Below are 55984 nucleotides of genomic sequence, written 5' to 3'. Positions count from 1 at the left end.
GTGGGCGCCGCCGTCGGTACGGCGGTCGGCGCGCCGGTCGGCGGGGCCGCACCGTCCTCGGTGGTGACCAGGGTCAGGTTGTTGACCTGCAGGATCTCGGCCAGCGGCTGGAAGAAGGTGACGCCGCCGGTGCGGCAGTTGCCGGAGCCGCCCGAGGTGACGCCCTGCGCCTGGTCGCCGGAGAGCCAGGCACCGCCGGAGTCGCCGGGTTCGGCGCAGACGTCGGTACGGGTCAGCCCGCTGACCGCGCCCTCCGGGTAGTTGACCGTGACGTCCTTGGCCCGGATCACGCCGCACCGGGTTCCGGTGGTCGATCCGGAGCGGCAGATGCTGGCACCGACCGGCGCTTCCACGCTGCCGGCGACCGGCAGGTTGTTGCCGTTGAAGTCGTTGACCACCGGCTGCGGCGTCCAGTCGTCGTCGACCGCGACGAACGCCCAGTCGTCGCCGGGGAACGACGACGCCCGGAACACGCCCTGCGCCTGCTGATTGAACCCGGTGGTGGTGTCGCCGGGTCGGCCGCAGTGCCCGGCGGTGACGAAGCCGCCGACCACGGAGAAGCCGACCGAGCACCGGCCGCCGGCACCGATGAAGTAGGGGTCGCCGCCGCGTACGTCGAACAGCGGTACCGGTGCCTCGTCGGAGGCGTCCACCCGGACCGCGTCGGCCGGCACCCCGGCGGCGGCGGCGAAGTCGCGGGCGGCGGGCTGGGCGCCGGGCCGGGCGAGCAGCACCACGGTGTTGTCGGCCAGGTCGACGTACCAGCCGGCCAGGTCGGGGCTGGCGGCGTCGCCCACCCGGTCCAGGCGCTCCTTGACGCCGGTCAGCTGCTGCTGGTTGCGGGCCACCAGGCGGGCCTCGGCACCGGCGGCGCGGACCCGGTCCAGCTGGGCGGGGTCGGTCACCGCGACGACGAGGTCGGCGCCGTCGCGGCTGATCCACGCGCCCGCGTACGCCGCGTCGAGGTCGGCCCGCAGAACGTCGACGGTACGGGTGGCCCAGCGTTCGGTGGCCAGCCGGGTCCGGGCGTCCGCCGCGCTGACGCCGAGGTCGCGACGCAGCGCGGCGACGAGGTCGTCGTGCGCGGCGGACGGCTGGCCGTCGGTGCCGGCCGGCTGGCCGGTGGCGGTGCCGGGGTCGCCGTCGGTCGGGTCGTCGCCGGCCACGGCCGGCAGGGTCACCGCGGCGAGCAGCCCGACCGCGGCCACGGTGATCCCGGCGGTGACGATCCGTCGGCGTCGCATCCCGTACCTCCTCTGCGGCTGGCGTCGGGTAGACGCCGGCAGGTGGTACGGAGGACACCGGTCGATGGATCGACCCGTACGGATGCCGAATGTCACAGCCGGGTTGGTGAACCGCCCGGGGCCGCGCCGCGTACCAACTCTCGGCCGAGTCGGTGGGAGGCGGCCTCCACCCGCCTCCTACCGGCCGGCGAAGTCGCCTCGGTTGACCCCGCGCAGGAACCGCCGCCACTGCTGCGGGTCGACGTCCAGCCAGGGCCCGTCCGGCTCGGCCGAGTCGCGCAGCGCCACATCGCCGGAGGCGGTCACGGTGGCTTCCAGGCACGCGTTGGTGTCGCACCGGCTGCTCCGCCACCAGCCGCGACATGTCCGCATCATAGCTTTCCCCCGCTTCAGCCCTTATACCGATTATTCGGCATTTGCCGTGTTCAACGCGGCACCTGGCCCGGCCGATACGCGACCGGCACTCATCCGCCGACGGACGGGGCCTGCGCGGCCGGCAGATCGGCGGTCAACGCCGCAGCCCGCTCAGTGATCAACCGGGCCGAGGTCGCCTCGTCGTGCGCCGAGTCCCAGATGTGCGCGAAGTAGCCACGGTGCCGGCCGATCCGCTGCGCCGCGTGGACGATCTCGTCCAGCAGGATGCCCTCGCGGTAGAGCAGCGCGTTCTCCTCGTCGCCGAAGTCGAGCAGCGTGAACGGCGCCAGCATCGCCATGATCGCCGCGTCGGCGAACGGCACGATCCGCACCCGCACGTTCGGTCGCCGCGCCACCCGCAGCAGGGCGACGAACTGCCCGGCCATCACCCGCGGCCCGCCGATCGTGCGCCACAGCACCGACTCGTCCAGCACCAGGTGGAACTCCGGCGGATCGGGTCGGTCCAGCACCTGGTCACGGCGGCGCAGCCGGGCCTCGAGCCGCAGCGCCCGGTCGGCCTCCGGCAGCTCGCTGCGCCAGAAGTTCAACACAAACTCGCCGTACTCGCGGGTCTGCAACAGGCCCGGGATCAGCGTCGGCTGGAACACCCGGATGGCGCTGGCCTCGCCCTCCAACTGCAGCAACTGCAGCATCGCCGGAGTCAGGTGCTCCCGGTAGCGCGGCTCGTCCCACCAGCCCCGCAACCGGGAGGTACGGGCGTCGCGCAGCAGCCGCTCGGCCCGGTCGGCGTCCACCACGCCGTACAGCTCCAGCAGGGCCCGCAGATCGGTGGTGGAGACCGAGACGCTGCCCTTCTCGATCCGGTTGACCTTGGAGACCGACCAGTCCAGGGCGTCCGCCACCTTGCCCTGGGTCAGCCCGGCCGACTCCCGGGCGCGGCGCAGCGCGAGTCGGAGCCTGCGCCGCGCCGCCGCAGGGGACTCGCCGGAGCCGGGATCGCCAGGCACGCCAGCCTTCTCGTCACGACAGTGGGTAACTGTCCGACCAGTATGCCCGTCGGCCGGCCGCCCGGTCAGCCCCGGCGACGCTCAGGACGTCTTCAAACCTCCACCACGGTCGGCACGATCATCGGCCGACGCCGGTACGCGTCGTTGACCCAGCGGCCGACGATCCGCCGCACCACCTGCTGCAGCTGGTGCGGATCGGTGATGCCGTCGGCGGCGGCCCGACCCAACGCCTCGGTGATCAACGGAACCACCGCGTTGAACGCCTCCGGATCCTCGGAAAATCCCTTCGCCGACACGGTCGGCCCACCGACCACCTTGCCGGTCACCGAGTCGACCACCACGGTCGCCGCGATGAACCCGCCGTCGCCGAGGATCCGCCGCTCGGTCAGCAGCGACTCGCCGACATCGCCGACCGCGAGACCGTCCACGTAGACGTACCGGCTCTTGACGTGCCCGACCAGGGTGGCGTGCCCGTCCACCAGGTCGACGACGTCGCCGTCCTCGCAGAGCACCACCCGCTGCGGGTCGAGACCGGACTCGATGCCGAGCCGGGCGTGCGCCCGCAGGTGCCGCCACTCGCCGTGCACCGGCAGCAGGTTGCTCGGCCGCACCACGTTGAGCAGGTAGAGCAGCTCCCCCGCCGGCGCGTGCCCGGAGACGTGCACCTTGGCGGTCTCCTTGTGGATCACGGTCGCCCCGGCCCGGGCCAGCTGGTTGATCACCCGGTAGACCGAGGTCTCGTTGCCCGGCACCAGCGAACTGGCCAGCACCACGGTGTCGCCGGACGCGACGGTGATGTGCCGGTGGTCACCGGTCGCCATCCGACCCAACGCGCTCATCGGCTCGCCCTGCGACCCGGTGGACATCAGCACGATCCGGTCCGGCGGCAACGCCGTCGCCTCGTCCAGCCCGACCACCAGGCCGGGCGGGATCCGCAGCAGGCCGAGGTCCCGGGCGATGCCCATGTTGCGCACCATCGACCGGCCGATCAGCGCGACCTTGCGGTCGTACTCGTACGCCGAGTCGATCACCTGCTGCACCCGGTGCACGTGGGAGGCGAAGCTCGCCACGATGATCCGGCCGGTGGCCTTGCCGAAGATCGAGTCGAGCACCGGCCCGATGTCGCGTTCCGGGGTGACGAAGCCGGGGGTCTCGGCGTTGGTCGAGTCGGACAGCAGCAGGTCGACGCCTTCGGCACCGAGCCGGGCGAAGCCGGCCAGGTCGGTGATCCGCCCGTCCAGCGGCAGCTGGTCCATCTTGAAGTCGCCGGTGTGCAGCACCAGCCCGGCCGGGGTACGGATCGCCACCGCGAGCGCGTCCGGGATCGAGTGGTTCACCGCGAGGAACTCGCACTCGAACGGCCCGATCCGCTCCCGCTGACCCTCGCGTACGGTCAACGTGTACGGCTCGATCCGCCGCTCGGCCAGCTTCGCCTCGACCAGCGCCAGGGTGAACTGGGAGCCCACCAACGGGATGTCGGGCTTGTGGGCGAGCAGGTACGGCACCGCGCCGATGTGGTCCTCGTGACCGTGGGTCAGCACGATCGCCTGGACGTCGGCGAGCCGGTCCAGGATCGGGGCGAAGTCCGGCAGGATCAGGTCGACCCCGGGCTGCTCCACATCCGGGAAGAGCACCCCGCAGTCCACTACCAGCAGCTTGCCGTCGAACTCGAAGACCGTCATGTTGCGACCGATCGCGCCGAGACCGCCCAGCGGGATCACCCGCAGCCCGCCCGGCGGCAGCTGCGGCGGCAGGTCCAACTCCACGTGTGCCTGGCTCACGGCAGCTCCAGTCCGGCGTCGGCGCAGTCGGCCCGCAGCTGGTCCAGCTCGGCGTCGGTTGCCTCGACCAGTGGCGAACGCACCGGCCCGGCAGGTAGGTCGAGCACCCCGAGCGCCGCCTTGACCAGGATCGTGCCAGGGCTGCGGAAGATGCCGGTGAACAGTGGCAGCAACCGGCGGTGCAGGGCCAGCGCGGCGGCGTGCTCGCCGGCGACGTACGCCTCGATCATCTGCTTGGTCAACGCACCGGTCAGGTGGGTCGAGGTGCCGACCAGCCCGACCCCGCCGATCGCCAGCGTCGGCAGGGTGAGCGCGTCGTCGCCGCAGTAGAACGCCAGGTCGGTGCGGCCGGTCACCCAGGAGGTGGCGGCCAGGTCGCCCTTGGCGTCCTTGACCGCGACGATCCGCTCGTGCTCGCCGAGCCGCGCCAGGGTCTCACCGCTCATCGCGATGCCGGTGCGGTGCGGGATGTCGTACGCCATCACCGGCAGCCCGGTCGCGTCGGCGACCTCGGTGAAGTGCCGGACCACCCCGGCCTGTGGCGGCTTGTTGTAGTAGGGCGCAACCACCAGCAGCCCGTGCGCGCCGACCTTCTCGGCGGCGACCGCCAGCTCGACCGTGTGCCGGGTGTCGTTGGTGCCCACCCCGGCGACCACCTGGGCCCGGCCCTCGACCGCGTCGATGACGACCCGGAGCAGTTGCTCCTTCTCGGCGTCGGTGGTGGTCGGCGACTCGCCGGTGGTGCCGCTGATCACCAGGGCGTCGTTGGCCTGCTCGTCGACCAGGTAGCTGGCCAGCCGGGCGGCGCCGTCGAGGTCGAGCGAGCCGTCGTCGTTCATCGGGGTGACCATGGCGGTCAGAAGTCGCCCGAACGGGGTCGGCGTCCCCGCCCCGGGACCGGCTAGGTGGTGCTGCGTCATGAGGACAACCTATCGGACGGCCGCACCGCGTTCTCAGCGCTGGCGGTACGGGCGGGCGGCCTACTCCCCCTGCCGGGTGTACGGGCTCGCGGCGACCTCGCTGCCGTCGGGCAACCGGCTGATCTCGAAGTCGGCGAACACACTCGGCGCGACCCGCTGCAGCTGCCGCAGGCACTCCACCGCCAACTCGCGGATCTCGACGTCGGCGTGCTCGGTGGCCCGCATCCCGATGAAGTGCCGCCACGCCCGGTAGTTGCCGGTGACCACGATCCGGGTCTCGGTGGCGTTCGGCAGCACCGCCCGGGCCGCCTGGCGGGCCTGCTTGCGGCGCAGCGTCGGGTTGGGTTCGTCGGCGAACCGCTTCTCCAGACCCTCCAGCAGCTCGGTGTAGGCCCGCACGCTCGCCTCGGCGGCGGCGACGAACTGCTGGTGCAGCTCGGGATCCTCGGCGATCACCGCCGGCTCGACCATGGCGGCGTCGCGCTCCGGCACGTACCGCTGGGACAGCTGGGAGTAGGAGAAGTGCCGGTGCCGGATCAGCTCGTGGGTCAGCGACCGGGAGATCCCGGTCAGGTAGAACGTGACACTGCCGTGCTCCAGCACCGACAGGTGCCCGCTGTCCAGGATGTGCCGCAGGTAGCCGGCGTTGGTGGCGGTCGCCGGGTTGGGCTTGCGCCACGACTGGTAGCAGGCGCGACCGGCGAACTCGGCGAGGGCCTGACCGCCGTCGGCGTCGGTGGACCAGTCGACGTCGGCGGGCGGCTGGAACTGGGTCCAGGCGATCAGCGTGACCTGCGGCGACACGATTTCCGGCATTTCTCGGACTCTAGTTGCCGGCCGGCACCACGGGCAAACACGGCGTCCGCCGAGCCGGGGGCGGGGCCGCCGGGCAGGCCGCGGTGTCAGACGTAGAACCAGCTGAACGGCTCCCACGGCAGGTTGCGCAGCACCGCGAACGCCAGCCAGACGCCCAGCGACCAGCCGACCGCCGTCGGGCTGAACGACAGCTGCGGCAGCCGCCAGCGGAACAGCTGCTGCCCGGTCCAGGCCAGGTAGACGTAGAGCAGGAACGGAACGGCGAACACCAGCAGCAGGTGGTGCCGGGCGGCGGCGCCGAGATCACCGTTGAGCAGGTACCAGACCGCCCGGGTCCCGCCGCAGCCCGGGCAGTCCAGCCCGGTGGTCAGCTTCAGCAGGCAGCTGGGCGCCGCCTCCGCGCTGCTGGTCGTCGGATCGGTGATCACCGTGTAGCCGGCGGCCGCGCCGATGCAGCCGAGCACCGCCAGCGGGGCCAGCCAGCGCGGCGACCGTGCCCAAAGCCGGTTCACCAGGCGGGTGAATCGGTCCGGTTGGGCCTGCTGTTGGTACGCGTACTGCTGGTGATAGTGGGAGTGGGCGTCCGGGTAGGTACCGGCGTCGCCGGGCGGTGCCGGACCGTCACCGGCGGGCCGCTGCACCGCCACGCCGTCCTGAACCGCCATCCGTCACGCCTCCCTCGATGCCGATCGTCCCACCGTACACTGGCCGGTCCCGCCGGCTCAGCCAACGACCACACCCGCGCACCCGCCCGGTCAGCCAACGACCACACCGCGCGTACCGACGGCGTGCAACGCCCGGGTCAGCGGCCCGGCCAGGTCGCCGGCGGTCGGTGCCGCGACCTGCGACAGGCCGAGCCAGCCGGCCAGCCGGGTCAGCTCGCCGGCCAGGGCGGTCGCGGTCTGCTCCGGGTCGGTGGTGGCACCGGGCACCGGCCAGACGGCCGGCACCCGCAGCACCCCGGCGGCCCGATCCGCCTTGAGGTCGACCAGCGCGGTCAGCCGGTCGCCGTCGAGGAACGGCAGTACGTAGTAGCCGTGCACCCGCTGCGCGGCCGGTACGTAGATCTCGATCCGGTACCGCAGCCCGAACAGCCGCTCGGTGCGGGCCCGCTCCCAGACCACCGGATCGAACGGGCTGAGCAGCGTGGCGGCGCGGATCCAGCGCGGCAACCGGGCCTGGTGGTGCAGGTAGGCGGGCTGCGACCAGCCCTGCACCCGGACCGGGCGCAGGATGCCGTCGGCGACCAGGTCGGCGACGACCGGCCGGACCGCCGCCGCCGACAGCCGGAAGTAGTCACGCAGCTCCGGCTCGGCGGCCACGCCGAGGCAACGGGCGGCGATCTCGACCAGCTGCCGGTGCGCCTGCGCCTCGGTCGGCGTCGACGCGGCGACAACCCGGGGCGGCAGTACCCGCTCCGGCACGTCGTAGCGGCGGGCGAAAGTGCTGGTCCGCCCGGCGGAGCTGATCTCGCCGGCCCAGAACAGGTACTCCAGGGCGGTCTTCACCGCCGACCAGTTCCACCCCCAGTTGCCGCTCGGCCGCGTCGTGTCCTGCTCGACCTGTGCGGCGGTGACCGGGCCGTGCGCGCGAACCTCGGCCAGCACCCGGTCGACCAGCTCCGGCTGCTCGACGGCGATGCGTCGGATGCCGCCCCAGGCGTCGTCGCGGGCGCGGGCCATCCGCCAGCGCAGCGCCGGCTGCAGGTCGACCGGGATCAGCGACGCCTCGTGACCCCAGTACTCGAACAGCTCCCGGGGGGCGTGCCCGGCGGCCCGGTCCAGCAGGTCGGTCGGGTACGGGCCGAGCCGGCTGTACAGCGGCAGGTAGTGGGCACGCTGCAGGACGTTGACCGAGTCGATCTGGATCAGGCCGACCCGGTCCAGCACCCGGCGCAGGTGCCGACGGGTCGGCACCCCGGTCGGCGCGGGATCGGCGAAACCCTGGGCGGCCAGCGCGATCCGGCGGGCCTGGGCGAGCGAGAGACTGTCTGGTACGGGCATCGCCAGGCAAGCTACCGCCCCGGTACGACATCGACGGGAGGTGCCGGCTCACCCGGTTACCGGGCGCGGCCGATCTTCGGCCGATCGGGCCGTCCTCCGCCCGGCGATTCTCAGCGACCACACACGATCGCCAGGCATAGTGGAACGCTCACCGGTCGTCCTGGAGGTCTGCTTCGATGGGTCCCCTGCTCGCACTCCTGAGCCTGCTGCTGCTGGTCTTCCAGCTGCTGCTCATCGCCCGCGCGATTCTCGACTGGAGCACGGTGCTGGCCGGGCCGAGCCCGCGCGACTCGCTCCGCTCCCGCGTCACCTCCGCTCTGCACGCGGTCACCGAGCCGGTGCTCGCCCCGGTCCGGCGGGTGCTGCCGCCGTTACGCGTCGGCGGCACCGCCATCGACCTCTCCTTCATCGTCGTCTTCGTCGCCGTCGTGCTGATCCGAGCCCTGCTGCCGTGACCGGGGTCAGCGCTGCGCTGCCACCAGCAGCCGGCTGACCGTCTCGGCGACGCAGACCGGCCGGTCACCGGTGTCGGCGGTCACGGTCACCGACAGGACCGCCTGTACACCGCCGACGACCGGCTCGACCGAGGCGATGACAGCTTCGGCCCGTACGGCGGCTCCGGTGCGCACCGGAGCCGGGAACCGGACCCTGTCCAGCCCGTAGTTGATTCTCGTCCGCACCCCGTCCACCCGGTAGAGCCGGCGCATCAGGGCCGGGATCAGCGAGACGGTGAGAAGACCGTGGGCGACCGTGGTGCCGTACGGTCCGTCGACCGCCCGCTGCGGGTCGATGTGGATCCCCTGATGGTCGTCGGTGGCCTCGGCGAACCGGTCGACCCGGGCCTGGTCGACCGGGAACCAGTCCCCTGGTCCCAGCGATTCGCCCACGGCCCCGGCCAGATCGTCGACGGAGGCGAAGATTCTCATGCCGACAGTTTCCCAACGGTTCCCGACCGGGTGGACGCGCGGCGGGTGTCGGCCGGGCCCGGCCGACACCCGCCGGCGCTGCTGGACGTCGGTTGTGAAACAGGATAGAAATCCCCATATGCCAGAAGTCAGGCAGGAGACTCCGGAGGACGCCGAGGCGATCGCCGGGGTCCACGTGCGTGCGTGGCAGGCCGGCTACGCGGGCCTGATCCCGGCCGACGTGCTCGACCGGCTCAACGTCGCCGCCTGGGCGCAGCGCCGCCGCGACGTCGGCACCGCCGACCCGGACCAGCCGTTCCGTACCCTGGTCGTCACTGAAGGCGAAAAGATCGTCGGGTTCAGCACCTTCGGCCCGTACCGGATCGACCAGGACCGGGACCAGCTCGATCCGGCGTACGGCGAGATCGTCAGCATGTACGTCGACCCCGCCCACTGGGGCACCGGGGTCGGTCGGCTCCTGCTCACCGCATCGATCGCCGGGCTGACTGGGCAGGGCTGGCGCACAATGCGACTGTGGGTGCTCGACGGCAACCAGCGGGCCCGGCGGTTCTACCAGGCGGCCGGGCTGCGCCCGGACGGGGAACGCAGCGTCTACCAGGTGCCCCGCTCACCGGGGCAGACCCCGGTCGGGCTCGACGAGGTGCGCTACCTGGCCCGGATCGCCGGCGACCGGATCCTCACCCTAGCCGGTTGACCGGCGATCGGAAGAGTTCGTCATTGCGTGCTATGCGGGTGCCGGTGACTCACTTGGCTCCGAGCATGCCGGCCATGCGTCCGACACGTTACGGATCGGCGCTCTGGTGGAAGATCAAGCACCGGTGTCAACGGTGGCCGCGGCTTCGTCGAGCCTTGATAGCGACTGCCGTGCTAGACGGCGTCATGCGTCTTGCGCATGACGTGGTGCTGAAGAGGTCTTGGACGCCGAGGTCAGCTCGTTGCTGTGATGGACGGCATGACCATCGTCTTCGTGCACGGCGTCCCGGTGACATCGGCCGTGTGGACCCCTCTGATCGAGCAGCTACCAGATTCCCGGCGCCGGGACGCGGTCACGCTTTCGCCACCTGGCTTCGGCGCTACTCTGCCGGCCGGCTTCGGCGCCACCTTCGTGGAGTACCGTGACTGGCTCATCGGAGAGCTGATCCAGTTGCAGGGCCGGTCGCAGAGTCCCATGGACCTGGTCGGTCACGACTTCGGCGGCGGCTACGTCCTGGAGGTGGCGATGTCCCGCCCTGACCTGGTGCGCAGCTGGGTCAGCGACACCATCGGGGGCTACGAACCGGACTTCACCTGGCATGAGATCGCCAAGGTCTGGCAGACCCCGGGTGAGGGGGAGCGTCACCTCGAAGCGACCTTCGCCGGCGACGTGGCCGAGCGTACCGCTCGGATGATCGAGTGGGGCATCCCGGCTTCAGCGGCCGAGGAGGTCGCCGCAGGGCAGGGGCCGCAGATGGCCCGGGCGATCCTGGCGTTGTACCGATCCGTTCCTGAGGGCACCCTGGTCGAACGCGGCCACAACCTGCCCGCAGCCGCCGCCCGGCCCGGCCTGGTCCCGGTGGCCATCGACGACCTCACCGCTGGCAGCGTGGCCCTGCGCCACCGCGCGGCTGAGCGTGCCGGCGCCCAAACCGTGGACCTGGACGGGCTCGGTCACTGGTGGATGCTGCAGGACCCGAACCGGTCGGCCGCAATGCTGACGGGCTTCTGGGACCGCCTGTGACCACCTCATCCCATGCAGGGGACCTGCGACACCGCCGGCAGCCGCAGCCGACCACCCCACCCACCACCCCCCGATGACCCGTGCGCAGCATCGAGGTGACGCTGACGCACGTCATCTTCGCGTCTTGACGTGCGTCAGCGTCACCTCGATGTGATCGGTCGACCGGCGGCCGGTACCGGCCAGCGGGCGGACGGGTCCAGCTGGCGCACCGGCAGGAACAGCAGGAGCCCCAGGCTCACCCACACGTACGCGTTGCTGCCGACGAAGCCGGCCACGTTGGCGGCGTCGGACTCGCGCCAGATCCACACCAGCCGGCTGATCAGCAACAGGTAGCCGACCGTGGCGGAGCCGAGCAACGCCCGGCGCCGCCGGCTGCCCCGCGACGCGGCCAGCCCGTTGTCCACCAGCAGGATCAGCGCCGGCAGCAACCACACCAGGTGGTGCACCCAGGTGACCGGGCTGACCAGGCAGCCGACCACGCCGGTCAACGCCAGCCCGGTCGCCTCGTCACCGGCTGCGACCGCGCGGCGGCACCGCCACGCCCACCAGATCAACGTGACCAGCACCAGCACCAGCCAGGCGACGGTACTCGGATGCAGCGGATCGATCCGGGCGACGACCCCGCGCAGCGACTGGTTGGAGACAAAGTCCAGCGCACCGACCCGGTCGGTGTTCCACAACGCCTGCGTCCAGAACTCCCGGGACGCGTCCGGGGCGACCGCCGCCGCGACCAGGGTCGCCACGGTCGCCGTACCGGCGGCGGTTACCGCCGCCCGCCACCGCCGGGTGACCAGCAGGTAGACGATGAAGATGCCGGGGGTCAGCTTGATCGCCGTCGCCAGGCCGACCCCGACGCCGGCGAACCGGCGCCAGCGCGCTGGCACCGGCGACCCGGCCGCGACCAGCCACAGCAGATCGGCCGCGACCAGGACCAGCAGCAGCGTGTTGACCTGGCCGAAGTTCACCGTCTCACGCATCGGCTCGTACGCGGCCACCAGGCAGACGGCGACCGCGAAGGCGAACCAGCGGGTCCAGCCCTCGCGGCGGGAGATCGGGTCGACCAGCCACCACAGCACCAGCGCGCTGGTCACCACGGCGAGCGTCACGCTCACCACGATCGCCAGATGCCACGGCAGGACCGCCATCGGCGACATCACCAGCGCGGCGAACGGCGGGTAGGTGAACCCGTACTGGCTGAACGGCTTCATGTGGTCGTAGAGCTGGCCGCCGTCACGCAGCCAGTGGTGCATCGCGCCGTAGTAGACCTTGAGGTCGAAGAAGCCGTGCCGTTCGGCGGCGACGGCGAGGAAGGCCGCGACGACGACCGCGAGCACCGCGACGATCGCCACCCGCCGACCGGTACCTTCGGCGGCCCGCTGCGGCATGGCCGCCCCCCTGTCCGTACGCTGACCACTCATGGCGCTCGGATATGTCCGTCCTGCCCGACCGGGCGATGCTGGTGAGATCGCCCGCATCCAGTTGACCACCTGGCGGGTCGCCTACCGGCGGCTGCTGCCCCGGCAGGTGCTCGACGAGGTGGACGAGGACTGGCTGGCGCAGCGGTGGGACGCCGCGATCAACGATCCGCCGTCGCAGCGGCACCGGGTGCTGGTCGCCGTCGAGCAGGCCGAGCAATCCTATCTGGTGGGCTTCACCGCGTCCGGCCCGCCCGACGAGCAGGCCCTGGCCCCCGAGGAACCGGCCGAGGCGCTCGGTGACCGGGTCGCCGCCGTCACCGACCTGCTGGTCGAGCCACGCTGGGGCCGGCGGGGACACGGCAGCCGACTGCTCGCCGCCGCCGTGGACCTGTGGCGCACCGACGGTTTCGACACCGCGCTCGCCTGGGCGTACGAACGGGACCCGGCGACGCGCAAGTTCCTCGGCTCGGCCGGCTGGGAGCCGGACGGCGCGACGCGGGCGTTGGACGTGGCCGACATGCTGGTGCCGCAGCTGCGGCTACACGTGGCGGTCCCACCGGCCGCCGAGGAGCAGTGACCCGGCCTGCCGCACGCCCCGGCAGCAGGATCCGGTAGGGCTCAGTCGAGCAGGCTGTCCAGCCCGACGGTCAACCCGGGGCGGCTCGTGACCGCCCGTACCGCCAGTAGCACCCCGGGCATGAACGACGCCCGGTCGTAGGAGTCATGCCGGATCGTCAGGGTCTCCCCCGCCGTGCCGAACAGCACCTCCTGGTGCGCGACCAGGCCGGCCGCCCGTACCGAGTGCACCCGGATCCCGTCGATGTCCGCGCCCCGCGCACCCGGCACCTCGGCGGTGGTGGCGTCCGGCATCGCGGCCGACCCGGCGGCGGCCCGGGCCGCCGCGATCACCCGCGCGGTGTGCCCGGCGGTGCCGCTGGGCGCGTCCACCTTCGCCGGGTGGTGCTGCTCGATGATCTCCACGGATTCGAAGTGCCGTGCCGCCTTCGCCGCGAACTGCATCATCAGCACCGCGCCGATGCCGAAGTTGGGGGCGATCACCACGCCGACCTCGGGCCTGTCGGACAGCCAGGAGCGGACCAGGTCGAGGCGCTGATCGGTGAACCCGCTGGTCCCCACGACCACGTTGATCCCCTGGTCGATGCACCAGCGCAGGTTGTCCAGCACCGCGTCGGGGTTGGTGAAGTCGACGACCACCTCGGCGGCGGCGTCCGAGGCGTCGCTCAGCCGGTCGCCCTCGTCGATCGTGGCGACGAGGGCGAGTCCGTCGGCCCCTTCGACCGCCCGGCAGACCTGCACGCCCATCCGGCCGCGGGCCCCGAGCACGCCGACCCGGACCGGTGCGGCGGACGACCGGGCGGCCACCCCGGACCCGTCCGGGGAAACTGTCACATTCGTACCGTCTTCGCTCACCGGCACAACCTATCCCACCGGCGGGGACGGCCCGCCGGCCAACGTCGCGGACTCCACCGGGCCGATCACCGCCAGGGACATCGGCCGGGTGAGCAGCTCGGCCGCTACCGCGCCGACCTGTTCGGCGGTCACCGCCGCCACCCGCCCGAGCAGTTGGTCCACGGTCAACTGCTCGCCGTAGAGCAGCTCCCCCTTGGCCAGCCGGCCCATCCGGGACCCGGTGTCCTCCAGCCCCAGCACGTACCCGCCCCGGCTCATGCCCTTGCCCCGGGCCAGCTCGTCGGGGCTCAGCCCGTGCTCGACGACCGCCGCCAGCTCCGCCCGGACCAGCTCCAGCACCTCGTCGACCCGGCTCGGCGCACAACCGGCGTAGACGGCGAACATCCCGCCGTCGGCGTACTGACTGGCGTACGAGTAGACCGAGTAGGCGAGCCCCCGGCGTTCCCGTACCTCCTGGAACAGCCGGCTGGACATCCCGCCGCCGAGGACGTTGTTCAGCACGCCGAGCGCGAACCGGCGGTCGTCGCCGCGGCTGATACCCGGGCCGCCGAGCACCAGATGGGCCTGCTCGGTCTCCTTGCGGCGCAGCGTCACCCGGGGTCGGCGGGTGCGTACCGCCGGAGTGGCCGGGCGCAGCGGCGCCGGAGCACCGGGCCGTTCGGCGTCCAACGGGCTGCCCCGCAGCGCGGCCCGTACCTGACGGACCACCGCCCGGTGGTCGAGGTTGCCGGCGGCGGCGATCACCATCGCCCCCGGCGTGTAGCGACGCCGGTAGAAGTCGTGGATCTGCCGGCGGGTCAACGCCGAGATCGTCGCCTCGGTGCCGGAGATCAACCGGCCGAGCGGGTGCGGCCCGAAGACGGCCTCGGCGAGCAGGTCGTGAACCTCGTCGTCGGGCTCGTCGTCGTGCATGGCGATCTCTTCGAGGATCACGCCACGTTCGGTCTCCACGTCGGCCGGGTCGATCACCGAGTTGGCCACCAGGTCACAGACGACGTCGACGGCCAGCGGCAGGTCCTCGTCGAGCACCCGGGCGTAGTAGCAGGTGTACTCCTTGGTGGTGAACGCGTTGGTCTCGCCACCGACGGCCTCGATCTGCGACGAGATGTCCCACGCGGTACGCCGCTGCGTCCCCTTGAACAGCAGGTGTTCCAGGAAGTGCGAGGCCCCGGAGCGGGCCGGGGTCTCGTCGCGCGAGCCGACCCCGACCCACACGCCGAACGACACGCTGCGCATCGCCGGAATCGCCTCGGTGATCACCCGCAGCCCGTTGGGCAGGACGGTACGGCGTACCGTGCCGCCCAACGGGTCAGCGGTGAGTGTCCGGGTCACCGGCCGGGACAGGCCCCGGCCGGTGACCGGTTCGGTCCTGGCCATCTCGGCCGGCGTCAGCTGTGCCGGTTACGTCGGCGGCGCTCGCCGCCCTCGCCGCCGTCGCCCCGGCTGGGGCCCCGGTCGGCACGGTCGCGGTCACCACGGTCACGCGGCCCGCGGTCGCCACGGTCGCGGCCACCGGGACGCTCGCCGCCGTCGGACGCGGCCGGCGCCTCGGCACCCTCCGGACGGACCTTGTCCAGGTAGATCTTGCCGCGGGCGTCGATGTCGGCGATCTGCACCTCAACCTTGTCGCCGACGTTGAGGTGGTCCTCGACCCGCTCGACCCGCTTGCCGTCGCCCACCTTGGAGATGTGCAGCAGTCCGTCGCGGCCGGGCAGCAGCGAGATGAACGCACCGAACGCGGCGGTCTTGACGACCGTGCCGAGGAACTTGTCGCCGGCCTTGGGCAGCGTCGGGTTGGCGATCGCGTTGATCCGCTCGACGGCGGCCTCGGCGGCCGGCCCGTTGGTGGCGCCGACGTAGATGGTGCCGTCGTCCTCGATCGAGATGTCCGCGCCGGTCTCGTCCTGGATCGCGTTGATGGTCTGGCCCTTCGGGCCGATCACCATGCCGATCTTGTCGACCGGGATCTTCACCGTGGTCACCCGGGGGGCGTGCTCGCTCATCGCGGCCGGGCCCTCGATCGCCTGGCGCATGACCTCCAGGATCGTCATCCGGGCCTCGCGGGCCTGCTGCAGGGCACCGGCGAGGACGTCCGACGGGATGCCGTCGAGCTTGGTGTCGAGCTGCAGCGCGGTGACGAACTCGGGAGTGCCGGCCACCTTGAAGTCCATGTCACCGAACGCGTCCTCGGCACCGAGGATGTCGGTCAGCGTGACGTAGCGGGTCTGCCCGTCGACCTCGTCGGAGATGAGCCCCATCGCGATCCCGGCCACCGGGGCCTTCAGCGGCACCCCGGCCGACAGCAGCGCCAGCGTCGAGGCACAGACCGAGCCCATGCTGGTCGAGCCGTTGGAGCCGAGCGCCTCGGAGACCTGACGGATCGCGTACGGGAACTCCTCGCGGGTCGGCAGCACCGGCACCAGGGCCCGCTCGGCGAGCGCGCCGTGGCCGATCTCCCGCCGCTTCGGCGAACCGACCCGGCCGGTCTCGCCGGTGGAGTACGGCGGGAAGTTGTAGTTGTGCATGTAGCGCTTGGACTTCTCCGGGGAGAGGGTGTCCAGCGTCTGCTCCAGCCGGAGCATGTTCAGCGTGCTGACCCCGAGGATCTGGGTCTCGCCGCGCTCGAACAGCGCCGAGCCGTGCACCCGGGGCAGCACCCCGACCTCGGCGGTGAGCGGACGGATGTCGCGTGGGCCGCGGCCGTCGATGCGTACCTGCTCGCGCAGCACCCGGGCCCGGACCTCGGACTTGGTCAACGACCGGAAGGCCGCGCTGATCTCCTTCTCCCGGCCCTCGAACCGCTCGCCGAGCTCACCGGCGACCTTGTCCTTGATCCGGTCCAGCGCGTCCTCACGCTCCGCCTTCGAGGCGATCTTCAACGCCTCGGCGACCTCGTCGCGGCCGGCGGCCACGACCGCGTCGTAGACGTCGTCACCGTAGTCGAGGAAGACCGGGAACTCGGCGATCGGCTTCGCCGCCACCTCGGCCAACTCGCTCTGCGCCCGGCACAGCTCGCGGATGGTCGGCTTGGCCGCCTCCAGCCCGCTGGCCACCACGTCCTCGGTGGGGGCGGTGGCGCCACCGGCGATCAGCCCGACCGCGTGCGGGGTGGCCTCGGCCTCGACCATCATGATCGCCACGTCGCCGTCCGGCAGGGCCCGGCCGGCGACCACCATGTCGAAGGTGGCCCGGGACAGTTCGTCCAGGGTCGGGAAGGCCACCCACGCGCCGTCGACGTGGGCGACACGGGTCGCCCCGATCGGCCCGGAGAACGGCAGGCCGGACAGCTTGGTGGACATCGACGCCGCGTTGATCGCGATCACGTCGTACGGGTGGGCCGGGTCCAGCGCCAGCACGGTGGCGACCACCTGGACCTCGTTGCGCAGGCCCTTGGCGAACGTCGGACGCAGCGGCCGGTCGGTCAGCCGGCAGGTGAGGATCGCTTCCTCACTGGGCCGGCCCTCGCGGCGGAAGAACGAGCCGGGGATTCGCCCGGCGGCGTACATCCGCTCTTCGACGTCGACGGTGAGGGGGAAGAAGTCGAGGTGCTCACGCGGCTGCTTGCTGGCGGTGGTCGCGGAGAGCACCACGGTGTCGCCCAGCTGGGCGATCACCGAGCCGGCGGCCTGGCGGGCCAGCCGCCCGGCGGAGAAGGTGACCTCGCGGGTGCCGAAGGCTCCGTTGTCGATCACGGCGGTACTGCGTTGGGTGCCGAGATTGTGCTGCTCGGTCATAATCGGGTCGCGCTCCTTTACGCGTCGTGGGGCCACGACCTCGGGGAGCTGCTCAACCGGCCGGTCATCGATCGAAGCGCCCGGGGGAGCCGGCGTGATGGCCGGCTGGCCCGGGGGCCACTACCGAGGACCGGTACGTTGACCGGCTCCCTTCGACGGGTGGGGTCGTGGTGCCCGGTATCGAATGGTGGTGGTGTGGCGCGGCGGGGCCGCGGACGGTCCCGCCGCGCCGCTACGTCACCGCCGCAGGCCGAGCCGCTCGATGAGCGACCGGTAGCGGTTGATGTCCTTCTTCTGCAGGTAGTTGAGCAGCCGGCGGCGCCGGCCGACCAGCAGCAGCAGACCACGACGGCTGTGGTGGTCCTGCTTGTGCACCTTGAGGTGCCCGGTGAGGTCGGCGATCCGCTTGGTGAGCACCGCGACCTGGACCTCCGGCGAACCGGTGTCCGCGTCGGCGGTGGCGTACTCCTCGCGGATCTTGCGCTTGGCTTCCTGATCGAGCGCCATGGTCTCCCTGAATCTGTGTGGGGTCGTCCCTCGCCTCGCACCCGCGGCGTCGTGCAGGCAGGCGAGACGAATCGTCGGTGCTCCGACGCTGCGTTCAGGCTACCAGCCGGTCGGCACGGCGGCCGGCAAGGCCACGGTGCGTCGTATCGCCGCTGCCCAGCGGGGTCGCCGACGCCGGGCCGGGCCCGCTGGTCGGCTCGGGTCAGGCCCCGAGCACCGTCCGGACTTGGGCGACGTCCTCGTTCATCTGGGCGACCAACGGACCGACCCCGTCGAACCGGCGGGTCTCCCGCAACCGGGCGACGAAGTCGATCGCCACCTGCTCGCCGTAGATGTCCCGGTCGAAGTCGAGGACGTACGCCTCCACCCGGCGGTCGCGGCCGGCGAAGGTGGGGTTGGTGCCGATGGAGGCCGCGGCCGGCAGCCCGGGGCCTCCTCCGCTGAGCCCGTCCGGGCGGACCGGGCCGTCCGAGCGCACCAGCCGGGCCGCGTAGATGCCGTCCGCCGGCACCGCCGCGTACCGCGGGGTGAGCAGGTTCGCGGTGGGAAAGCCGATCTCCCGGCCGCGACGATCGCCGCGGACCACTACCCCTTCGAGGCGGTGCGGCCGGCCGAGCGCGGCGGCGGCGGCGGTCACGTCCCCGGCGTCGATACAGGCCCGGATGTACGTCGACGAGAAGACCGTACCGCTGTCGGTGACCAGGCTGGCGTCCTCGACCGCGAACCCGAACCGGCGACCGAGCCGCGCCAGCAGCGCGACGTCGCCGGTGGCCCGGTGCCCGAACCGGAAGTTCTCCCCCACCACCACCACGGCGGCGTGCAGATGCTCGACCAGCAGGTCGTGGACGAACTGCTCGGCGGTCAGCCGGGAGAACTCGACGGTGAACGGCAGTACGCAGAGCACGTCGACGCCGAGCGATTCGATCAGCTCGGCCTTGCGGGCCGGCCCGGTGAGTACCGCCGGATGGCTACCGGGCCGCACCACCTCCGCCGGATGCGGGTCGAAGGTCACCACCACGGACTGGATACCGAGGTCACGGGCCCGCTTGACGGCGTGCCCGATGGTTGCCTGATGCCCGCGGTGGATCCCGTCGAACACCCCGATGGTGACCACCGCGCGGCCCCAGCCGCCACCGGCCGCCTCCACTCCCCGCCACCGCTGCATGATGCCTCCCGCCTGTGCCGCCAAGGTTTGCCCCAACCGGGTGACCGGCCGGGTTCGATGCTGTCACGCGGGCGCGAGCACGATCTCCGCCCGGGCCCGGCCGTCACGTTCCGACACCACCGCGAGCAGTTCGCCGTCCGGGGCGTAGACCGCGTACGGCCCGGGTCGCCCGATCGGTGCGATCGGGCCACCGTGACCGAGCACCCGCGACTCCTCCGCGCCGACCTCGCGGCCGGTGAGAAAGCGGCTGGCGGCGGCCGCCATGGGCAACTGCACCACGTTCGGCGCCCGGTCCTCAAGCTCGGCCAGGGTTGCGGCTTCGGCCGCGGTGAACCCGCCGACCGCGGTCCGGCGCAGCGCGGTGAGGTGCCCGCCGACGCCGAGCGCGGCCCCCAGATCCCGGGCGATGGCCCGGATGTACGTGCCGGACGAGCAGGCCACCTCGACGTCGACGTCGACGCTGCCGTCGGTCGGCGGGTGGACGGCGACCGCGTCGAGACGGGAAATGGTCACCCGGCGGGCGGCCAACTCGACCTGCTCACCGGAGCGGACCCGCCGGTACGCCCGCTGTCCGTTGATCTTGATTGCGCTGACCGAGCTGGGCACCTGGTCGATCTCCCCGGTCAGCGCGGTCAGCCCGGCCCGGATCCGCTCCTCGGTGACACCGTCCACCGGTGACCGGCCGGTGACCTCCCCCTCGGCGTCGTCGGTCACCGTCGACACGCCGAGCCGGATGGTGGCCGTGTAGGTCTTGCCGACGCCGATCACGTAGGTGAGCAGCCGGGTGGCCCGGTTCACCGCGACCACCAGCACGCCGGTCGCCATCGGGTCCAGGGTGCCGCCATGGCCCACCCGCCGGGTGCCGGCCAGCCGCCGGATCCGGGCGACGACGTCGTGCGAGGTCATCCCGGCCGGCTTGTCGACCACGATCAGTCCGTGCGTACTCACGACTGCCAAGCCTGCCAGATCCCGATGCGCCGTGACGATCAGGTCCGGCCCGCAGACGGCCGTGGCGTTCAGGTCCGGCCCGCCGGCACACCGAGCACCGTCCAGCGTGGCGACCTCAGCCGGTGGACCAGACCGACCAGTCGGACCAGCATGAACACCGCCAGCCCGGCCCAGATGCCGGCCAGGCCGAGATCGAGCAGGTAGCCGGCCCAGATGACCGGCAGGAATCCGCCGAGCGCGCCACCGATCGTGAGGTCACGCAGGTAACGCAGATCACCCGCCCCGATGAAGACCCCGTCGAGAGCGAAGACCACCCCGGCTACCGGCTGCAACGCGACGAACCACGGCCAAATGACCATTGCCTGGTCGTGCACCCCGGGGTCGGGGCTGAACCAGCCGGGGATCACCGGGGCACCGACGGCGAACAGCGCCGCGAACCCGACGCCGGCGAGTACGCCGAACAGCACCAGCCGGCGGGCGAGCAGCCGGGCACCCGCCGCGTCACCGGCGCCCAGCGCCGCGCCGACCAGCGACTGTCCGGCGATCGCCAGCGCGTCCATCGCCAGCGCGGTGAAGAACCACAACTGGATGGCGATCTGGTGGGCACCGACCTGGACGGTGCCGTACCGGGCCGCGACCGCGGTGGCGGACAGGAAGCTCACCTGGAACGCGGCGCCTCGGATCAGGAGATCACGTCCGACAGTGAGGTGGGTCAGCAGGAGGTGCGGCCGGGGGCGCAGCGGTGCCCCGGCCGTCACCAGCGCCCGGACGAAGAGCAGACCGCCCAGGGTCTGCGCGACGACGTTGGCCACCGCCGATCCGGTCAGCCCCAGACCCAGCGGGTAGACCAGCACCGGGCAGAGCACAGCGGAGACGACATTGGCCGCCAGCACGTACCGCACCGGTCGGCGGGCCTCCTGCACGCCGCGCATCCAGCCGTTGCCGGCGGCGGCCAGCAGCAGACCCGGCGCGCCCCAGGCGGCGATCCGCAGCCACTGCTCGGCGGCCTCGGCGACCGGGCCCTGCTGCCCGGCGAGCCCAGCGGTGATCGGACCGGCCAGGATCTGCAGCGCGACGGCGAGCAGCAGTCCGGCGAACACCCCGAGCCAGGACGCCTGGACCCCCTCGGCCAGGGCAGCGGTCCGGTCACCCGCGCCGTAACGGCGGGCGGCGCGGCCGGTGGTGCCGTACGCCGCGACGGTGCCGAGCCAGGCGGCCACCGACATCACGGTGCCTCCCACCGCGACGGCGGCGAGGGCCACCGGACCGAGGCGGCCGACGACCGCGGTGTCGACGAGGACGTAGATCGGCTCGGCCGCCAGTACGACGAAAGCGGGCAGTGCCAGGCGCACGATTCGTCGGGTGGACGCCGACCGTGGTTCGTAGGCCGGGCCTGGTTCGGGCGCCGGGCCTGGCGGTGGAGACGGTGGCGCGGTGCCGGAGGTGGCCATCGAGGTACAGCGTGACAGCCGATTGGTAAGGAGCGCTATTGCCTAGGTCACTTACCTAAGGCGGATCACCGCGCCCCGAGGCGACGACACCGGCCCAGCCCGCGCGGTTCGTGCGACCGAGCGGCCGGACGCGACCAGCAGACGTTACTGCCGGGTGTCCATCGACATCTGCAATGCCCGCCGGGCCTGCTCGCGCGCTTCGTCGGCGGTTTCGGGCTTGGGCTTGCTGGGCATGACGCCACGACCTTCCCACAGATTGACACCGGATTGCCGACGACGACACCTCCGGGATCACCGGGGTCGCGACCAGGCGGACAGGCGGCGGGCAGGTGTGGCCCGCACCACACCCAAGTTATCGTTCAGGTCCACATCCTGCGCACTGTTCCCACAATGCGAGAGATGCATATTCGGTCACATCGATCACCGCGCAAAGAAGTGCCACCCGACCCACCACCAGAATCCGAAGACCCCGATCCGACCGACCGGCACCCTGCCCACCTCGTACTGCATCACGTACGCACAGACGTCACCGAACGTCGGAATCCGCGAACCCGGCCGCCGGGCGAGCAACTCCAGCACCCCGAACAGCGCCAGCGCGACGACGAAACCGCCGATCACCGCCGCCCGAGTGGCGCTCATCGCCGCACCAGCACCCAGAACGCGGCCAGCCAGCCGAAGTACGCCGCCGACCGGGGGACCTGCCCGTCCAGCACCGGATCGGCCAGCTTGGAGAAGGTCGGGAAGTCGTCAGTCGAGCCCATCGCGAACGTGGCACCCTCGACGACGGTGAACATCGCGACCGGCACGATCCACCACACCGCACCGTCACCGAGTCGACGTGGGGTCGGCCGCCGTGGCACCCGGTGCGACAGACCGAACCAGATCAGCGCCCCGCCGGTGCCGATGGTGTATAGGTTCGCCGCTGTCGAGAACGACGGCAACTGCCCGCCCACTAGCGACAGTACGGCAATGACCGGGATCGAGACGACCGGGCGGTCCCAGGCCCGCGGCACCGCCGCGGCGAGCTCAGACGGCTGCTCCATTACTCGATTGTCCCTGGTCGGTGACGACGAGTGAAGTGTCTATGCGGGCGGCCGAGGCTCGGTTGGCGAGATCCGGCACCCGTGGACACCTGCCCGCGCGCCAGGGTCAGCGGTCGGGGGCACTCAGCCAAGCTGGGCGCGGATGGCGGCGATGACCTCGTCGGCACTGCCGACGCCGGTGAAGCCGGCGGCGAGCCGATGCCCACCGCCGCCGAGCGCCACCGCCACCGCGCTCACGTCGACGCCGCCCTTACTGCGCATCGAGACCGCCCATCCGGTCTCGCTCACCTGCTTGAGCACGCAGCTCACATCCGCCTCGACGGTGCACCGGACCGAATCGATCAACGCCTCCAGCACGTACGGCGGCTGCTCGTAACGTTCCAGATCGGCCAGGGTGGCATGGGTCCAGACAAGACCCTGGCCGCCGGCTGCCGCTGGCTCCAGGACACTACGTTGCAGCACCGCACCGAAGAGCTGGACCGCCCCGAACGGTCGGCTGTCGAAGACCCGCCGGGAGACCTCGGCCGGGCTGATGCCGGTGGCCAGCAACCGGGCGGCGAACTGGTGCACCGCCGGGGTGGTCATGTCGAACCGGAACGAACCGGTGTCGGTGATCAGCGCGATGTAGAGGCACTCGGCGATCTCCCGGTCCAGCGGCACGCCGAGCCGGCCGAGCAACTGGTCGACCATCACCGAGGTGGCCGCCGCGGTCGGGTCCACCAGATGAATACCGCCGAACCGGGTGTTTGAGGCGTGGTGGTCGACCACGATCGCCGTCCGGGCCGTCATCCGATCGGCGAGGGTGTCCAGCCGGGACGTGCTCGCCACGTCGAAGCAGAGCGCCAGATCCGGATCGGCCCACGCCTCGTCCGGCTGGACCAGCAGGTGGGAGCCGGGCATTCCGCCCAGGGACGGCGGCAACTCCTGGTTGCCGGGAAAAGTGGCCTGCACCGCGCAGCCGCCGAGCCGGGTCAGGCCCAGCCCGAAGCCGAGCATGCTGCCGAGCGCGTCACCGTCGGGGTTGACGTGGCACAGCAGCAGGACCCTCCCGCCGGGCGGGACCGCACGGACCGCGGCGACCGCGGCCGCCCACTCGTCCCCGGTCGGCCCGGTCGTCTGGTCGGCGACCGGCGGACCGACCGGGGACGGAACGCTGATCATCGGGGTCGCCCGTCCGGATGGGGCTGGCCGGACCCGGCTGCGTCGGCGGTCGCCGCGCCCGTCGGGGCCCCCTCCGCTGCGTCCTCGTCGTCCGCGGCGTCCTCGTCGTCATCCGACTCGGCCCGATACGGCTGGGCGTCACCGGCGTACTCGGCGTTCGCCGCCAGCCGCTGCACCTCGGCGTCGGCGCTGCGGGCCGCGGCGAGTAGATCGTCGATGTGCTTGGCGTGCTCCTGCACGTCGTCGCGGACGAAGGTGAGCGTCGGTGAGTGGCGCAGCCCGAGCGCCTTGCCGACCGTGCTGCGCAGCAGCCCGTTCGCGCTGTCCAACGCCGCCTTGGTGCCGGCCTGGGCGGCGGCGTCACCGAGGACCGTGTAGAAGACCGTCGCATCGCGCAGATCAGCGGTGATCCGCGCGTCGGTGATGGTGATCATGCCGAGTCTGGGGTCCTTGATCTGGGTACGCACCACCGAAGCCACCAGCTCGCGCACGCGCTCCGCGTGCCTGCGCACCCGCGCCGGGTCCGTCATCTCTACCTCCGCGGTGTCCGGTCAACGTGTCGACCCTACCTGTGCGTCGTACGCCGGACCGGTCGGTGCGCATCCGTGCCGGACCGGTCGGTGTCGTTGATCAGTCGTCGGCACCGTAGAGCCGGCGCCGGACGGAGAGCAGCTCGATCTCGGGCCGACCGGCCACCGTCCGTTCGCAGTTGTCCAGTACCTCGCGTACGTGCGCCGCGTCGGCCGCGACCACGGCCACCGCGATCTCCGCCCGGCCATACCGGTCGAGCGCGCCGACCTCGGCAGCGGAGACCTCGAAGCGGCGCAGCGCGGCGACGATCGGGCGTACGTAAGAGCGTTTCGCCTTCAGCGACTGGGAGTCGCCCGGCAGCAGCATGTCGAAAGTGGCGGTTCCGGTGAACATCGTCCCGAAGGATACGCGGTGACCGGCGGACTCGGCCGGCACCCGACGCCGACCGGCAGGCGGCACCCGACGCCGACAGGCGGTCCGCAACCGGTGAGCTGCACCGGTCGCGGACCGCCTGTCGGCGTGCTGCGAGCCCTACGCCGCACGGATCAGGTACGTACCTTCTCCCGCATCTCGAAGGTCTCGATGATGTCGCCCACCTGGATGTTGTTGTAGTTCCCCAGGGTCAGACCGCATTCGAAGCCCTCCCGGACCTCGGTCGCGTCGTCCTTGAAGCGCTTGAGCGAGCTGATGGTGACGTTGTCCGCCACCACCGCGCCGTCGCGCAGCAACCGGGCCTTGGCGTTGCGTCGGATGATGCCCGACCGGACCATGCAGCCGGCGATGTTGCCGATCTTGGACGAGCGGAACACGTCGCGGATCTCCGCGCTGCCCAGCTCGACCTCCTCGAACTCTGGCTTGAGCAGGCCCTTGAGCGCCGCGTCGATCTCCTCGATGGCCTGGTAGATGACGGTGTAGTACCGGATCTCCACGCCTTCGCGGTCGGCGATCTCCCGGACCTTGTTGGAGGCCCGGACGTTGAAGCCGATGATCGTTGCCGCCTCGGCGGAGGCGCTCGCGAGCATCACGTTGCTCTCGGTGATCGCACCCACACCCCGGTCCAGGATCCGCAGCTGGACCTCGTCCGGGATGTCGAGCTTGAACAGCGCGTCCTCCAACGCCTCGACCGAGCCGGAGACATCGCCCTTGAGGATCAGGTTGAGCGAGGTCTTCTCGCCCTCCTTGATCTGCTCCATGAGCGTCTCCAGGGTGGCCCGGCCGCGCGAGTTGGCGAAGCTCGCCGCCCGCCGTCGGGCCTGCCGCTGCTCGGCGATCTGCCGCACCGTCCGGTCGTCCTGCGCGGCGAGGAAGGTGTCGCCGGCGCTGGGGACCGCGGTGAGGCCGAGCACCAGCACCGGTCGGGCCGGGCCCGCCTCGGCGACCTGCTTGCCGTTCTCGTCGAGCATGGCCCGGACCCGGCCATGCGCGCCGCCCGCCACGATCGAGTCGCCGGTACGCAGGGTGCCCTTCTGCACCAGTACGGTCGCCACCGCGCCCCGGCCCTTGTCCAGGTGCGCCTCGATCGCGATGCCCTGCGCCGGGCCGTCGACCGGAGCGGTGAGCTCGAGCGCCGCGTCGGCGGTCAGCAGCACCGCCTCCAGCAGCTGATCGATGCCGGTGCCGGGCTTGGCCGCCACGTTGACGAACATGGTCTCGCCGCCGTACTCCTCGGCGACCAGACCGTACTCGGTCAACTGCTGGCGAACCTTGTCCGGGTTGGCCTCCGGCTTGTCGATCTTGTTGACCGCGACCACGATCGGCACGTCGGCCGCCTTGGCGTGGTTCAGCGCCTCGATGGTCTGCGGCATGACTCCATCGTCGGCCGCGACCACCAGCACCACGATGTCGGTGACCTGCGCACCACGGGCACGCATGGCGGTGAACGCCTCGTGACCCGGGGTGTCGATGAAGGTCAACGCGCGGTCCACCCCGTCGTGCGGCACGTGCACCTGGTAGGCACCGATGTGCTGGGTGATGCCGCCGGCCTCGCCCTCGACCAGGTTGGTCTGCCGGATCGCGTCGAGCAGCTTGGTCTTACCGTGGTCGACGTGACCCATCACGGTCACCACCGGCGGGCGAGTGACCAGCCGGTCGGAGTCCACCTCGGCGTCGAGGTCGATGTTGAACTGCGCGAGCAGTTCGCGGTCCTCATCCTCCGGGCTGACGATCTGTACGTTGAACCCGAGGTGCTCACCCAGCAACTGCAACGTCTCGTCCGAGCAGGACTGGGTGGCGGTGACCATCTCGCCCAGGTTGAACATCTCCTGGACCAGCGACCCCGGATTGGCGTTGATCTTGTCAGCGAAGTCCGACAGCGACGCCCCACGCGACAGCCGTACCGCCTGGCCCTGGCCGCGCGGCGCGCCGGAACTCATCGTCGGCGCGGAGAGGTTGTCGAATTCCTGTCTGCGCTGCTTCTTGGACTTGCGGCCCCTGGTCGGGCGCCCACCCGGCCGCCCGAAGGCACCTGCGGTGCCGCCACCACGGCCACGGCCGCCACCACCGGGCCGACCCCCGCCGCCGGCAGGGGCACCACCACGGAAGCCGCCGCCGCCACCGGGACCGCCACGGTAACCGCCGCCGCCACCGGGACCGCCACGGTAACCGCCGCCACCGCCACCGCCACCAGGGCCGCCACGGTAACCGCCGCCACCGCCACCGCGGCCGCCGCCACCGGGACCACCGGGGCGACCTGCGCCGCCGGGACCACCGGGGCGACCCGGGCGTTGCGACGGCATCGAGGCCGGACTCGGCCGCGGTGGCATCGAGGCCGGACTCGGCCGCGGTGGCATCGACGCCGGGTTGGGCCGCTGCCCGCCACCGGCGGCGGGTCGTTGCCCGCCACCCTGGCTGATGCCGAACGGATTGTTGCCGCCCCGCGCCGGCGGGCGGGCACCCGGCCGACCGGGTGCCCCAGGCGACGGCGCACCGGGCGTCGCCGGCCGACCACCGGCCGAGCGACCGGCTGCCGGGCTACCCGGACGCGGCGGCACCGACCCCGGTCCGGGCTTGGGTCGGGGACCACCGTCCGCCGGGGGCTCCCGCCGGCCGGTGTCCCGCTGCTTCGCCGCCTGCTGGGCGGCCTTGACGTTGGCCTCCTGCTCGGCCTTGAGCGCTGCCGCCCGCGCTTCGGCGGCGGCCACCTCGATGTCGTGCGCGCTCGCTGGCTTGGCCACCGGGGCCGCCGACGGCGGCGGACCGGGCACCGGACCCTTGGGGCGCATCGACGACGGCACCGCCGGCCGGCGCGGTGGCGCCGGCTTGGCGGAGACTCTCGGCTCGGTGCTGTTCGTCGGCGACGCGGCCGGTCGGGCCGGTGCCGACGGTGACGACGACTGGGACGCCGCCGCGAACGCACCACGGAGGCGCCGGGCGACGGGGGCTTCCACCGTGCTCGACGCGGATTTCACGAACTCGCCCATCTCCTTGAGCTTGGCGAGAACGGTCTTGCTTTCGACCCCGAGCTCTTTGGCGAGCTCGTGTACGCGGGCCTTGCCTGCCACTGCACTCCTCACTCCGAGGTCGTGCGGGCAGCACCCGCAGCGACCTCACTCGTGCACTAGAAGCCTGCTCATTGCTGGGACTTCATCGTGTGCTCATGTCGGTCGTCCTACCTTGCTGTGCGACCCTCGTCCGGCCGGATGACCGGACGTAGCGGTTGACGTGCTGATGTACTCGGCCAGCTCGCCGGTGTCGACGACACCGGACACTCGCAGCGCCCGCCCGAAGGCGCGACGCCGCTGCGCCAGCTCCAGACATGCCGGATCGGGATGCAGGTGCGCACCCCGCCCCGGCAGACCACGAATCGGATCAGGTCGCAGGCGCGACACGTCCTCGCCTCCAACTACGACAACCCGTAGCAGCTCGTGAACCGGTGCACGTCGTCGGCAGCCCACACAGGTGCGCACCGGCAACGCACGTCGTACCACGAGAAAAGTCTACCCCGACGCGCCAGAGACCGCGCCGCCCGGTTCCGGGGCCGGATCCCGACCGGCGGAACCGGCCTCGGTGTCCGGCCGGATGTCGATCCGCCAGCCGGTCAGTCGGGCAGCAAGCCGGGCATTCTGCCCTTCCCTGCCGATGGCCAGCGAGAGCTGGAAGTCCGGCACCGTCACCCGGGCGGTACGGGTGGCCGCGTCGACCACCTCGACCCGCAACGCCTTCGCCGGCGACAGCGCGTTGCCCACGAAGGCGGCTGGATCGTCGGACCAGTCGATGATGTCGATCTTCTCGCCGTGCAGTTCGCTCATCACCGCCCGCACCCGCTGGCCCATCGGGCCGATGCAGGCACCCTTGGCGTTGACCCCGGAAGCGGTCGACCGTACCGCGATCTTGGTCCGGTGGCCGGCTTCCCGGGCGATCGCCGCGATCTCCACGGTGCCGTCGGCGATCTCCGGGACCTCCAGCGCGAACAGCCGCTTGACCAGATTGGGGTGGGACCGGGACAGGGTGATCTGCGGCCCCCGGAACCCTTTGGCCACGTGCACCACCACGCACCGGATCCGGTGGCCGTGCGGGTAGGTCTCGCCCGGCACCTGCTCGGCGGCCGGCAGCACCGCTTCCAACTTGCCCAGGTCGACGGTGACGATCCCCTTCTCGGTACGGGCCTCATGGGCCTGGATCACTCCGGTGACGAGGTCACCGTCGCGCCCGGCGTACTCCCCGAAGTGAACCTCGTCGGTTGCTTCCCGCAACCGCTGCAGAATCACCTGTTTGGCGGTCATCGCGGCGATCCGCCCGAAATCGTGCGGTGTGTCGTCCCACTCGCGCAGCACCGCGCCCTCGGCGTCGAGATCCTGGGCGTAGACCAGCGCCATCCCGCTGCGCCGGTCGATCTCGACCCGGGCATGGGTCTGCGCACCCTCGGTGTGCCGGTACGCGGTCAGCAGCGCGGCCTCGATCGCCGCGAGAATCGTGTCGAACGGGATCTCCCGCTCGCGCTCCAGTGCGCGCAGCGCCGCGAGGTCGATGTTCACCTCTCCTCGTCCTCCACTTCGTCGTCGTCGGACGGGTCGTCGACATCCGCCGGGTCGTCGTCGACGACCTCGTCGAGGCGGTTGAACTCCACCTGGACCCGCCCGGGGCCGAGGTCGTCGTAGGGCCACCGCTGGACGCCACCGTCGACGTCCAACTGCACCGCTTCGTCGTCGGCGGTGACGATCCGGCCGGTCACCTGGCGCTGGGCCACCGTCACCCGGACCAGCCGGCCGGCGTTGCGGCGCCAGTGGCGGGGCAACCGCAGCGGCCGGTCCACGCCGGGCGAGCTGACCTCGAGCTGGTACTCGCCGGCGATCAGTTCCGCGCCGGCCACCGACTCGGCCTCGTCCAGGGCCACCGAGACCGCACGGGACACCTCGGCCACCGAGTCGAGCCCGACGCCACCGTCGGCGTCGACGATCACCCGGACCAGGTGTCGACGACCCACCCGGGAGACCGAGACGTCCTCCAGGTCGAAGCCGGCAGCCCGGACCACCGGCTCGATGATCGCGCGCAACCGGTCACGCCGGGCCGCGGCTGCGACCTGGGGCCGTCGGGTGCCGTCCGGACGGGGTCGGGTGGTGGCGGCCCGACGGGCGCGGGAGCCGGGTGACCTGCCACCGGCACGGTCACGCTGTGTCATCTCCGCACCCTTCCACCGTTATCTTCTTCGTTGGCCGCTCGACGCGACACCAGCGGTGCCGCCGGATGTTACTCCGACACGACTGGGCAGAGCGTAACGCGCGGCCGAGGCGATCGACCCCCCGGCGCACCGAGGAAACCGGACACCCGACCGCAAGCCGATACGGGTAGCCACCCGGGACAGCGACGACCACAGTAAGTCGCGACCGCAGGACTTTCCGGATAGGCTCTCGCCGGCCGATCCCTGGGAGGCGCGGACTGATTGCGGCGCCGATGGTGTTGACTGGTCCGGTGTTCGCGAACCAACCAGGCCGGCGGGCGATCGGCAGGACCGTACACCCGGCCACCAATCCGGCCGGCGGCTGCAGCCGACGCGGAGTGATCCGCGGTGCCGTCGGTGCCGCGGCCGCCGTCGCCGTCCCGGCCGGGCTGGCCGGATGCGGCCTGCTCAGCGGTGAGCCGGAGCCCGAACCGGAGCCGGATCCACTCGCCGGACTACTCGCCGCCACGCTGGACCTGGTGGGGCGGTACGACGCCGCGATGACCACGACAGCCGAGCTCGGCCCGCTGCTGACCCCGGTCGTCGCCACCCACCGGGCGCACGCCGAGGAGCTCAGCCGGCTCACCGGGATCGCCCTACCGGCCCCGACGACGACCACCGACCCGGGCGGCCAGCCCACCGACCCGGGCGGCGGCGTACCGCCGGGCACGGCCACACCGGGGGCCGGCACCTCGGCCCCGCCGGTCGACCGGGCCGCCGTACTCACCGCGTTGCGGTCCGCGGAGGAGGCCGCCGCCGCCGAGGCCGCAGCCGCGTGCCACACCGCCGCCGCCGACCGGGCAGCGCTACTGGGCTCGATCGCCGCGGCCCGCACCTGCCACCTCGAGGTGCTCCGATAAACGTGGACCACCGGATCAGAAGGAGCGCCGACCGTGACTGACGGATGGGAGCAGGCACTCACCGCCGAGTACGCGGCGATCTTCGCCTACGGCGTGCTCGGGGTCCATCTCGACGGCGACGCCGCCGCCCGGGCCAGGGACGCCGAGGCCGCCCACCGGAACCGGCGCGACCAGCTGATCCTGCGGGTCGGTGCCGCCGCGCCGCCGGTCGACCCGGCCTATCAGCTGCCGTTCCCGGTCACCGACGCGACCAGCGCCCTACGGTTGGCCGCCGAGGTGGAGGAGCGGGCCGCCGCCGTCTGGCGGGCGGTGCTGCCGGTCACTTCCGGCCCGGACCGCGAGGCGGCGCTCACCGTCCTGCTCGAGTACGCGGTCCGCGCGACCCGCTGGCGACAGGCGGCCGGCGTCACACCGGCCGTACCGACCTGGCCGGGCCGTCCCGGCTGAGCACAACCCGGCCGGGGCGGCCCGGCCAAAGCGCGACCGGAACCGCAATTCATGATCCCGGTTGCCGCCCACCTACCCGGTACGCATACTCAGCTGGCATGTCGATCCGCCACGGACTGCTCGCGCTGCTCGACCGGGGCCCGATGCACGGGTACCAGCTCCGGGCAGCCTTCGAGGAGGCCACCGGTGGAGCGTGGCCGCTCAACATCGGACAGGTGTACACCACGCTCAGCAGACTGGAACGCGACGGGCTGGTGCGCGCGCTGGCGGGCAACGCCGCCGGGCAGCGGCCGTTCCTCATCACTGACGCCGGCCGGGACGCGCTGGCCACCTGGTTCAGCAGTCCGGTTGGCCGCGTCGGCCAGGGCCGCGACGAACTGACGGTGAAGATCGCCCTCGCGCTGAGCACGCCCCGGGCGGACGTACGCGAGGTGGTCGCGGCGCAACGGGCGGCGACCCTGGACGCGGTACGGGAGCTGACCCGCGCCAGAGCGAGGTCGGCCGACGCCGACCGCGTCGGCCGGCTGGTGCTCGACGGGATGCTGTTCCGGGCGGAGGCGGAGATCCGCTGGCTCGACCACTGTGAGACCAGTCTGCTGGGCCCCGGTCCGGTCAGGGCAGGGTGAGGATCTCGAAGCCGTCCTCGGTCACCACGATCGTGTGCTCGAACTGGGCGGTCCACCGGCGGTCCTTGGTGACCACCGTCCAGCCATCCCGCCACATGTCGTACTCGTGCGTGCCGAGCGTGATCATCGGCTCGACGGTGAACGTCATCCCCGGTTCCATCACATCCGTGGGCCGTGGACTGTCGTAGTGCGGAACGTACAGCCCGCTGTGGAACGCCTCACCGATGCCGTGGCCGGTGAAGTCGCGTACCACTCCGTAGCCGAACCGACGGGCGTAGGACTCGATCACCCGGCCGATCACGTTGATCTGCCGCCCCGGAGCCACCGCCCGGATGCCCCGCATCATCGCCTCGTGGGTCCGCTCGACCAGCAGTTGGGCCTCCTGCGAGACCTCGCCGACGCAGAAGGTCGCGTCAGTGTCGCCGTGCACTCCACCGATGTAGGCGGTCACGTCCACGTTGACGATGTCGCCGTCGGCCAGCACCGTGGAGTCGGGGATGCCGTGGCAGACGACCTCGTTGAGGCTGGTGCAGCAGGACTTGGGGAACCCCTTGTAGCCCAGGGTCGACGGGTAGGCGCCGTTGTCACAGAGGAAGTCGTGCACCACCGCGTCGATCTCGTCGGTGGTCACCCCCGGTTTGCAGTGCTCACCGGCGAGCTGCACGGCCCGGGCGGCGAGCCGACCCGCCACCCGCATCCGCTCGATCGTCTCCAGAGACTGGACGTGCGAGCCGCGCCAGGGCGTGGGCTGCTTGCGACCGACGTACTCCGGCCGGGTGATGTGCGCCGGCACCGGCCGCCACGGCGAGATCTTTCCAGGGGTCAGCGGAGCGCGGACGGAGGTCATGCGTCCAGCCTAGCGCCGTCGGTGCCGGCTCGGCCGGCCGGCGACCTGGCCACCACGGATACGCTGGGCAGCCGACCGTTTACCGCCGAATCTTGCTGGATCCGCACAGTTGTGCCATCTTTACGTTCGTGGATCAGGGTCAGGAGCAGCTCTTCTCCGCCACCAGTGAGCTGGACGGTGACCACCTGAGCGTCACTGTCACCGGCGAGGTGGACATGGCCACCGCCGAGCACATGTACCGGGCCGCGATCCACGAGGACGCCGGCAGGGTGACCCTCGATCTGCGTACGGTCTCGTTCTTCGATTCGGCCGCCATCCACGCGCTGCTCCAGCTCACCGACCACTATCCGCAGGCGCTGACGGTGCTGCCGTCCCGGCAGGTCCGCCGGGTCCTGGACATCTCCGGCCTCGGCGGGCAGCCGTGGCTGGCCGCCGAGACGATCCCGACCGGCAGCCCGGTCCGGGCGGTCAGGCCGGGTCCGGTCGGGGAGCCAGCCGACGGCGCAAGGTGACCTCGCTGCCCTGCCCGTCCCGGTCGATCCGCAGTTCGGCCAGAGCGGCGATCAACGCCAGTCCCCGACCGCGGAACCCGGTGTCGGCGGCCTCCCGCCAACCGCCGCTGTCCCGCACGCTGGCCACCAGGTCGTCCCCGTCGATACCGACCTCCAGCCAGATGTCCGGCCGGGCGGGGGTGACCGGGTGCTCGATCGCGTTGGCCGCCGCCTCGGAGATCGCCACCGTCAGATCGAACTGGTCGGTGTCGCCGACCTGGTGCGCGGCAAAGAAGTCCGCCAGCCGTCGACGCAGCAGCGCCAGTGCCCGCGCCTGCGCCGGCAGCCGCATCCTCAGGCGGTCCAGCTCGGTCGCCTCCAGCACCAGCACCGCGACGTCGTCGCGACGTGGCCGGCGGGCCACCCGGCGCAGCAGCCGGTCGGCGAGCTCCTCGACGTGGTCGCCGCCGGCTCGGGCGTCGGCCCGGACCTGGTCCAGCCCGGCGTCGATGCCCACGGTGCGGTCCTCGATCAGCCCGTCCGTGTAGCAGATCAGTCGGCTACCGACGTCGAGCCGGTCGGTCGCCGTGTCGTAGCGGCTGTCCCGGATCGCCCCGATCGGTGGGCCGAGAGCCCGGTCGTGCAGCAGCTCGGCCGTTGCGCCGTCGGCCACCACCGGTGGCGGATGGCCGGCGCTGGCGTACCGCAGCACACCGCTGGACGGTTCGAACCACAGGCAGACCACGGTGGCGAGGGAACGCCGGCCCATCGTCGTGACCAGCCGGTTCAGCCGGGTGAGGGCGTCACCGGGCGAGAAACCCTCCAGCAGGTACGCCCGCAGCGCGTTGCGCAGCTGCCCCATGGTGGCCGCCGCGTTCACCCCCTTGCCGACCACGTCCCCGATCACCAGAACCAGCCGGCCACCACCGACCTCCACCACGTCGTACCAGTCGCCGCCGACCTCCGCCTCGGCGTTGCCGGGCAGGTAGCGGCTGGCGATCAGCGCGCCGGGCACCCGGGGCAGCGTCTGAGGCAGCAGGCTGTGCTGCAGGGTACTGGCGATGCGGTGTTCCGCCTCGTACAGCCGGGCGTTGCCCAGGCGCAGCCCGACCATCCGGGCGAACTCCGCCACCGCCGCCTCGTCGGTGTCCGGGTCGGCACCGACCCCGTCGAACGGCCAGACCGACAACTCGCCGAGCCGTTCCCCGTCGGCACCGATGAACGGGGTGACCGTTGCCGGGTCGGCTGAAGGCTGACCGCCGCCGTCCGCCTCGTACCGGGCACCCGGGGCGGTGGCGACCACCTTTGACGCCCGCACCAACCGCTGCACGTGTTCGACCGCGACGCGCAGCACCTCGCTGGTGGTCTGTGCGGTGTTGACCTCGACGGCGGCGTCGGCGAGGGCCCGCAGCTGGTGGATGATCCGGCCCCGCAGCTGACCCAGTTCGACGTTGGCCCGCACCCTGGCGACGAGTTCCTGGGCAGCGAACGGCTTCACCAGGTAGTCGTCGGCACCGGCGGACAGCCCTTGCACGGCGGCCTCGGGCCCGGCCCGGGCGGAGAGCACGACGATCGGCACATGCCGGGTCCGCCGGTCCGCACGCAACGCCGTGACCAGGCCGAAACCATCCAGTTCCGGCATCATCACGTCGGTCAGGATCAAATCGAAGGGGGTACGGGTGGCAAGGGCCAGCGCTGCGGCACCGTCGGCCGCAGCGACCACCTGCCAGTACGGTGCCAGCAGCCGGGTCACATGGTCCCGCAGGTCGGCGTTGTCGTCGGCCACCAGGACCCGCCCGACGGACTGGTCGACCCGTGGCTGCTCAATCACCTCCCGCGCCGGCCCGACGCTCCACCGCTGCGTCTCAGCCAGGTACAGCTGCCTGGTGTCGCCGACCTCGTCGCGCCCGGCCGTCCGGTCGGAGTCCTGACCGGCCGGTGGGGTCGGCCCGACGCCGACCGGGATCTCGACGGTGAAGACACTGCCCTGACCGGGTTCACTGCGGACCGTGACGCTCCCGCCGTGCAGTTGGACGAGCTCACGGACCAGCGCCAGCCCGATCCCGGTGCCTTCGTGGCTGCGGGCCCGGGTGCCGGGCACCCGGTGAAACCGCTCGAACAGGTGCGGCAGGTCGGCGGCGGGAATACCGACCCCGGTGTCGGCGACGGTGAGCTCGACCGACGTGCCGAGTGCCCGCAACCGCACGGTGATGGCGCCGTCGAAGGTGAACTTCACCGCGTTGGACAGCAGGTTCAGGACGATCTTCTCCCACAGGTCCGGGTCCACCTGCACGGTCCCCGGCAGCGGTGGGCACTGCACGACCAGGTCCAGTCCGGCCCGCTGGGCAGCCGACCGGAACGTGCTGGCCAGCCGGTTCGTCAAGTCGGCCAGGTCGACCGGCTGCAGCGCCGCCCGCGCCCGGCCGGATTCCAGCCGGGAGAAGTCCAGCACGGTGTTGACCAGCTTGAGCAGGCGCAGGGCGTTTCGGTGCATCATCTCGGCCCGCTCTCGATGTGCCACCGGCGGGTCCGCGTCGGCGAGCTGGTCCTCGATCGGGCCGAGCAGCAACGTCAGCGGGGTTCGGAACTCGTGACTGACGTTGGCGAAGAAGTCGGTCTTGGCCTGGTCGATCACGGCGAGTTCGGCAGCCCGGGCCCGCTCGTGCAGATAGGCCCGCTGGTTGGTCACCGCGCTGGAGATCTGGGTGGTGAGCAAATCGAAGAAGTCGCGGTAGTCACTGGTGAACGGCAGGTGCCGGCTGCGGCCGAGGACAAGGGCACCGACCGGGTCGGTCGCCGCGCTGATCGGCCGGACGAGCACCTCCGGCGCCGCCGTGTCCGGTGGTACGGCGACGAAGTCCGCCGCCCGGGCGGTCCGCGCGGTACCGCTGTGCAAGGCGTCCAGCAGCGCGGACGGGGCATCTCCCGGGCTCGGTTGCGGCGGCGCGGTGACGGTCCGCGCCGCGATGCCGGTGCAGCCGGCCAGCCGTGCGGTGTCCGCGTCCGATCCGAGGTAGAGCAGGGCGAACGGGATGTCGCCGCGGCAGGTGTCGAGCACCTCCAGCACACCACGGCGCAGGTCGGCCTGGCTCTGCAGGTCGGACAACCGGCTGCCCAGCCCGGCCAGGGTGCGAATCCGACGCTCGCCGAGCACCCGTCCGGTGGTCTCGCTGACGATGCAGAAGACGCCCCCGACGCTGCCGTCCTCGACCCGCAGCGGGTCGTAGGAGACGTCGAAGTAGGTCTGCTCGAGGAAGCCGTGCCGTTCGAGCAGGAACGGATGGTCGGTGCCACGGTAGGCGGTCCCGCTCTCGACCACCCCGGCGAACAGCGGCTCCAGCACGTCCCACAGCTCCGACCAGTGCTCGGCGGCGGGCTCACCGAGCGCGGCCGGATGCTTCGCGCCGATGGTGGGCAGGTAGGCGTCGTTGTAGAAGGCGCGCAGCTGCGGCCCCCAGTAGAGCACGATCTGGGCCTGCGACGAGAGCATCATGCCGACCGCCTGGCACAGACTGGCCGGCCAACTGTCCAGCGCGCCGAGTGGGGTGCGGCTCCAGTCGCGCTCCCGGATCAGCCGGTTGGTCTCGCCGGCCCGGTCGAGGGCGGCGGCGAGCAAGGCGGGGACGGCCGGTCGCGGAGCCGGCACCGGCGGGGTGCCGACCGGCCACTCACCCTCTGTCATCGCTGGCCGCCCTCGCTCGTCGAACCCGTCACCCGGCCGCCGCCACCCGGTCCACCTGCGGAGTCGCGCCACGTCCGCCGGCCGGGCCGGGCCCGGTGGTGCGGCGTGGGTCGCCTCCTACCCCGGCGCCGCACGAACGTAACGTGTGGTCGACCGGGCGGGTCAGGAGAAGGCGGGCAGATTGTCGATGCTGGTCGCGTTGCGGGTCGCCCGGTACTCGGCGAGGTCCTCGGCGGTCCGCCGGGAGTGCGCCCGGACCAGCAGGTCGCGATCCCCGCGGTAGTCCATCAGCGGGACGCCGTACCCGCAGGAGTCACTGATCCGATGGACGTCGACGACGATCACCGCTCGCACCCCGTGCCGGTCGGGCGCGTCGCCGAAGGCGCCGGCCAGCGCGGCGAAGCGCCGGTCGTCGACGGGCACCACTGTGCCGACGCCGTGCAGCCGGACGACCAACGGCGGACCGTCGAAGGCACAGAACATCACCGTGATCCGCCCGTTGTCCCGCAGGTGTGCCACGGTTTCGGCACCGCTGCCGTGGTAGTCGAGGTACCCGACCTGGTGCTCACCGAACACCGCGAACGCCCCCCGCATCCCCTTCGGCGACACGTTGACGTGTCCCTGCCCGTCGGAGGGCGCGGTGGCCACAAAGAACATCGGCTGAGCTTCGATGAAGTCACGCAGCCGACCGTCGATGGCGGCGTGCAGTCTACCCATGCCGCCAATCGTCGCACCTCGGAATCACCCGTTGACTTGAAGTGCGCTCGAAGCAATAGCGTGCCTGGGTGTGGCCAGGGGTTGGTTCCGCCCGATCTGGAACGGTGGGGTACCAGGTCGGCGACCGGGCCGGCGACCCGCACGGGGGAGGTCGCCGGCCCGCCCTGGTTGCGGCGCGGTCTGTCACCGGACCGCCCGGCCGGGACGTCATGCCGGGTACAGGCGCCGAACCGGCGCCGGCAGACATGGCCAGCAGCACCGGAGAGGCGGTCACCGTGGCAGGTGAGATGAGGCGACTGCTGGAACAGGAGCTGGCCGCCCGGCCGGCCCCACCGATCGGCGATCTGGTCACCGAGTCGGTACGCCTGGGGCGGCGGCGCCGCCGCAACCGACGGGCCGTCGGCGTCGGGATAGCCGCCGCCCTGGCGACGGGTGCCGTACTGCTGGTTCCGGCGGTGGTGGGGGTCGGGCTCCCGGTGCCAGGCGGTGAACGGTCCGACGTCGGTGCGCCGGGTATCGGTCAGCCGGCGGCACCGGCCGGGCCGGTCACCCCCGGCGCGGAACCGGCCGAGGCGACGAGCATCGAACCAGTGCCGCCGGCAACCGGGGAGCCGACGGTCCGCTCCGGATGTGACGTCGACGGCGGCACCGCCACGGTCACCGCGCTGCCTGCCGCGCCCACCGACGTGGCCAACTGTCCGGTCGCCGAGGTGTGGGACCTCGACATCCCGCCGGTCGCCACCGGTGACACCGCACCGGCCACCGCACAAGGTGCGCTGGAACTGCTCACCCGGCTGCTGCCGGCCGGCCGGATCAGCGGGTACGCCAAGGGCGACCCGGCCGGGTCGGCGGGCGCGGTGGCGGTACAGCTCCAGCTGGACCGGGGAGACGGACCCCTGCTGATCCGGTTCTCGGTGTCGGCCGACCAGTTGCCGGCCGACACGCTGGCGGCGGGCTGCGCCGCCGGCCAGATCTGCTACCCACTGGCCGACGGCGGCACGGTGATCTTCGACGATGTCTCCGACGCCTGCCTCGGTGGCCGCTCGGTGCGGTACCACCGGGCCGACGGCACCCTGGTCCAGCTGGATCTGGCCCGATGCCGCAGTGGCCCGGCCCGGAGCACTCCGCTACCGACGGCGTTGACCGGCCAGGAGGCCCTCGCCGTCGTCCTCGATCCGCGCTGGGGTAGCCGGCTGCCAGCGGACCTGGTACACGACGGCGGCGTCAGGTTCGGCGAACTGCCCGTGGCCGGCACCCGTTGACCAGCCGGCCCCGTCGCCCGCACTACTGTTGACCGGTGGCCCGTCTGTCGCCAGGTGACCATCGTCCGGAGCGGGATCGTGACCCCGCGGGCCGGCCACGCAACGCCCGGCCGCGCGACGAGCTGGGTCGGCCGTTGCCGCCGGGCGCGTCGGGCGTACCGACCATGCCCGACGATCTGGTGCTCACCCCGCACGACGCGCTCGACGAGGCGCAGCGGCTACTCGACGCCGGCCGGCCGTTCCACGCGCACGAGGTGCTGGAGTCGGCCTGGAAGGCGGCACCGCCGATGGAGCGTGAGTTCTGGCGCGGGCTGGCGCAGCTGGCGGTCGGGCTCACCCACGCACGGCGGGGCAACCCGGCCGGCGCGGCGCGGCTGCTGGCCAGGGCCGCGGACCGGATCGCGCCGTACGCCGGGCAGCGGCCGTACGGCGTACCCGTGCCGGATCTGGTGCGGTTCGGCCGGCAGACGGCCGACCGGCTCGCCCACGACGCGGCCGTCGACCTCACTGTTCGGCTGCGGGCCGGTCCGGGCCACGCGACAACCGCTCGGTGATCTCCCCAGCCGGCACCGGCCGGCCGAAATGCCAGCCCTGGGCCTGGTCGCAGCCGAGTGCCACCAGCCGGTCCGCCTGTTCACCGGTCTCCACCGCCTCGGCGGTGACCGTCAGGTTGAGCGCGTGGGCCAGCCGGACCAGCGCGTCGACGATCCGCTCGTCGCGGTCGCCCTCCGGACCGGCGACCCGCATCCCTTCCACGAAGGGACCGGCGAGTTTGAGCACGTGGATCGGCATCCGCCGCAGGTAGGCGAGGTTGGAGTAGCCGGTACCGAAGTCGTCGATGGCCAACCGGACACCGAGCCCGGCCAGCCGGCGCAGTGCCGGCAGCGGCTCACCGCCGGTGGCCATCACCGCGCTCTCGGTCAGTTCCAGCTGCAGCAGCTCCGGTGGCAGACCGGTCCGGGTGAGCACCCCGGCCACCTCCCCGACGAGCTGCGGGTCGCTGACCTGGCGGGCAGAGATGTTGACGCTGACCACGATCGGCGCCTGCGGGTGCTCGGCCCGCCACCGGCTCGCCTGCCGGCACGCCTGTTCCAGCACCCACCGGCCGAGCCGGACGATCAGCCCGGTCTCCTCGGCGAGGGCGACGAACCGGTCCGGTCCGAGCCGGCCGAGCGTCGGATGCTGCCAGCGGATCAGCGCCTCGACGGCGGACACCGTCCGGTCGGACAGCCGGGTGATCGGCTGGTACTCGACGACGAACTCGCCACGGTCCAGCGCGGCCGGCAGCGCGGCGGCGAGCGCCGAGCGGGTGACGTCGCGCGCGCCGCGTACCGGGTCGAAGACGGCCCACCGGCCTCGCCCGTCGGCCTTGGCCCAGTACAGCGTGGTGTCGGCGGCCTTCATCACCTCGGTCGGCGTCGTGCCGGCCGTGGGCGAGGCGACGACCCCGATGCTCGCCGACACGGTCAGCTGGTGCCCGTCGACCTGGATCGGAGCGGCCAGCGCGGCCAGCGCGGCCTGGGCGACACCGACCAGTTGCGGCGTGCCGGTGCAGTGGGTCACCAGGATCACGAACTCGTCGCCGCCCATCCGGGCGACCAGGTGCCCGGAGTCGACGGCGCTGTCGGCGAGCCGCCGCGCCACCACGGCGAGCAGTTGGTCGCCGACGTCGTGACCGAGCCCGTCGTTGATCGACTTGAACCCGTCGAGATCCAGGAAGCAGACGCCGACCTCTCCGTCCGGATCGGCCAGCGCCCGGGCGAGCCGGTCGACGAACAGCACCCGGTTGGGCAGCCCGGTCAGCGGGTCGTGCTCGGCCTGGAAACGCAGCCGCTCCTGCAGCTCGTACCGGTCGGTGATGTCCTCGACCATCGCGACGGTGAACCGGGGTCGGCCGTCGTCGTGCCGGATCAGCGACACCGCGAGGTCCGTCCAGATCGGTGCGCCGTCCTTGCGGTAGTAGCGCTTCTCCACTCGGGCCCGGTCGTGCTTGCCCTCGATGAGTTCAAGGTAGAACTGGTACATGCCGGGCGCGTCGTCCGGGTGGAACAGCTGCCCGACGTTGATTTCCCGCAGTTCCGCGATGGTGTAGCCGAGCATGTCGGCGAACGCCTGGTTGACGTCGATGATCCGCCCGTCGAGGTCGGCCAGCCCGATGCCGATCGCCGCGCCGGTGAAGACCGCGCGGAACCGGATTTCGCTGTCCCGCAGCGCCTGCTCGGCCGCGTCCCGGGCGGACCAGGCCGCCTGCCGGATGCTGGACTGCTGCGCGAAGGTCCGGTTGCGCAGCGCCCGGGCGTACCCCTCGGCGAGCGCGCCCTGCAGGCGGCTGATCCGTTCCCGGGCCGGCACCGACGTCGCCAGCTGCGGCAGCACCAGCGGCAGGAAGTCCTCGCCGAGTGCCTGCACGGTCCAGCCCAGCACGGCCGGTTCGGTCAGGTGGCCCTCTACCAGCCAGCGCCCGATGTCCCGGCCGGCCTGGCCGTCGAACGTCCCGGCCAGCACCGCCGCGGCCAGCCGCAGCGTGTGCCCGTGCAGGATGTCGGCAGTCTCGGCGCAGCTCAGCGGCAGATAGCCGAGCCCGGCGGCGGCGGTCGCCCAGTCCCGGGCGAAGCGTCGCGCGCCCTCGGGATCGGCACCGCCATCGCCCGTCTCGGACGTCGTCATGGTCAGACCGCGGCGGCGTCCAGGCGGGCGACGCCGCCGAAGGCGCCGAACCGCTCCGGGTGGGCGTCCACCTCGGCAGCGGTGTCCGGCCGCCACAGTGGCAGGTGGACCACCCCCGGATCGACGATGGTGAAGTCACCGAACATCGCGGTCACCTCGGCTCGCGAGCGCAACGTGATCTCGGTGTCGGTCCGGGCCGACAATCGCTGCGCGGCCAGCACTTCCGGCGGCTGGTCCTCGTAGGTGGCGTGGGAGATCACCAGGTAGCTGCCGACCGTCACGGCCGCCCGCAACCGCCGCAGGACGCCCTGCGGATCGTCGGCGTCGGGTACGAAGTGCGCCACCCCGGCGAGCAGGATGCCGACCGGACGGGTGAAGTCGATCAGCCCGGTCGCGGCGGCCTGCGCGCAGATCGCCTCCGGCTCGCGCAGATCGGCCTGCAGGACCGCGGCCCGTCCCACCTCGGCCAGGATGCTCCGACTGTGCGCCACGGCCACCGGGTCGATGTCCACGTAGACCACGGTGGCCGCCGGGTTGACCGCGTGGGCCACCTCGTGGACGTTGCCTACCGTCGGGATGCCGGAGCCGATGTCCAGGAACTGGTCGACGCCGTCGGCGAGCAGCGCCCGCACCGCCCGACGCAGGAACGCCCGACCGGCCCGCATGGTCTCCGCCAGGTGCGGCGTCATCGCGGCGATCTGCTCGGCGAGTTGCCGGTCCACGTCGAAGTTGTGGGCCCCGCCGAGAAAGTAGTCGTAGACCCGCGCGGCGCTGGGGCGACTGAGGTCTACTCCGGCCGGGACTCCACTGGCCTGCTCCGCCATCCTGCCTCCAGCTCGTTCGCGACGTCCGCGTCGGCCCAGCCGTGACGGGCGGGTCGGCACGGGCACCAGCCGTCCGCACCGGGCGCCGGCCCATGCTAACGCCACGACGGTGGAATGTGCACCGTTGGCAGGTTCACGACATTGCCTGAATCCGGCCCGACACCCGCCCACCGGACCGGGTGGTCCGCCGGACCGGCGTTCGCCAGCCCAGCCGTTCGGCGGACTCGTTCAGCGGCTCGTTCAGCGGGCCGACTCGAGCAGCAGCGAGATGCCCTGCCCGACCCCGATGCACATCGTGCACAGCGCCCGGTCGGCGTCGCGGACCCCGAGCTCCAGCGCGGCGGTCAGCGCCAGCCGCGCCCCGCTGGCCCCGAGCGGGTGCCCGAGGGCGATCGCCCCGCCGTTCGGGTTGACGTGCTCCGCCTCGGCCGGCAGACCCAGCTCCCGCAGCACCGCCACCGCCTGCGCGGCGAACGCCTCGTTGAGCTCCACGACGTCCACCTCGGACAGCTCGACGCCCAGCCGACCGAGCAACCGGCGGGTGGCCGGCACCGGCCCGATGCCCATCACCCGAGGCTCGACGCCAGCGGTGGCCGCGCCGGCCACCCGGGCCAGCGGGGTGAGACCGTACCGGCGGACGGCGGCGTCACTGGCCACCAGCAGCGCGACCGCGCCGTCGTTGACCCCGGAGGAGTTGCCGGCGGTCACCGTACCGCCGGAGCGGAACGGTGTCGGCAGGGCGGCCAGCTTCTCCAGCGACGTCTGCCGGGGATGTTCGTCGACCGATACGGTCACCCTGCCCTTGCGGCCCTGCGGCACCTCGATCGGCACGATCTCGGTGGCCAACCGGCCGCTCGCCTGGGCCTGGGCGGCCCGCTGCTGGGACCGCAGCGCGAAGGCGTCCTGTACGGCCCGCTCCACACCGTACTCGGCGGCCACGTTCTCCGCCGTCTCCGGCATCGAGTCGGTGCCCCAGCCGGCCCGCATCAGCGGGTTGACCAGCCGCCAGCCGATGGTGGTGTCGTGGATCTCCCCGGTACGCGCGTACGCCGTCTCTGCCTTCGGCAGCACGAACGGCGCCCGACTCATGCTCTCCACCCCGCCGGCGACGACCAGGTCCGCCTCGCCGGCGACCACCGAGCGGGCGGCGATCGCCACCGCGTCCAGCCCGGAGCCGCAGAGCCGGTTCACCGTGGTGCCGCTGGTCCGGGTCGGCAGGCCGGCCAGCAGCGCCGCCATCCGGGCCACGTTGCGGTTGTCCTCGCCGGCCTGGTTGGCGCAGCCGAGCACCACGTCGTCCACGTCGTCCCAGTCGACCGAGGGGTGCCGAGCGACGAGTTCGCGGATCACCTGGGCGGCCAGATCGTCCGGACGCACCGGGGCGAGCGCTCCCGCGTACCGGCCGAACGGTGTGCGCACCCCGGCGACGAGATAGGCGACGGGCATCTCGATCCTCCTCGAAAAGGGTCAGGGCCGGCGGAAAGAGTCAGGGCCGGACGGCCTGGGCGGGTGGTCGCTGCCCCCGCTTGGCCGCCTGGATCTGCTCGTAGACGTGCCCGCGCAGCTGGGTGAAGCGCGGCTCGGCGCGGGTGTGCAGCTGGTCGCGGGCGTCCGGCAGGTCGATCCGCAGGCTCTCCTGCACCACGGTCGGCGACGAGGACAGGATCAGCACCCGCTGCCCCAGGTAGACCGCCTCGTCGATGTCGTGGGTGACGAACAGGATGGTCACCCCGAGCCGCTGCCACAGCTGGCGGATCAGGTCCTCCAGGTCCGCGCGGGTCTGGGCGTCGACCGCAGCGAACGGCTCGTCCATCAACAGCACGTCCGGCTGGTACGCGACCGCGCGGGCGATCGCCACCCGCTGCTGCATGCCGCCGGACAGCTGCCACGGATAGGCGTTGTGGGTGTCGGCCAGACCGACGGCGGCCAGCGCCTCGTCGACCAGTTCCCGGCGCTTGCTCCGGGCGATGCGCTTCTGCCGCAGCGGCAGCTCGACGTTGTCCCGCACGCTCATCCACGGGAACAGGCTGCGCCCGTACTCCTGGAAGACGACCGCCATGCCGGGCGGCGGCCCGGTGATCGGCCTGCCGCGCAGCCGGACCTCGCCGGACGTCGGCGGCAGCAGCCCGGCCATGCACTTGAGCAGGGTGGTCTTGCCGCAGCCGGAGGGGCCGACCAGGCAGACCAGGTCGCCGTCGTCGATGGTAAAGGTGAGGTCGCGCACCGCCTCGACCTGGCGTTGCCGCCCGTCGTAGACCTTACGCAGGCCCTGGACATCGAGCATGGGCTCGTTACCTCTCTATCGTTTCCGGCGTGGCCGCGCCGGGCGGCCACGCCGGGCAGCGGGTCATGAGCTGCGCTGCGCCTGGCGCAGGCCGTGGTACCAGGCCAACGCCCGCATCTCGACGAAGCGGAAGAGCACCGACAGGGCGAAGCCGAGCAGGCCGAGCAGCAGGATGCCGGTCCACATCTGCGGGATCGCGAAGGTGCGCTGGAACTGCACGATGGTGAACCCGAGACCGTTGCTGGCCGCGAACATCTCGCTGATCACCATCAGGATGATGCCGATCGACAGGGCCTGGCGCATCCCGGCGGCGATCTGCGGGCTGGCCGACGGCAGCACCAGGTGCCGCAGCCGGGCCGGGCCGGTCAGGCCGTAGGAGCGGGCCGTGTCGGTGAGCACCTCGTCGGTGGCGCGCACGCCCTCGACGGTGTTGAGCAGGATCGGCCAGACGCAGCCGGCCGCGATCACCACGATCTTCATGGTGTTCTCGATGCCGGCGAAGAGCATGATGATCGGCACCAGCACCGGCGGCGGGATGGCTCGGAAGAACTCCAGCACCGGTTCCAGCGTGGCCCGGACGGTGCGGATGCTGCCGACCAGTACACCGAGCGCGACACCGGCAAGCACCGCCACCGCGTAACCGGCGGCCAGCCGCAGCAGGCTGGGCAGTACGTCGGCCCGCAGGCGCTCGACGGTCCAGGTTTCGGCGAAGGTGCCGAGGATCTTGCTCAGCGGCGGCGCGTAGAAGCTGGTGCTGCCGGCGCTGCTGAACCACCAGACGGCGAGCAGTACGGCCGGCAGCGCGACGACCAGCCCGGCCCGCTTCAGCACCCCGGTCATACGATCACCTCGCCGCGCATCGACTGGTGCCAGGACAGTGCCCGCCGCTCGACCGCCCGGGCGATCAGGTTGATCCCGACGCCGAGCAGCCCGGTGACCACCACCAGGGCGTACATCAGGTCGACGGCGCCGGAGGTCTGCGCGACGGCGATCCGGTTGCCCAGCCCGGGTGCGCCGATGACCAGCTCTGCGGTGATCGCCAGCACCAGGGCGACCGCGGCGGCGAGCCGCACGCCGGTCATCACGTACGGCAGCGAGGTCGGCCAGATGACGTGGCGGATTCGGGCCCACCGGCCGAGGCCGTAGCTGCGGGCGGTTTCGTCGGCGACCGGGTCGACGTCCTGTACGCCGTACAGGACCTGGACCAGCACCTGCCAGAACGCCGCGTAGACGACCAGGAGCAAGGTCGATTCGAGGCCGGTGCCGTAGAGCAGCACGGCGAGCGGGATCAGCGCGACCGACGGGATCGGCCGCAGGAACTCGATGGTCGAGGCGGTGACCGCGCGCAGCGCCGGCACCGAACCGATGAGTACGCCGAGCGCGATGCCGGCAGCGACCGCGATGGCCAGGCCGATCGCCCAGCCGGTCAGCGTGTCACGGAGCGCCGACCAGAAGGCACCGTCGCCGAGCAGCTCGACCAGGGCGGCGAGGATCTCGGTGGCCGGCGGCAGGTAGCGCGGCGAGACGAGCGGGGTCGACGGGAGGACCTGCACCAGGACCAGCAGGCCGGCCAGGCCGGCGACGCCGAGCAGCGCTGTCGGTGGTCGGCGTCGCCGGCTGAGTGCGGCCCGGTGGGCTGCTGCTGACGTGCCCCGGTCGGGGCCGGCGGAGCCGGCCCCGACCGGGGTGTTGTCGACCGCTGTCACGGCAGCAGCGCGTCCAGATCGGGCTCGGACTCGAAGACACCGTCGGCGAGACCGAGCTCGGCGACCCGCTCGATCGACGCCCGGTTGATTTCGGCCGGCCACATCGGCAGCGTCATCGCGTCCAGGATCGCCTGGTCGATGTCGGTGTAGCTGCGCAGCACGGTGCGCACCTCGTCGGGGTGCGCGTTGGCGTAGGACAGCGACTCGGCCATCGCCTCCTGGAAGTTCTCGACCAGATCGGGGTTCTCCTGGGCGAGCTTGGTGCTGGTGAAGTAGACCGCGACGGTCAGGTTCGGGGCGGTGTCGACGAAGTTCCAGGCGACGACCCGGCCACCGGCGTCCTTGGCGATGGCGAGCGACGGCTCGACCATCCAGGCGGCGTCGACGTCGCCGTTGGCGACGGCGGCCGGCATCTGCGGGAACGCCATCTCGACGAACTCGATGTCGTCCGGGTTGCCGCCGGCCTTGCGCACCGACTCGCGGACGCTGGTGTCGCCGATGTTCTTCAACGTGTTCACCGCGACCTTCTTGCCGGCCAGGTCGGCGGCGGTCTGGATCGGGCTGTCCTCGCGGACCACCACGCCACCGAAGTCGGCCTCGGGGTTGCCGGTGGAGGCCACACCGTTGGCGACGATCTGCACCGGCACGTCGGCGGTCTGCGCGGTGAGCAGGGAGGTCACGTTGCTGAAGCCGAACTGGAACTGCTCGCTGACCACGCCGGGGACGATCGCGGCACCACCTTGACCGCTCTCCATGGTCAGGTTGATGCCGCGCTTGGCGAAGAAGCCTTTCTCCTCACCGAGGTAGATCGGTGCGACGTCGACGATCGGGATGATGCCGACAGTGACGTCGGTGACGTCGTCGGTGACGCCGGCCTCGTCGGTGGACGAGTCGGAACCACAGGCGGCGGTGACCAGCAGCGCGGCAGCCAGGGTGAGGGCGACGAGGGGCCGTCGCATGGGACCTCCAGGGGATGGGTTCGAGGTTGAGTCGGTCAGGGGTGTTCGCTGACCGAACGGTGGTTCTTATGATGAACGTACGGCCCGACGAGGGCCCGCGTCAATGTCACATATCGGAAAAGTCCCTGCCAACCCGGCAGGTGGAGGGAGCGTCGTGCGAACCCAGGTTGGCATCATCGGAGCGGGACCAGCGGGTTTGATGCTCGCCCACCTGCTGCATCTCGAGGGTATCGACTCGGTCGTGCTGGAGACCCGCGGGCGGGCGTACGTGGAGAGCCGGGTCCGGGCCGGGGTGCTCGAACACGACACGGCGCAACTGCTCGCCGACACCGGCGTCGGCGCCCGGATGCGCCGCGAAGGACTCGTGCACACCGGCCTTGAGCTGCGCTTCGAAGGCGTCAGCCGGCGGATCGACCTGGCCGCGCTGACCAGCGGTCGAGGGATCACCGTCTACGGTCAGCAGGAGGTGGTGAAGGACCTGATCGCCGCCCGGCTGGCAGCCGGCGGCGAGATCCTGTTCGATGTCACCGACGTCGAGCTGGCCGGGATCGACAGCGATGCCCCGGTCATCCGGTTCGCGCACGAGGGCACGATACGCGAACTGAACTGCCTGGTGGTTGCCGGATGTGACGGTTTCCACGGGGTCTCCCGGGGCAGCATCCCCGCCTCGGCCCGACGCACCGTCGAGCACACCTACCCGTTCAGCTGGCTCGGGGTGCTGGCCCAGGCCGCCCCCTCGGCGCACGAGCTGATCTACGCCCAGCACGAACGCGGGTTCGCCCTGCACAGCATGCGCAGTCCCGAGGTGACCCGGCTCTACCTCCAGGTGCCCAACGGGACCGAATCGAGCGACTGGCCGACCGCGCGGATCTGGGACGAGCTGCACACCCGGCTGGCGACCAACGACGGCTTCACCCTGAAGGAGGGCCCGATCCTGGAGCAGGGGGTGACCCCGATGCGAAGCTTCGTTACCGAACCGATGCGCTACGGCCAGCTGTTCCTGGCCGGCGACGCGGCGCACATCGTGCCGCCGACCGGCGCGAAAGGGCTGAACCTGGCGGTCGCCGACGTCCGCTTCCTGGCCGAGGCGCTGACCACCTGGTTCCGTCAGGGACGCGGGACCGGGCTGGACGAGTACTCGGCCCGGTGCCTACGCCGGATCTGGCGGGTCCAGCACTTCTCCTCCTGGATGACCGGGCTGCTGCACCGACCCGCCGACGCCGACGAGTTCAGTCACCGGCTCCAGGTGGCCCAGTTGGAGTACGTGACGACCTCCACCGCGGCGGCGACCACCCTGGCGGAGAACTACGTGGGGCTGCCGCTGGACTGGAGCAGCCGCGTTGACACGCCGGTAACCCCGACCGTACCGTTCGCTTAGCGAACTTTTGTTCATCACACGCACCGGGGATGATGCATGGCTGAAATTTCCTCGCTGGCGGACGGTGTCGCCGACCTGGTCCACGACGGCGACAGCGTCGCCCTGGAGGGATTCACCCACCTGATCCCGACCGCGGCCGGGCAGGAGATCATCCGGCAGGGCCGACGCGACCTCACGCTGATCCGGATGACCCCGGACGTCGTCTACGACCAGCTGATCGGCGCCGGCTGCGCCAAAAAGCTGATCTTCAGCTGGGCCGGCAACCCCGGGGTCGGTTCGCTGCACCGGTTCCGCGACGCGGTACAGCGCGGCTGGCCCCGTCCGCTGGAGATCGAGGAGCACAGCCACGCCGGGATGGCCAACCGGTACGTCGCCGGCGCCGCCGGCCTGCCGTTCGCCGTGCTCCGCGGCTACGTCGGCACCGACCTCGCCGACCGCACCCCGACCATCGCGCCCATCACCTGTCCGTTCACCGGCGAAGTGCTCACCGCCGTACCGGCGCTCAACCCCGACGTCGGCATCGTGCACGCCCAACGCGCCGACCGGCACGGCAACGTGCAGATCTGGGGCATCACCGGGGTCCACAAGGAGGTCGTACTGGCGTCCGCACGGTCCCTGGTCACCGTCGAGGAGATCGTCGACGAGCTGACCCCCCGACCCGGCGCCGTGGTGCTGCCCGGCTGGGCGGTCACCCGGGTCGCCGAGGTGCCCGGCGGGGCGCACCCGTCGTACGCGATGGACTACAGCGACCGGGCCAACGACTACTACCAGCAGTGGGACGAGATCAGCCGGGACCGGGACACCTTCACCCGCTGGCTCGACGAACACGTCCTGGCCGCGGCGGGGACCGACGCGACGTACGGTGGTGCGGAATGAGCGAGCCGCAAGCCGTCGAGGGGTTCACCCGCGACGAGATGATGACCGTCGCCGCCGCCCGGGCGCTGCGCGACGACGCCCGCTGCTTCGTCGGCATCGGCCGGCCCAGCACCGCAGCCAACTTGGCCCGGCGGACCCACTCCCCCGACCTGGTGCTGGTCTACGAGTCCGGCACCATCGGCGCCAAGCCCGGCCGGCTGCCGCTGTCCATCGGCGACGGGGTGCTCGCCGAGACCGCCGACACGGTCGTGTCGGTGCCGGAGATCTTCAACTACTGGCTGCAGCCCGGCCGGATCGACGTCGGCTTCCTCGGTGCCGCGCAGATAGACCGGTACGCCAACATCAACACCACGGTGATCGGCGACGACTACACCGACCCGAAGGTACGGCTGCCCGGCGCGGGCGGAGCACCGGAAATCGCCGCCTCGTGCGGCGAGGTGATCGTCATCGTGCCGCAGAGTCGGCGTACGTTCGTCGACCGGGTCGACTTCGTCACCTCGGTCGGCTTCGGCGCGGGCCCCGGCGACCGGCAACGCCTCGGCCTGCGCGGCCGGGGTCCCACCCTGGTCATCACCGACCTCGGCATGCTGCGCCCGGACCCGGACACCTGCGAGCTGACCCTCACCCAGCTGCACCCCGGAGTGGGTGTCGAGCAGGCCGTGGCGGCCACCGGCTGGCCGCTGAAGGTCGCCGCCGACCTGACGACCACCGACGAACCCACCCCGCAGGAGCTGGCCGCCCTGCGCCAGCTGCTGAACCCCTGACCCCGGCGGGGACAGCTGACCAAGGAGGCACCGCCATGCCCGACACCACGCCCGTACGGGCCGACCGCCCCGGCGAGCTGCTCCTGCCGCGCTACCGGCGCGACGACACCGCCGTACACCCGCCGCTGCTCTCCCCCGACTACAAGTCCACGGTGCTGCGCGCCCCGGCCGAGTCGCCGGTGCTGCTCCCGCAGACGCTCACCGAGATCACCGGCCCGCTGCTCGGCGAGGGCCGGGTCACCGCAGCCGACGCGGACCTGAGCCGCAGCGGCGACGGCGAAGCCCAGGGGCAGCGGATCGTCGTGCACGGCCAGGTCCGCGACAGCGACGGCCGGCCGGTGCCGGACACCCTGGTGGAGGTCTGGCAGGCCAATGCCGGCGGGCGCTACCTGCACAAGCTCGACCAGCATGACGTACCGCTCGATCCGCACTTCACCGGCGTCGGCCGGGCGATGACCGACTCGATGGGCCGCTACCGGTTCGTCACCATCAAGCCCGGCGCCTACCCGTGGCGCAACCACTTCAACGCGTGGCGGCCGGCGCACATCCACTTCTCGTTGTTCGGCCGGGCCTTCACCCAGCGGCTGGTGACCCAGATGTACTTCCCCGACGACCCGCTGTTCGCCTACGACCCGGTCTTCAACTCGATCCCCGACCCGGCCGCCCGGCAACGGCTGATCGCCAGCTTCGACCTGGCCAACACGGTCGAGGAATGGGCGCTCGGCTTCCGGTTCGACATCGTGCTGCGCGGCACCGAGGCGACCCCGATGGAGGAATCGTGACCATCAGCGTGACCGCGTCGGACTGGGACCAGCAGACCGGGCTGACCCCGGCGCAGACCGTCGGACCGTACCTGGGGATCGGCCTGCCCTGGCCGGACGGGCCGTTCGTGGTCGACGAGACCGACCCGGCGGCGATCTGGCTGCGTGGTCGGCTCCTCGACGGCGCCGGCGACCCGGTGCCGGACGGTCTGATCGAGACCTGGCAGGCCGACCCGCAGGGCCGGTTCGACCACCCGGACGATCCGCGCGGCGCGGTGGCCGGGTTCCGCGGCTTCGGCCGCTGCCCCACCGACGAGACAGGCGGGTGGGCGGTACGCACCCGCAAGCCGGGCCCGGTGCCCGGCCCGGACGGGCGGCCGCAGGCCCCACACGTCGCCGTGTCGGTGTTCGCCCGAGGGCTGCTGCACCGCGTCGTCACCCGGATCTACTTTCCGGACGAAGTCGACGCGAACGCCGCCGACCCGGTGCTGGCCGGGCTGCCGCAGGCCCGACGCGGCACGTTGATCGCGACCGCCGAGCCGGACGGCTACCGGTTCGACATCCGGCTACAGGGCGAGCATGAAACCATTTTCTTCGCCGTCTGAACCGGAGTCCACCATCGACGATCCCGAGCCGGTCGGTCTGTTCGACCCGCTGCTGGCCGCCGGCGCGGTCCGGGCCGCCGTCGACGACCGGGCCTGGCTGCGAGCCATGCTCGACGCCGAGGCAGCGCTGGCCCGCGCCCAGGCGGCCTGCGGAACGGTGCCGCCGGCCGCCGCCGCGACAATCACCGCCACCGCCCGCGACCACCGGTTCGACCCGGCGGCGATCGGCGCGGGTGCGACCAGCGCCGGTAACCCGGTGGTACCGCTGGTCGCCGCGTTGCGCGCCGCCGTCGGACCGGACATCGCCCGGTACGTCCACGCCGGGGCCACCAGCCAGGACATCCTGGACACCGCCGCCATGCTGGTGGTCCGCCGGGCGCTGGGGCCGATGCTGGACGACGTACGGCGGACCGCCTCGGCCGCCGCCCGGCTGGCCGCCACACACCGGGACACCCTGCTGCCCGCCCGGACCCTGCTGCAGCAGGCACTGCCGACCACCTTCGGACTGGTCGCCGCCGGCTGGCTGACCGCGTTGGACACCGCCGCCCGCCGGCTGGGCACCGTCCGGGACGAGGTCCCCGCCGTTCAGCTCGGCGGCGCCGCAGGCACCCTCGCCGCGTTCGGCACCGACGGCCCGGCTCTGGTCGATCGGCTCGCCGTCGAGCTCGACCTGGCCGCCCCGCAGCTGCCCTGGCACACCGACCGGAGCCGGCTGGCCGAGCTGGCTGGCGTGCTCGGCGGCACCGCCGGCAGCATCAGCAAGATCGCCCGCGACGTCACGCTGCACGCCCAGACCGAGGTCGCCGAGCTGGCCGAGGAACGCCCCGGCGGATCGTCGACCCTGCCGCACAAACGCAACCCGGTCGCGGCCGTCACCGCCGTCGCCTGCGCCGACCAGGCGCCCGGCCTGGTCGCCACCCTGCTTGCCGCGATGGCCCAGGAGCACCAACGGGCGGCCGGCGGCTGGCACGCCGAGTGGCGGGCGCTGCGCAGCCTGCTGGAGTCGGTCGGCTCGGCCGCCTACTGGCTACGTACCTGCCTGGAAGGGTTACGGGTCGATGCCGTGCGGATGCGGGCCAACCTCGACCTGACCGGCGGTGGGCTGCTCGCCGAACGGGTCAGCGGCGCACTCGCCGGGCAGCTCGGCCGGCACCGGGCCAACGAGATCGTCAAGGTAGCGGTCACCGGCGGTCCCGCCGCCGGGCTGGCCGAACGGCTGGCCGCCGACTCACAGGTCAGCGCGGTGCTCACCCGGGCCCAGCTGGACGAGTTGCTCGACCCGGCCGGCTACCTCGGTGCGTACCGCGAACTGATCGACCGGGCGCTGCGCGCCCACCGCAGCCGACTGACTCAGGAGGACCGCTGATGACCACCGACCGCCACCCGGTGGAGGTCGACCACGAGATCGTCGGACCCGACGGCGCGCCGGTGGTGCTGCTGGCCAACTCGCTGGGCAGCACCCGGGCGATGTGGGATCCGCAGGTGCCGGTGCTCACCGGTGCCGGGCTGCGGGTGCTGCGCTACGACACCCGGGGGCACGGCCGCTCCCCGGTACCGCCCGGTCCGTACAGTCTGGACGATCTCGGGGCCGACGTGCTCGCCCTGCTCGACCGGCTGGAGCTGGACCGGGTCCACGTGGCCGGGGTGTCCCTCGGCGGGATGACCGGGATGTGGCTGGCCGGACACGCCGCCGCCCGGGTCGACCGGCTGGTGCTCTGCTGCACCTCCGCGCTGCTCGGCCCGGCCCAGGCATGGGCCGACCGGGCGGCCACGGTGCGGGCCGAGGGCACCGGCGTGGTGGCCGACACGGTCGCGGCCCGCTGGTTCACCCCCGGGTTCGCCGCCCGGCGACCCGACGTCTTCGCCGCCGCCCGCGCGATGATCGCGGCCACCCCGGCCGAGGGGTACGCCGGCTGCTGCGTCGCGATCGGACAGATGGATTTGGCCGGGCTGCTGCCGAGGATCACCGCGCCGACCCTGGTGATCGCCGGCGCCGACGACCCGGCCACCCCGCCGTCGCACAGCGAGACGATCGTCGCCGGCATCCCCGACGCCACCCTGCAGATCGTCGCCGACGCCGCGCACCTGGCCAGCGTCGAGCAGGCCGATCAGGTGTCCGAGTTGATCCTGACGCATCTCACCGGACAGGAGGTGACCGGCGATGCCGACCGATCCGCCGGTTGACGCCACGACTCCGTCGCCCGGCCCTCGGGCCGCACCGTCGTCGTCGGATCCGAGGTATGACGCCGGGATGGCGGTACGCCGAGCGGTCCTCGGCGACGCGCACGTGGACTGGGCGGTCGCCAACACGACCGAGTTCACCGCCGACTTTCAGGACTTCATCACCCGGTACGCGTGGGGCAGCGTCTGGACCCGCGACGGGCTGGACCGGCGGACCCGCAGCTGCGTCACGCTCGCCGTACTGACCGCCCTGCACTGCACCGACGAGCTGGCGATGCACGTGCGGGCCGCGCTGCGCAACGGGTTGACCGCGCAGGAAATCAACGAGGTGCTGCTGCACACGGCGGTCTACGCGGGTGTGCCGGCCGCGAACAGCGCGTACGCGGTGGCACAGCGGGTGCTGGCCGAGAGCCCGGGACCGGATGGTCGGATCTCCGACAGCGAAGCAAGATCATCGGCGGATCCGGGCACCGTGGAACCCGGTTAGGGTTCGGCGACCATCACCACAGGAGAGTTATGAGCGAGCACGGGCGGGAAACTCATTTCGTGCAGTCGTTGGAGCGCGGCCTCGCCGTGATCCGCGCATTCGACGCCCAGCATCCTGAGTTGACACTCAGCGAGGTGGCCCGGATCTGCGACCTGACCCGCGCCGCCGCCCGCCGGTTCCTGCTCACCCTGGTCGACCTCGGCTACGTCCGCACCGACGGACGGATGTTCTCGCTCACTCCCCGGGTGCTGGAGCTGGGCTACGCCTACCTGTCCAGCATCTCGCTGCCCGAGGTCGCCGAGCCGCACCTGGAACGGCTGGTCGCCCAGGTGCACGAGTCGTCGTCGGTGTGCGTGCTGGACGGCGACTCCATCGTCTACGTGTCCCGGGTGCCGACCTCGCGGATCATGACAGTGTCGATCAACGTCGGGACCAGGTTCCCGGCGTACGCCACCTCCGTCGGCCGGGTGCTGCTGGCGCACCTGCCCGAGGAAGAGGCGGTCGCCCGGCTGGAGCGCAGCCGGCTGGACCGGCTCACCTCCCGTACCGCCCACACCATGGCGGCATTGCGGGCGGAGCTGGACCGGGTCCGCGCCCAGGGCTACGCCATCGTCGACCAGGAGTTGGAGGAAGGTCTGCGGTCGGTGGCGGCACCGATCCGGGACCGGGCCGGCAAAGTGGTCGCTGCGGTGAACATCTCGGTGCACGCCAGCCGCAACACCGTCGAGTCGATCCGCCGCGAACTGCTGCCGCACCTGCTGGCCACCGCCGCCAAGATCGAGGCCGATCTGCGGATCGCCGCGCCGGGTCGGGCCACCCGGCTGCCCGGCGCCTGACCGCGCCGCACCCGCCAGTAGGTTGTCCGGGTGGCGGGACTGAGGACGACACGGGTGCAGATCTGGACCGACGGCGCGTGCAGCGGCAACCCGGGGCCGGGCGGTTGGGGTGCCCTGCTGCGCTACGGCGAGGCCGAGAAGGAGCTGTGCGGCGGTGAGGCCGGCGCGACGACGAACAACCGGATGGAGCTCACCGCCCCGATCCGGGCGCTGGCCGCGCTGACCCGGGCGTCCACCGCCGACCTTTACACCGACAGCACTTACGTCCGCAACGGTGTCATGTCGTGGATGGCGAACTGGAAACGCAACGGCTGGCGGACGAAGGCGGGTGAGCCGGTCAAGAACGAGGACCTGTGGCGGGAACTCGACGCCGCCGTCGCCCGCCACCACGAGGTCGTCTGGCACTGGGTGAAGGGCCACGCTGGCCACGTGGAGAACGAACGCGCTGACCGGCTCGCCGCGCGCGGTCAACGGGAGGCGCTGGAGGCCGCCGGCCTCCCGGTGCCGCCGGTGCCGCAGCCGCGCCGCCGGGCCGCACCGCGCCGCAGCTGACCATCGTGTGTCGGTGGTCGGTGGTCGGTGGCACGGTAGGCGTCATGGCGATCGAGGTACGCCCTGCGACGGTGTTCGAGGACGTCGCGACCGTCGTCGGCCCGAAGCGACCGGACGCGAACGTGTGCTGGTGCCTGAGCGATCGAGGGTTACCCCGTCGACAACAGTGGCGAAAAGGTGGACCTCACGATGGCCTATGTCGGTATCCGCGCGGCCTTCGAGCACGCCGGCTTCGTGAAGGCAGCCGACACCACCTCGGTACTCGCTGGATTCCCTCAGTGAGTGTTTGCGATAGGTGTGTCGGACGGCGTGTCCGTTGGTGGGGATGGGGTTGGGTC

At 72.1% G+C, this 55984-nt stretch carries 56 protein-coding genes (1 of these 56 cut by a window edge); 20 read left to right on the top strand and 36 right to left on the bottom strand.

Features of this window, described 5'->3' with window-relative positions; genetic code table 11:
- The 8 genes from ACFHWT_RS11440 to ACFHWT_RS11405 form a co-directional block, all read right to left on the bottom strand.
- Positions 1-1244: the 5' portion of a S1 family peptidase gene (locus ACFHWT_RS11440; protein WP_416594579.1), read on the bottom strand. The gene continues 340 nt to the left of window position 1, outside the view; 1244 of the gene's 1584 nt are visible here — the first part of the coding sequence; it begins with the start codon at positions 1242-1244; the stop codon falls past the left edge of the window.
- Between the two features lie 177 nt (positions 1245-1421).
- Complete coding sequence (locus ACFHWT_RS11435) at positions 1422-1616, bottom strand: DUF397 domain-containing protein (protein WP_416594578.1); 195 nt, start codon at positions 1614-1616, stop codon at positions 1422-1424.
- Between the two features lie 92 nt (positions 1617-1708).
- Positions 1709-2626 carry a helix-turn-helix domain-containing protein gene (locus ACFHWT_RS11430; RefSeq protein WP_416594577.1) on the bottom strand — a complete coding sequence of 306 codons (918 nt, stop codon included), beginning with the start codon at positions 2624-2626 and terminating at the stop codon, positions 1709-1711.
- A 92-nt stretch (positions 2627-2718) separates the two neighbouring features.
- On the bottom strand, positions 2719-4407 hold the full coding sequence (locus tag ACFHWT_RS11425; protein ID WP_416594576.1) for a ribonuclease J: 1689 nt from the start codon (positions 4405-4407) through the stop codon (positions 2719-2721).
- Positions 4404-5327 carry a 4-hydroxy-tetrahydrodipicolinate synthase gene (dapA, locus tag ACFHWT_RS11420; protein ID WP_416594575.1) on the bottom strand — a complete coding sequence of 308 codons (924 nt, stop codon included), beginning with the start codon at positions 5325-5327 and terminating at the stop codon, positions 4404-4406. Before dapA ends, ACFHWT_RS11425 begins: the two co-directional genes overlap by 4 nt.
- Before the next feature lie 60 nt (positions 5328-5387).
- Positions 5388-6143, bottom strand: a complete 756-nt coding sequence (thyX, locus tag ACFHWT_RS11415) for an FAD-dependent thymidylate synthase (protein WP_199757484.1) — start codon at positions 6141-6143, stop codon at positions 5388-5390.
- Positions 6144-6229: 86 nt separating this feature from the next.
- A complete protein-coding gene (locus ACFHWT_RS11410; RefSeq protein ID WP_416594574.1) occupies positions 6230-6808 on the bottom strand; it encodes a DUF2752 domain-containing protein in 579 nt (192 codons plus the stop codon).
- A 90-nt stretch (positions 6809-6898) separates the two neighbouring features.
- Positions 6899-8146, bottom strand: coding sequence for a winged helix-turn-helix domain-containing protein (locus ACFHWT_RS11405; protein ID WP_416594573.1), 1248 nt, complete (start codon positions 8144-8146; stop codon positions 6899-6901).
- A 176-nt stretch (positions 8147-8322) separates the two neighbouring features.
- On the opposite strand from ACFHWT_RS11405, the gene ACFHWT_RS11400 reads away from it, so the two are divergent.
- Positions 8323-8601 carry a YggT family protein gene (locus ACFHWT_RS11400; RefSeq protein ID WP_416594572.1) on the top strand — a complete coding sequence of 93 codons (279 nt, stop codon included), beginning with the start codon at positions 8323-8325 and terminating at the stop codon, positions 8599-8601.
- Between the two features lie 6 nt (positions 8602-8607).
- Here the strand turns inward: ACFHWT_RS11400 and ACFHWT_RS11395 are convergent, their stop codons facing one another.
- Positions 8608-9072 carry a MaoC family dehydratase gene (locus tag ACFHWT_RS11395; RefSeq protein ID WP_416594571.1) on the bottom strand — a complete coding sequence of 155 codons (465 nt, stop codon included), beginning with the start codon at positions 9070-9072 and terminating at the stop codon, positions 8608-8610.
- Between the two features lie 118 nt (positions 9073-9190).
- On the opposite strand from ACFHWT_RS11395, the gene ACFHWT_RS11390 reads away from it, so the two are divergent.
- The gene (locus ACFHWT_RS11390; RefSeq protein ID WP_416594570.1) at positions 9191-9766 is read left to right on the top strand and encodes a GNAT family N-acetyltransferase; all 576 of its coding nucleotides are present in this window, start codon (positions 9191-9193) and stop codon (positions 9764-9766) included.
- Between the two features lie 258 nt (positions 9767-10024).
- Positions 10025-10789 (top strand): alpha/beta fold hydrolase, encoded by a 765-nt coding sequence (locus ACFHWT_RS11385; protein WP_416594569.1) that lies wholly within the window; start codon positions 10025-10027, stop codon positions 10787-10789.
- A gap of 140 nt (positions 10790-10929) precedes the next feature.
- Here ACFHWT_RS11385 and ACFHWT_RS11380 read toward each other — a convergent pair whose 3' ends face one another.
- Positions 10930-12174, bottom strand: a complete 1245-nt coding sequence (locus ACFHWT_RS11380) for a glycosyltransferase 87 family protein (RefSeq protein ID WP_416594568.1) — start codon at positions 12172-12174, stop codon at positions 10930-10932.
- Between the two features lie 31 nt (positions 12175-12205).
- Between ACFHWT_RS11380 and ACFHWT_RS11375 the strand changes: the two genes are divergently transcribed.
- Complete coding sequence (locus ACFHWT_RS11375; RefSeq protein WP_416594567.1) at positions 12206-12784, top strand: GNAT family N-acetyltransferase; 579 nt, start codon at positions 12206-12208, stop codon at positions 12782-12784.
- A gap of 41 nt (positions 12785-12825) precedes the next feature.
- Here ACFHWT_RS11375 and dapB read toward each other — a convergent pair whose 3' ends face one another.
- From dapB to rimP, 16 genes are all read right to left on the bottom strand, one after another.
- A complete protein-coding gene (dapB, locus tag ACFHWT_RS11370; RefSeq protein WP_416594633.1) occupies positions 12826-13590 on the bottom strand; it encodes a 4-hydroxy-tetrahydrodipicolinate reductase in 765 nt (254 codons plus the stop codon).
- A gap of 57 nt (positions 13591-13647) precedes the next feature.
- Entirely contained in the window at positions 13648-15015 is a 1368-nt protein-coding gene (locus ACFHWT_RS11365) for a M16 family metallopeptidase (protein ID WP_416594566.1), read from the bottom strand.
- 11 nt (positions 15016-15026) lie between these two features.
- The gene (locus tag ACFHWT_RS11360; RefSeq protein ID WP_416594565.1) at positions 15027-17372 is read right to left on the bottom strand and encodes a polyribonucleotide nucleotidyltransferase; all 2346 of its coding nucleotides are present in this window, start codon (positions 17370-17372) and stop codon (positions 15027-15029) included.
- 237 nt (positions 17373-17609) lie between these two features.
- On the bottom strand, positions 17610-17879 hold the full coding sequence (gene rpsO, locus ACFHWT_RS11355; protein ID WP_123600601.1) for a 30S ribosomal protein S15: 270 nt from the start codon (positions 17877-17879) through the stop codon (positions 17610-17612).
- A gap of 202 nt (positions 17880-18081) precedes the next feature.
- Positions 18082-19044 (bottom strand): bifunctional riboflavin kinase/FAD synthetase, encoded by a 963-nt coding sequence (locus ACFHWT_RS11350; RefSeq protein WP_278167963.1) that lies wholly within the window; start codon positions 19042-19044, stop codon positions 18082-18084.
- Positions 19045-19107: 63 nt separating this feature from the next.
- Positions 19108-19950: a tRNA pseudouridine(55) synthase TruB gene (gene truB, locus ACFHWT_RS11345; RefSeq protein ID WP_416594632.1), complete on the bottom strand. Its 843-nt coding sequence runs from the start codon at positions 19948-19950 to the stop codon at positions 19108-19110.
- A gap of 110 nt (positions 19951-20060) precedes the next feature.
- Positions 20061-21443, bottom strand: a complete 1383-nt coding sequence (locus ACFHWT_RS11340) for an MATE family efflux transporter (RefSeq protein ID WP_416594563.1) — start codon at positions 21441-21443, stop codon at positions 20061-20063.
- Between the two features lie 420 nt (positions 21444-21863).
- Entirely contained in the window at positions 21864-22082 is a 219-nt protein-coding gene (locus ACFHWT_RS11335) for a DUF6186 family protein (RefSeq protein WP_416594562.1), read from the bottom strand.
- The gene (locus ACFHWT_RS11330; protein ID WP_416594561.1) at positions 22079-22486 is read right to left on the bottom strand and encodes a hypothetical protein; all 408 of its coding nucleotides are present in this window, start codon (positions 22484-22486) and stop codon (positions 22079-22081) included. Before ACFHWT_RS11330 ends, ACFHWT_RS11335 begins: the two co-directional genes overlap by 4 nt.
- A 123-nt stretch (positions 22487-22609) precedes the next feature.
- Positions 22610-23647 (bottom strand): DHH family phosphoesterase, encoded by a 1038-nt coding sequence (locus ACFHWT_RS11325; protein ID WP_416594560.1) that lies wholly within the window; start codon positions 23645-23647, stop codon positions 22610-22612.
- Complete coding sequence (gene rbfA / locus ACFHWT_RS11320; protein WP_416594559.1) at positions 23644-24177, bottom strand: 30S ribosome-binding factor RbfA; 534 nt, start codon at positions 24175-24177, stop codon at positions 23644-23646. Before rbfA ends, ACFHWT_RS11325 begins: the two co-directional genes overlap by 4 nt.
- 100 nt (positions 24178-24277) lie before the next feature.
- Positions 24278-24571, bottom strand: coding sequence for a DUF503 domain-containing protein (locus ACFHWT_RS11315; RefSeq protein ID WP_416594558.1), 294 nt, complete (start codon positions 24569-24571; stop codon positions 24278-24280).
- Between the two features lie 152 nt (positions 24572-24723).
- On the bottom strand, positions 24724-27678 hold the full coding sequence (gene infB, locus ACFHWT_RS11310) for a translation initiation factor IF-2 (protein WP_416594557.1): 2955 nt from the start codon (positions 27676-27678) through the stop codon (positions 24724-24726).
- A gap of 93 nt (positions 27679-27771) precedes the next feature.
- A complete protein-coding gene (locus ACFHWT_RS11305) occupies positions 27772-28071 on the bottom strand; it encodes a YlxR family protein (RefSeq protein ID WP_278174420.1) in 300 nt (99 codons plus the stop codon).
- A 42-nt stretch (positions 28072-28113) separates the two neighbouring features.
- Entirely contained in the window at positions 28114-29151 is a 1038-nt protein-coding gene (gene nusA, locus ACFHWT_RS11300) for a transcription termination factor NusA (protein WP_416594556.1), read from the bottom strand.
- Positions 29148-29795, bottom strand: a complete 648-nt coding sequence (rimP, locus tag ACFHWT_RS11295) for a ribosome maturation factor RimP (RefSeq protein ID WP_416594555.1) — start codon at positions 29793-29795, stop codon at positions 29148-29150. The genes nusA and rimP overlap by 4 nt, the downstream gene beginning before the upstream one ends.
- Before the next feature lie 290 nt (positions 29796-30085).
- On the opposite strand from rimP, the gene ACFHWT_RS11290 reads away from it, so the two are divergent.
- From ACFHWT_RS11290 to ACFHWT_RS11280, 3 genes are all read left to right on the top strand, one after another.
- A complete protein-coding gene (locus ACFHWT_RS11290; protein WP_416594554.1) occupies positions 30086-30694 on the top strand; it encodes a hypothetical protein in 609 nt (202 codons plus the stop codon).
- Between the two features lie 33 nt (positions 30695-30727).
- Positions 30728-31141 carry a ferritin-like domain-containing protein gene (locus tag ACFHWT_RS11285; RefSeq protein WP_416594553.1) on the top strand — a complete coding sequence of 138 codons (414 nt, stop codon included), beginning with the start codon at positions 30728-30730 and terminating at the stop codon, positions 31139-31141.
- 98 nt (positions 31142-31239) lie between these two features.
- On the top strand, positions 31240-31767 hold the full coding sequence (locus ACFHWT_RS11280) for a PadR family transcriptional regulator (protein ID WP_416594552.1): 528 nt from the start codon (positions 31240-31242) through the stop codon (positions 31765-31767).
- Here ACFHWT_RS11280 and map read toward each other — a convergent pair.
- On the bottom strand, positions 31754-32614 hold the full coding sequence (map, locus tag ACFHWT_RS11275; protein ID WP_416594551.1) for a type I methionyl aminopeptidase: 861 nt from the start codon (positions 32612-32614) through the stop codon (positions 31754-31756). The genes ACFHWT_RS11280 and map overlap by 14 nt on opposite strands.
- Positions 32615-32742: 128 nt before the next feature.
- Here map and ACFHWT_RS11270 point away from each other — a divergent pair, with 128 nt between their 5' ends.
- Complete coding sequence (locus ACFHWT_RS11270) at positions 32743-33126, top strand: STAS domain-containing protein (protein ID WP_416594550.1); 384 nt, start codon at positions 32743-32745, stop codon at positions 33124-33126.
- Here the strand turns inward: ACFHWT_RS11270 and ACFHWT_RS11265 are convergent.
- Positions 33083-36787, bottom strand: a complete 3705-nt coding sequence (locus ACFHWT_RS11265; RefSeq protein ID WP_416594549.1) for a SpoIIE family protein phosphatase — start codon at positions 36785-36787, stop codon at positions 33083-33085. The two genes, ACFHWT_RS11270 and ACFHWT_RS11265, sit on opposite strands and share 44 nt — an antisense overlap.
- Before the next feature lie 162 nt (positions 36788-36949).
- Positions 36950-37504, bottom strand: coding sequence for a pyridoxamine 5'-phosphate oxidase family protein (locus tag ACFHWT_RS11260; protein ID WP_416594548.1), 555 nt, complete (start codon positions 37502-37504; stop codon positions 36950-36952).
- 287 nt (positions 37505-37791) lie between these two features.
- Here ACFHWT_RS11260 and ACFHWT_RS11255 point away from each other — a divergent pair, with 287 nt between their 5' ends.
- Both ACFHWT_RS11255 and ACFHWT_RS11250 read left to right on the top strand, forming a co-directional pair.
- Complete coding sequence (locus ACFHWT_RS11255; RefSeq protein WP_416594547.1) at positions 37792-38766, top strand: hypothetical protein; 975 nt, start codon at positions 37792-37794, stop codon at positions 38764-38766.
- A 35-nt stretch (positions 38767-38801) separates the two neighbouring features.
- A complete protein-coding gene (locus tag ACFHWT_RS11250; RefSeq protein WP_416594546.1) occupies positions 38802-39320 on the top strand; it encodes a DUF309 domain-containing protein in 519 nt (172 codons plus the stop codon).
- Here ACFHWT_RS11250 and ACFHWT_RS11245 read toward each other — a convergent pair.
- From ACFHWT_RS11245 to ACFHWT_RS11215, 7 genes are all read right to left on the bottom strand, one after another.
- Entirely contained in the window at positions 39271-41433 is a 2163-nt protein-coding gene (locus tag ACFHWT_RS11245) for a putative bifunctional diguanylate cyclase/phosphodiesterase (RefSeq protein ID WP_416594545.1), read from the bottom strand. The two genes, ACFHWT_RS11250 and ACFHWT_RS11245, sit on opposite strands and share 50 nt — an antisense overlap.
- A 2-nt stretch (positions 41434-41435) precedes the next feature.
- Entirely contained in the window at positions 41436-42257 is an 822-nt protein-coding gene (locus ACFHWT_RS11240) for an SAM-dependent methyltransferase (RefSeq protein WP_416594544.1), read from the bottom strand.
- 240 nt (positions 42258-42497) lie between these two features.
- On the bottom strand, positions 42498-43703 hold the full coding sequence (pcaF, locus tag ACFHWT_RS11235; RefSeq protein ID WP_416594543.1) for a 3-oxoadipyl-CoA thiolase: 1206 nt from the start codon (positions 43701-43703) through the stop codon (positions 42498-42500).
- Between the two features lie 40 nt (positions 43704-43743).
- Positions 43744-44541, bottom strand: coding sequence for an ABC transporter ATP-binding protein (locus ACFHWT_RS11230; protein WP_416594542.1), 798 nt, complete (start codon positions 44539-44541; stop codon positions 43744-43746).
- Positions 44542-44604: 63 nt separating this feature from the next.
- The gene (locus ACFHWT_RS11225) at positions 44605-45381 is read right to left on the bottom strand and encodes an ABC transporter permease (RefSeq protein WP_416594541.1); all 777 of its coding nucleotides are present in this window, start codon (positions 45379-45381) and stop codon (positions 44605-44607) included.
- A complete protein-coding gene (locus ACFHWT_RS11220) occupies positions 45378-46247 on the bottom strand; it encodes an ABC transporter permease (protein ID WP_416594540.1) in 870 nt (289 codons plus the stop codon). The genes ACFHWT_RS11225 and ACFHWT_RS11220 overlap by 4 nt, the downstream gene beginning before the upstream one ends.
- Positions 46244-47206: an ABC transporter substrate-binding protein gene (locus ACFHWT_RS11215; RefSeq protein ID WP_416594539.1), complete on the bottom strand. Its 963-nt coding sequence runs from the start codon at positions 47204-47206 to the stop codon at positions 46244-46246. The genes ACFHWT_RS11220 and ACFHWT_RS11215 overlap by 4 nt, the downstream gene beginning before the upstream one ends.
- 154 nt (positions 47207-47360) lie before the next feature.
- On the opposite strand from ACFHWT_RS11215, the gene ACFHWT_RS11210 reads away from it, so the two are divergent.
- The 10 genes from ACFHWT_RS11210 to rnhA are packed head-to-tail and all read left to right on the top strand — an operon-like array spanning position 47361 to position 55646.
- Complete coding sequence (locus tag ACFHWT_RS11210) at positions 47361-48584, top strand: 4-hydroxybenzoate 3-monooxygenase (RefSeq protein ID WP_416594538.1); 1224 nt, start codon at positions 47361-47363, stop codon at positions 48582-48584.
- Positions 48585-48620: 36 nt separating this feature from the next.
- A complete protein-coding gene (locus tag ACFHWT_RS11205; protein ID WP_282229891.1) occupies positions 48621-49460 on the top strand; it encodes a CoA transferase subunit A in 840 nt (279 codons plus the stop codon).
- On the top strand, positions 49457-50224 hold the full coding sequence (locus tag ACFHWT_RS11200; RefSeq protein WP_416594537.1) for a CoA-transferase subunit beta: 768 nt from the start codon (positions 49457-49459) through the stop codon (positions 50222-50224). The genes ACFHWT_RS11205 and ACFHWT_RS11200 overlap by 4 nt, the downstream gene beginning before the upstream one ends.
- A 35-nt stretch (positions 50225-50259) precedes the next feature.
- Positions 50260-51006, top strand: a complete 747-nt coding sequence (gene pcaH / locus ACFHWT_RS11195; RefSeq protein ID WP_416594536.1) for a protocatechuate 3,4-dioxygenase subunit beta — start codon at positions 50260-50262, stop codon at positions 51004-51006.
- Entirely contained in the window at positions 51003-51590 is a 588-nt protein-coding gene (gene pcaG / locus ACFHWT_RS11190; RefSeq protein WP_416594535.1) for a protocatechuate 3,4-dioxygenase subunit alpha, read from the top strand. Before pcaH ends, pcaG begins: the two co-directional genes overlap by 4 nt.
- Positions 51565-52956: a 3-carboxy-cis,cis-muconate cycloisomerase gene (gene pcaB, locus ACFHWT_RS11185; RefSeq protein ID WP_282229887.1), complete on the top strand. Its 1392-nt coding sequence runs from the start codon at positions 51565-51567 to the stop codon at positions 52954-52956. Before pcaG ends, pcaB begins: the two co-directional genes overlap by 26 nt.
- Positions 52956-53774 carry a 3-oxoadipate enol-lactonase gene (gene pcaD / locus ACFHWT_RS11180; protein WP_416594534.1) on the top strand — a complete coding sequence of 273 codons (819 nt, stop codon included), beginning with the start codon at positions 52956-52958 and terminating at the stop codon, positions 53772-53774. Before pcaB ends, pcaD begins: the two co-directional genes overlap by 1 nt.
- Positions 53752-54258, top strand: a complete 507-nt coding sequence (gene pcaC, locus ACFHWT_RS11175) for a 4-carboxymuconolactone decarboxylase (RefSeq protein ID WP_416594533.1) — start codon at positions 53752-53754, stop codon at positions 54256-54258. Before pcaD ends, pcaC begins: the two co-directional genes overlap by 23 nt.
- A gap of 29 nt (positions 54259-54287) precedes the next feature.
- Positions 54288-55094, top strand: a complete 807-nt coding sequence (locus tag ACFHWT_RS11170) for an IclR family transcriptional regulator domain-containing protein (RefSeq protein WP_281553946.1) — start codon at positions 54288-54290, stop codon at positions 55092-55094.
- 54 nt (positions 55095-55148) lie between these two features.
- Positions 55149-55646, top strand: a complete 498-nt coding sequence (gene rnhA / locus ACFHWT_RS11165; RefSeq protein ID WP_416594532.1) for a ribonuclease HI — start codon at positions 55149-55151, stop codon at positions 55644-55646.
- The last annotated feature ends 338 nt before the right edge of the window (positions 55647-55984 follow it).

It is taken from the genome of Micromonospora sp. LOL_021, from assembly GCF_048060215.1.
Lineage (GTDB): Bacteria > Actinomycetota > Actinomycetes > Mycobacteriales > Micromonosporaceae > Micromonospora_E.
This window is presented reverse-complemented; position numbering and strand designations above follow the sequence as displayed.

Bases quoted from the DNA above. Each gene is read 5' to 3' on its own strand.
- ACFHWT_RS11380 (WP_416594568.1), bottom strand. From the start codon at position 12,174: ATGCCGCAGCGGGCCGCCGAAGGTACCGGTCGGCGGGTGGCGATCGTC.
- ACFHWT_RS11215 (WP_416594539.1), bottom strand. From the start codon at position 47,206: ATGCGACGGCCCCTCGTCGCCCTCACCCTGGCTGCCGCGCTGCTGGTC.
- ACFHWT_RS11375 (WP_416594567.1), top strand. From the start codon at position 12,206: ATGGCGCTCGGATATGTCCGTCCTGCCCGACCGGGCGATGCTGGTGAG.
- ACFHWT_RS11260 (WP_416594548.1), bottom strand. From the start codon at position 37,504: ATGGGTAGACTGCACGCCGCCATCGACGGTCGGCTGCGTGACTTCATC.
- rimP (WP_416594555.1), bottom strand. From the start codon at position 29,795: ATGACACAGCGTGACCGTGCCGGTGGCAGGTCACCCGGCTCCCGCGCC.
- thyX (WP_199757484.1), bottom strand. From the start codon at position 6,143: ATGCCGGAAATCGTGTCGCCGCAGGTCACGCTGATCGCCTGGACCCAG.
- ACFHWT_RS11205 (WP_282229891.1), top strand. From the start codon at position 48,621: ATGGCTGAAATTTCCTCGCTGGCGGACGGTGTCGCCGACCTGGTCCAC.
- ACFHWT_RS11435 (WP_416594578.1), bottom strand. From the start codon at position 1,616: ATGCGGACATGTCGCGGCTGGTGGCGGAGCAGCCGGTGCGACACCAAC.
- pcaD (WP_416594534.1), top strand. From the start codon at position 52,956: ATGACCACCGACCGCCACCCGGTGGAGGTCGACCACGAGATCGTCGGA.
- ACFHWT_RS11365 (WP_416594566.1), bottom strand. From the start codon at position 15,015: ATGGCCAGGACCGAACCGGTCACCGGCCGGGGCCTGTCCCGGCCGGTG.
- ACFHWT_RS11400 (WP_416594572.1), top strand. From the start codon at position 8,323: ATGGGTCCCCTGCTCGCACTCCTGAGCCTGCTGCTGCTGGTCTTCCAG.
- truB (WP_416594632.1), bottom strand. From the start codon at position 19,950: ATGACCTCGCACGACGTCGTCGCCCGGATCCGGCGGCTGGCCGGCACC.
- ACFHWT_RS11325 (WP_416594560.1), bottom strand. From the start codon at position 23,647: ATGATCAGCGTTCCGTCCCCGGTCGGTCCGCCGGTCGCCGACCAGACG.
- ACFHWT_RS11170 (WP_281553946.1), top strand. From the start codon at position 54,288: ATGAGCGAGCACGGGCGGGAAACTCATTTCGTGCAGTCGTTGGAGCGC.
- pcaB (WP_282229887.1), top strand. From the start codon at position 51,565: ATGAAACCATTTTCTTCGCCGTCTGAACCGGAGTCCACCATCGACGAT.
- rbfA (WP_416594559.1), bottom strand. From the start codon at position 24,177: ATGACGGACCCGGCGCGGGTGCGCAGGCACGCGGAGCGCGTGCGCGAG.
- ACFHWT_RS11255 (WP_416594547.1), top strand. From the start codon at position 37,792: ATGAGGCGACTGCTGGAACAGGAGCTGGCCGCCCGGCCGGCCCCACCG.
- pcaC (WP_416594533.1), top strand. From the start codon at position 53,752: ATGCCGACCGATCCGCCGGTTGACGCCACGACTCCGTCGCCCGGCCCT.
- rpsO (WP_123600601.1), bottom strand. From the start codon at position 17,879: ATGGCGCTCGATCAGGAAGCCAAGCGCAAGATCCGCGAGGAGTACGCC.
- ACFHWT_RS11230 (WP_416594542.1), bottom strand. From the start codon at position 44,541: ATGCTCGATGTCCAGGGCCTGCGTAAGGTCTACGACGGGCGGCAACGC.
- pcaH (WP_416594536.1), top strand. From the start codon at position 50,260: ATGCCCGACACCACGCCCGTACGGGCCGACCGCCCCGGCGAGCTGCTC.
- ACFHWT_RS11265 (WP_416594549.1), bottom strand. From the start codon at position 36,787: ATGACAGAGGGTGAGTGGCCGGTCGGCACCCCGCCGGTGCCGGCTCCG.
- map (WP_416594551.1), bottom strand. From the start codon at position 32,614: ATGACCTCCGTCCGCGCTCCGCTGACCCCTGGAAAGATCTCGCCGTGG.
- ACFHWT_RS11225 (WP_416594541.1), bottom strand. From the start codon at position 45,381: ATGACCGGGGTGCTGAAGCGGGCCGGGCTGGTCGTCGCGCTGCCGGCC.
- ACFHWT_RS11335 (WP_416594562.1), bottom strand. From the start codon at position 22,082: ATGAGCGCCACTCGGGCGGCGGTGATCGGCGGTTTCGTCGTCGCGCTG.
- ACFHWT_RS11200 (WP_416594537.1), top strand. From the start codon at position 49,457: ATGAGCGAGCCGCAAGCCGTCGAGGGGTTCACCCGCGACGAGATGATG.
- ACFHWT_RS11340 (WP_416594563.1), bottom strand. From the start codon at position 21,443: ATGGCCACCTCCGGCACCGCGCCACCGTCTCCACCGCCAGGCCCGGCG.
- ACFHWT_RS11410 (WP_416594574.1), bottom strand. From the start codon at position 6,808: ATGGCGGTTCAGGACGGCGTGGCGGTGCAGCGGCCCGCCGGTGACGGT.
- ACFHWT_RS11280 (WP_416594552.1), top strand. From the start codon at position 31,240: ATGTCGATCCGCCACGGACTGCTCGCGCTGCTCGACCGGGGCCCGATG.
- pcaF (WP_416594543.1), bottom strand. From the start codon at position 43,703: ATGCCCGTCGCCTATCTCGTCGCCGGGGTGCGCACACCGTTCGGCCGG.
- ACFHWT_RS11330 (WP_416594561.1), bottom strand. From the start codon at position 22,486: ATGGAGCAGCCGTCTGAGCTCGCCGCGGCGGTGCCGCGGGCCTGGGAC.
- ACFHWT_RS11315 (WP_416594558.1), bottom strand. From the start codon at position 24,571: ATGTTCACCGGAACCGCCACTTTCGACATGCTGCTGCCGGGCGACTCC.
- ACFHWT_RS11360 (WP_416594565.1), bottom strand. From the start codon at position 17,372: ATGACCGAGCAGCACAATCTCGGCACCCAACGCAGTACCGCCGTGATC.
- dapA (WP_416594575.1), bottom strand. From the start codon at position 5,327: ATGACGCAGCACCACCTAGCCGGTCCCGGGGCGGGGACGCCGACCCCG.
- ACFHWT_RS11245 (WP_416594545.1), bottom strand. From the start codon at position 41,433: ATGACGACGTCCGAGACGGGCGATGGCGGTGCCGATCCCGAGGGCGCG.
- ACFHWT_RS11390 (WP_416594570.1), top strand. From the start codon at position 9,191: ATGCCAGAAGTCAGGCAGGAGACTCCGGAGGACGCCGAGGCGATCGCC.
- ACFHWT_RS11395 (WP_416594571.1), bottom strand. From the start codon at position 9,072: ATGAGAATCTTCGCCTCCGTCGACGATCTGGCCGGGGCCGTGGGCGAA.
- ACFHWT_RS11240 (WP_416594544.1), bottom strand. From the start codon at position 42,257: ATGGCGGAGCAGGCCAGTGGAGTCCCGGCCGGAGTAGACCTCAGTCGC.
- ACFHWT_RS11350 (WP_278167963.1), bottom strand. From the start codon at position 19,044: ATGCAGCGGTGGCGGGGAGTGGAGGCGGCCGGTGGCGGCTGGGGCCGC.
- ACFHWT_RS11405 (WP_416594573.1), bottom strand. From the start codon at position 8,146: ATGCCCGTACCAGACAGTCTCTCGCTCGCCCAGGCCCGCCGGATCGCG.
- ACFHWT_RS11385 (WP_416594569.1), top strand. From the start codon at position 10,025: ATGACCATCGTCTTCGTGCACGGCGTCCCGGTGACATCGGCCGTGTGG.